A 42,592-nucleotide genomic window follows, 5' to 3' on the forward strand; every position below is an offset into this window, starting at 1 on the left:
ATACAGCTCAGCTAAGGTAAGGCTAATACAGATAAGGACTCCACTGAACCCCACCGATTAAATCGCACCTTCCTTAGCTGACTTGCCATTAACGAACCAGGCAAGGAACGCAACGAAGATGATAAACAGACCGACAAACAGCCAGTTATTCTGGAAGGCATGACCCAGCACCAGGCCAGAGCTGATAACGTCAGAGTCACTGAAGGTCACACCGGTAAAGCCGTAGCTTTCCAGCATCGGCACCAGAATGGCCGGCAGGAAGGTAATAAAGAGACCGTGAACCACGCCGCCAATGACCGCGCCGCGACGCCCACCCAGCGCGTTGCCGAACACACCCGCGGTACCGCCCGCAAAGAAGTTGGTCAGCAAGCCAGGCAGAATCATCGCCAGACCAAACATCGGGAACACCAGCATGCCGATGATGGAGCCGACGATGACCGCATTAGGGGCATAGGGGAACAGCACCGGACAGTCGAGCGCCGGTTTGGCATCCGGCACGATGCGCATGGCAATACCACGAAACGCGGGGACCAGCTCGTTAAGCAGCAGACGCACCCCGCTGTAAAGCACAAATACCCCGGCAACAAACTGAATGGACTGCATAAAGGCGTACATCAGGTAGTTCACGCCATTAGCGAATTGGGCGATGTATTCCGGGCCTGCCGCCACGGCCGGGATCAGATACATCGGCACCATCACCACCGCCATCGCCAGATAGGTGTCCTGCAGAAACTTGAAGTTGTCAGGCAGCTGTAAATCTTCGGTCGAGCGGGAACCTTTGCCGACGACTTTCGCCACGGCCGCCTGCACCAGATAGCCAATGGTGCAGAAATGCCCCAGCGCCACATCATCCGAACCGGTAATACGTCTGACCACCGGTTGCGCCAGCGCGGGCATCAATACCGCCATTGCGCCGCCAAAAATACCCCCGGTAAGGATCAGCGGCAGCCCGGTCAGACCGGCTTTGTACCCAATGACCGCGCCGATAGTCGCCATCCACAACAGCGCCTGGCCGGTGAGGAAGATATATTTCAGCGGTGTCAGACGGGCAATGATGATGTTGACGGCGAAAATCACCATTAACGTCAGCGCGACTTCCGACCCCAGCTCGCGGTTTGCCAGCCCGGCAATGGCGGCAACGTCGGTGATATACCCTTTCATGCCGAAACCGTGGGTAAAAATATCATTCAGGAAGGTCAGGGTGGCGACAATAATATTGATGCCCGCCATCATGATTAAAAAACCAAGCAGTGTTTTAAACGTCCCTTCGGCAATTTTACCCGGTGACTTCTTCTGTAAGATCAAGCCGAGCATGGCAATAAATGCGATTAATATTGACGCCTGCCCGAGTAAATCTTTAACGATAAACTCAACAAAGCTATTCATGATCGACCACCTTCATATCATGCAGTTTTAAAAAGGCGACAATCTTTTGCTCAATTTCTTCTTTATCGGTTAATTTATTGAGCACCACTACGCGCCTGATCTCTTCTTCGCTGGCATCTGCCGTTAAAATATCGGCAAAGACTTTTTGGGTTAAAATCATGTCGGATTTAAACGCACCGGCTTCTGAAACCGTGGTATGTTCAACTTTTGCCGGAATTTCTAATTTTTTCAGCACCGCCTTTGCGCTCATTTCGATCGCAAAGCTGGAGCCGAGGCCGCAGCCACATACGCAGAGAACTTTAAGCATGTAAATCTCCTCAAATAATATTGAGTTGTTTGGCAAGTTTGTAAGAGTGTCCTTCAGTATCTACCAGACGTTTTTTCATACTAATAAGATCAATCGGAATCGGTTTATTACTTGAATTTATAATAATGGCTTTATTTTTCATGCCAGACTGAATACAGCGAACCACTTCACTGGCCATAATGGTGCCTTGATAAATTTCCTCGCAGGTGGGGTCGCCGTTACGCAAACCGTAGCCAATAATCGTCTTGCGGATCCGCACGCCAATCCGGGGTTCAAGCTGCGCGATCATGGTGTCGATAGCACCCTGAAATCCCGGTGAATACTCGCGTGTATAACCTTCAGAGCAGAGAATAACGACGCTGTTCTGCCGTGCCAGTCGCGCTTTAATACGCTGAGCCAGCTCATCTATCGGAATCTGACACTCCGGGATCAGAGCAATATCTGCGTTGCTTTTAATCGCCGATTGCAGCGTCAGTTCACCACAATAGCCACCCAGTACTTCCACCATAAAAACACGACCGGGCAGCGCTCTCCCCGTATTTCTTAAGCGTGAAACTTCTTTAAGAATTTGTTCACAAGCGGTAGAAAATCCAATCGAATAATCGCTGCCATAAACGTCGTTATCGATGGTCATGCCAACCCCAAAACAATTTACATCAAATTCACTGAGCGTATTAAGAAATTGCAGAGAACCATCGCCACCGGCCATAATTAATACATCAATACGCAATGACTTTAATTTTTTGGCAATGACTTCATATTCACTGCGCACTAATTTTCGGCTTGTTCTTCCTGATGTGATAATGGGAATAGAGGCAATCGAGAAATCGACCAAATCGCACCAGGCAATTTCATTGTGCTTTTTATCAAGCAGCCCTGGAATCCCTCCGTTAAAAAGGGTTATTTCAGCCTGAGTCAGTCGTGCTATCTGGAAAATAAAATTATTTATGCCAGAAACATCACCACCGCTAATAACGACTCCGATTTTCATCGCGTATTCCTCAATTGCTGCCAGTGACGCTATTTTTTCCTGACTTCAAGCCCTGTATTTGCAATGAAAGTCACATTTTTTGGATAAATTTAATACAGCAAAACATTGACACCCTTATTTAATAGCCAATATTTGCGACATTTATCACATAAACAGACAGAGAGGTAACTCACATTATTTTTATTAATTCCTTTTCTATCATTGAGTTATGAATATGTAAAAATTTACCCGCACCGGGGTATGAAAAACGCAGAACGGAAGAATAAATGGAGTGAGGTTTTGTGACTTTACGCGCATTTTTTGCCGGCAAAGAGGCATAGAGAGACGAACAGAAGGGAAAGCGGAGAGGGAAAAACGAACCTGTCCCCGCTCCGAAGAGCAAGGGACAGCGGCAATGCGGAGAAACTTATTTGCTGAGTTCAGCAGTCATATGAACCTGGTTGCCAGAGAAGGCTTCAGTAATTTGATAAGATGACGCGCCAGCCTGTTGTGCCTGAGCGGCGATTTTAGCTTCTGCGCCGGACAGAGTGGAGTCAGTTGCGGTCACGGTCTGAGCAGCGAATGAACCGAAAGAAGTAGCCAGAGCGATAACTGCGACAAAAGTTTTGATGCTTTTCATGATGTGTACCCTTCAGTAAGTTTGTTTATGTGAGGCACCGTGCCTCGATGAAATGAATAATAGACCTGTTGACTCGCAACAGAAAGTGGAATGATTTGCAGTTATACTTCAGTTTTATTGAATGAGTATTGAGACACAAAAATGACACCAGACTGGCTGCAGCCTCTGCTCGATACACGCCGTTTTCGCGCGGTCCCTGCCTCAACATTTCTGCAACGGCAGGGCGACAAACAGACCGTGTTTTTCTGGCTCAAAGAGGGGATTGCCCGGGCGGTGTACCACTCCAGTCAGGGAGACGAGCGTATCAAGAAGTTCTATTTTCCCGGCGAGTGCTGCTTTCTCTACCTGAACTGGCTGATGGACAACGCTGCTGATTACAGCCTGCAGATGCTCACCAGCGGCGTGGTTACAGAAGTGCCGCTGAGCGAGCTGGATAAAGAAAAAAACGCCCCGGCCAGGCTCGCGCTGCTGACTCAGCAGGTGATGTATAAAGAAAAGAAAGAGCAGATGTTTTTACTGAATAACCCGCAGCAGCGCTGGCAGTATGTGCAGGAGAATTTTCCGGACTGGGAAGCTCTGCTCACCCAGAAAGATCTCGCCAGCTACATCGGCTTCTCTGCGGTCAGTCTGTCACGCATCCGGGGACGGCTTAACAAAGGTTAACGACGCCCGCTTTTTTCCCCCCTATCCTCCACGCCACTTTTGATGACCGGGTGGTGCCATGAACCTCTTTCTTCTGTCGCAGCTGCTTGCCTGCGGCGCATTTATGCTCGATGTGCTGGCGTTTCAGTTTTCACGTCGGGTTGTATCGTTGACCTTTCTCGCCTGCTCCACCAGCCTGCTGGCATTCCACTTCTGGCTGCTGGATGAAACCAGCGCCAGCGGGATGATGATCCTCGCAGCCTGCCGCTATCTGACGGCGACTATCACCACCCGGAGCACGTTAAAGTGGAGTTTTCTCGGCGCATCGGTTTTGTGCAGCCTGATGACCTGGCAGCATCCTGCCGATGCACTGCCACTGGCGGGTAGCCTGATGATGACCCTCGCCGCATTTCAGCCGGACGCCGGGCGCCTCAGAATACTCACGCTTGGCGGCAGCCTTTTCTGGCTTTCCAACAATCTTCTGGCGGGTTCGCCGGTTGCGGTGGTCATGGAAGCCACATTTATGATGAGTACGCTGATTTCGTACCGGAGACTGAAGCAGGCTAAAGGGATGGGGTGACCAGAAACGAAAAAAGCGCCCGCAGGCGCTCTTTCGACAGTAATACTTTGGCTTATTTGGTCAGCTGTGCGGTCATATGAACCTGGTTGCCAGAGAAAGCTTCAGTAATCTGATAAGACGCCGCGCCAGCCTGTTGTGCCTGAGCAGCAATTTTAGCTTCTGCGCCGGACAGAGTAGAGTCAGTTGCGGTCACGGTCTGGGCAGCGAATGAACCGAAAGAAGTAGCCAGAGCGATAACTGCGACAAAAGTTTTGATTCTTTTCATGATGTGTACCCTTCAGTAAGTTTGTTTATGTGAGGCACCGTGCCTCGATGAAGTAGATAGTAGACCTGAACATCATCAACAAAAAGCGGAAGGATTTGCTTATATACATCAAAATTACTGATTAAAAATTCAACATGGATGAGGATTGTACTCATACCCTCTACGTTATATACATATGTAAATGTTTATCAGTTTTTTTTACAAAATGAGATTAAGTTGATGTTTTAGATATTTATCTGACGCTTTAGAGGGAATTGTAAATAAATGGATCTTAATCAGTTAAAGACTTTTGTCACGGTAGCGGAAACATCGAGTTTAACCAGGGCGGCCAGTCTGCTTTTTCTTAGCCAACCAGCGGTTAGTGCGCATATAAAATCACTCGAGAGTGAGTTTAACGTTCGTTTGTTTACCCGAACGCCGAGAGGAATGGAGCTCACGCCTGTCGGTGCTGTTATGCGCGATGAAGCACGTATGGCACTCACCGCAGCCAGTAATTTTATCCAAAAAGCACGTTCATTAAATGATACAGGTACCTGTACACTGGGCACTATTTCCATTCCGGTGATCCTGAACTTGCCAGGCGTATTGTCTGAACTTCGCCTGCGACAGCAGAATGTGAACCTGACAATTCGGCAGAATATATCCGGACATATCATCGATTCTGTCATCAACGGTGAAATGGATGCGGGGTTTGTTATTGGCAATATCAATGACAAAAACCTGGGAGTGCTGGCCATTTCACCGATTACATTGTGTGTCGTGGGTCCATGGGCATGGCGTGAGAAGCTGCAGGCTGCTGAATGGGATGATATTCAAAAATTCGCCTGGATATCCACGCCTGATAAATGCTCTTTCACGGGCATCACGCGGGCATTTTTTGAACGTCATAATGCAGTGCTGGTCCCCTCCGTGGTTGCCGATCAGGAGAAAACGCTAACCGAACTGGTATGTCTTGAAATGGGGCTGACATTAATGCGTGAAGACCTCGCCTTACCCGCACAGAATAACGAGTTAGTTTACATCTGGCCTAAAGCTAAAACGGTGAGCCAACTTTGCTTTATATGGGCGAAAAGCAGAGAGTCTTCACCGATAGTCATGGCCCTGATTGACTCGGTGAAGACTCTCTGGAAGCTGTAGTGTCAGGCCCGGCTGACAGCCATCGCAGGTACGGAAAGTTTGGCCTGGGCCAGTTTACGCTGGTTCAGGTTGTTTAAAATGAGCGCCGTTGCTGTAATGCCAGCGCCAGCCAGTTGAATCGAAGTCGGCACCACACCGTTCAGAGCAGAGACAATAAAGGCGGTGACGGGTACCACATCCATAAAGAGTACACCGTTCGTCGGAGTGATAATTTTGTTGTCAATATTCCAGCAAAGCACCGCCATCAAACCCGCCACCAGCGCCATATACAGTAAATGAGGAATAACAAGACTCACCGTCGACAGCGTCGGAGCAGCAATATTGCCGGTCATCACAAGGGCTGCATCAATGGTGGCGACACTGATCATACCGAGAAGCGTGGTCATCGTTGTGTAACGCACCGGACTCCAGTGAGGGAAATAACTTCCTCCAACCGTATACAGTACCCAAGATAACGCACCAGCAATCAGGAGTAAGTTAGCCGTCAGATTTAACGGGGAGTTCATAACATCAGCTGCATTTCCATTGGTGATAACCAGTATTACACCCGCGAATGACATGAGAATAAATCCGAACGTGCTGGCATGTGGACGGCTTTTCTTCAGCAACCACACCGTCAACAAGCCCAACATTGGCATTGTGGCCATCATGATTGATGCCGTCAGTGCGCCAGAGGGACCCGCCATTTTCTGTCCGAGGAAAACCAAAAATCCAAATCCCGCAAAGCCAAAAGTTCCGAGCAACCAGGCAAGGCCCCAACGTTCACCTTTTAAGCTGAATCCGCTACTTCCTTCCATACACAACAGAATCAGGGCGAAGGCAGCGCCTGCAATGGCATAACGTATGGTAGTGAAGTTAAATGGATCAATATACTGTAATGCATCGGTCATAACAGGGAACATCGCCCCCCAGGAAACGGTTGCCAGCAAGCAGCAAATTAAACCCTTCGAATAGCTGTTTTTCATGATAATTATCCTTTTCAAATATATTAATATGGAGAAGTCGTTTCTGATGACGTTAATTATTCCATTGCAGCTTGATAATGACTATTCGTATATTTTTATGCAGCTATCAGGAATATTGATAGCTGCAAGAAGAAATACCCACTAAGCGGCTGATAAAATTTTCACAACGTCATTGAAGCGAACTTTGCCACTTGGGCTATAGGGGATCTTATCAACCTTCATGGGTCTAATATTTTTGACGTTATGATTTTGAAACTTTTGTTTTATAATACTCATTAGCTTCTCCACTTTGTCTTTTTCTTCATGCTTTGTACTATAGATACATTTAATACAGGATTTTCCATCCTCTACGACAGAGATAACGGCCACATCGGAAATGCAGGGAAGACCACGAATATTCTCCTCCATTTGATAGATGTGACTGTTATTATTGGAATCGCCATTGCGATTCATTAAGAAAAGCCGCCCCTGCCTATCCAGATAGCCATGATCGGCCATCAAAAAATACCGGACATCACCAATATTAACAAAAGGACGAGTGCCATCAGCGTATTCATCCATTAACATATAACTGGCAATAGCAACGCGCCCATTATTTCCTGCGGCAAGAGGATTATTATTTTCATCAAGTATCAACACCTGATTCCCATCGAAAACCTTACCCACGCTTTGTGGATAATTAAGCATATCCGTAGGTTCAGAAAGAACATTAACGCCAGACTCAGTACAACCATAGTATTCATAAAATACAGAGCCAAATGATTTTATTGCGGCTTGCTTGCTGTTGACGGAAAAATAGCTTCCCCCAACGAGAACCCAACGCAGATGAGATTGATACTTCACGTTTTCAGCAAGATGGGTCAGCTTGCTAACCAAATTCGGAGTCATAACGCTTGCGGTAACGTTTCTTTGTGAAAGACAGTTGATGATGTCACTATTATCATCCTGATCAACAATGTAAATCGGACTCCCCAACCCCATAAACATTCGCGCCCATCCATTACCTGCGGCATGGTATAGCGGCAGAATAAGCATAAAACCATCGTCACTGTTGAAACCGTAGCGTCCGGTAAACCAGTTAAAGCGACGAGTATCAAATGAGCGATAGCGTAAAGCAATTTTAGGTAGCGAGCTGGTTCCCGATGTTAATGAGACCGCCCGAAATACAGGAGGAACATGGCCGGAAAGTAAGTTATCAATATCCTGAGCATGATGTTCACCAATACTTTTAATGATCGGATCGGTCAGCGCATCGATAGCAAGCATGGCACTGCCGGTTGTATTTAACATATTCAATTCTTCCGGAGAGTAAAGATTGAACGAAACCAATAAGATATCTGGATTTATTCTTTTTATTAGCATCGCCAGCCTGTCAACAGGTAATGAATAGTCCAGGCCATTAGCCGGGATACCCAGCGTAGCAAAAGCAGCCAGCCAGCAAATAACATCGACACTATTTTTGGATAAATAACAGGCCGAGCGCAGTTGCTCCTTGCTATACATACGTTTTAAAAATGCCACATGTGATTCAGTACGGACAAGGATATCTTGCCAGGTATAATTTTTTTCTTTTACTACCACACAGATGTCGTTGCCACGTGCCGATGCAATTTTTTTGATTTTCTCTAATGAAATCATTATATTATTCCTTTTATTTATAAGATGTTATAAACCATTAATTATATTAAGCAGCGATAACGAGCAAACCTTTCTCTTCGTAGGTTTTTATTTTCTGGGTTACCGCATCATTAATCTGATCGCCAGGAAAAACAATAGGAACACCTGGAGGATAAGGAATAATAAATTTCTCAGAGATATTAAGAACCACATCATTCTGATTTATTAAAAACTCCCGAGCTATTGTAGATAATGCACTGATTAATGCATTAACAGCCAATTCATTTATTCCAATATGAAAGTTTAATAATAAATGTTTATTAAGCGTTCTTTTAACAAATACATTGTGCTGTAGTAACTTCTCCTTGATAACGGATGCATCGGATATCTTTCCTACGTTTACCATCACTTTGGTCGGATCATGCAGGATATGCTTTTGGTCCTGAAATAGTTCAAAATCCGTGTTCAGAAAAGAAAGTTGAGGGTCCAGACTCACCGATGCTTTAAATTTGTCGACCAGAGTACGAGAATACAATGCCATTTCAGCACCATATTGATACATACAGGACTGCGCCAAATCCAGCGATGCAAGAATGGGATAATTTGGGGATGTTGTATGTATTCTGAATTTTGCCACCTCAATTTTATGAGGCAGTACGGATTTTCCTTTACAATGAATCAATGATGCCTGGCGGAGGCAAAACAGTGATTTGTGTGCAGAATGTGTACATACAACTTCCAGGTCCGGATATTGTTCAATGATGTGATCAATATTCATTACCGTGTAAGGATGGGTGTCATCACAAAAATAATTAAGACTCCCCCATGCTTCATCGATAAAAAACTTGCGAGTACTCACGCCGGATTTTAATAAATGAGAAAGTACACCAGGAATATCATAAATAAGCCCCTCATAGGATTGAGCTGTCAAAATAATGATATCGTAGCCTTTTCCTTTGGATTGTTTATCGAGGGCGGTGGTGGTGAGTTTATCTAATGACCATGCTTTTATCTGTTCATCTTCAGCGGTCAGATCTGAGTTGAGATAATCGACATTTGCACCCAGAGCCTGGCTATGAAAATGAACCGACTGATGACAATTTTTATCAACCAAAATGTGATCTTCTTTGTCATAAAGTGCTGTTATGGCAATTTGATTAGCGACACTGGTGCCACCAGTAATATAAAATGAATTATCTGCATTGTAGAGTTGCGCTGTTAATTTTTGAGACTTACTAATAACGCCTTTAGGAAAAAAGAAATTATCAAAAGCTTCATCAGTAATGGTCGCTTCCAGACAAAAATCTTCCTTCCTTTGTGCAGGAAGGATATCACTGTGGCCAGCGCTGGAAATCGGCAATGCATGAAATGAATGTATTTCTTTCTGGCATATATTCTTCAGTGAATCAAATAACGGGGTTTCTTCCTGGTTAAATCTGACTACGTTGCTTTCCATTTTTATTCCCTCAGAAGTATTCAGTGCATGGATATGAATATGCGCTAAAGAGGGAGGTATATAAATTCGTGAATTTTGATACAGCTATAATTATTGCTGATAACGTCATTCACCTGTAGTGATGCGGCTATTGCAAAGGGAATATCAGCAGAGTATTGGCAAACTTTCTTGCCGGATGGCGCCTGATGCCTTATCCGGCCTGCAAATACTGATTCACCCCATAATTAACCGCTGCGGATGGGTATAAATTGTCGCCCTGCCCGGTTTACAGAAGCCCACCAGCGTCAGATTACAACGTTCGGCAACCTCAACCGCCAGCGTGGTCGCCGCGGAGACGGCAAAGAGGATCTCCACGCCACACATCGCCGATTTCTGCACCATTTCGTAACTCGCACGGCTGGAGACCAGCGCCGCGCCTGACTGCCAGCGCTCGCCTTCATGCGCACGATGGCCCAGCAGTTTATCCAACGCCACATGGCGGCCCACATCCTCATGCCCGCCAGCCAGTTCACCCGATGGCAACATCCAGGCAGCGGCGTGCGTACAGCCAGTCAGTTTCCCGATGGGCTGGAAGTCCGTCAGATGGCGGAGCGCCTGATCAAGGTTTGCCAGACTGAACGTCTGCGTAAAGGGCAACGGCGCAACGGGTTTACCTATGTCATTCAGTTGCTCAACGCCACACACGCCACAGCCAGTACGCCCGGCCAGCGCGCGTCGCCGCTCTTTCAGCCCCATAAACCGGCGGCTGGAAAGTTCGATTTGCACTTCAAGACCATTACAGGAGGGAACCACTTCCATGCCGTAGATTTCTGACGCGCTTTCAATAATCCCTTCGGATAAGGAAAACCCAACGGCAAACCACTCCAGGTCTTTGGGTGACGCCATCATCACCACATGGGAAATTCCGTTATAAACCAATGCGACAGGCACTTCCTCAGCCAGAACGTCGGGGCAAGGAAGTTGCAGATTATCCCGCTTCCACAGCGTAATCTGCCGTGAACCTGGGATCTGAGTAGCATTTTCGGGTTGTTCAGTATGGGTTTTGTTCACGTTGTATTAACCGAATTAAAACAGGCTCACCAACAATGTGGTATTCTGAGTTATACCCCTTTTTTGCAGGGGATTAGTATCGATTTTGAACCTTTGCGGCGACGACCGCAAAGTAAATAGAAAACCTCGTGACAATGTCGAAACAAGGAGTAAACCATGCAGGTCAGCAGAAGGCAGTTCTTTAAGATCTGCGCTGGCGGTATGGCAGGTACAACAGCCGCAGCACTGGGCTTTGCCCCAGGGGTAGCGCTGGCGGAAACGCGGCAATATAAATTACTGCGTACCCGTGAAACTCGAAACACCTGCACATACTGTTCCGTAGGCTGTGGGCTATTGATGTACAGCCTCGGTGACGGTGCGAAAAACGCCAAAGCATCTATTTTTCATATCGAAGGCGATCCGGATCACCCGGTTAACCGCGGGGCGCTCTGCCCTAAAGGCGCAGGCCTTGTTGATTTTATCCACTCCGAAAGCCGTCTGAAATATCCTGAATATCGCGCGCCAGGCTCCGACAAATGGCAGAAAATCAGCTGGGATGATGCTTTTGACCGCATCGCTAAACTGATCAAGCAGGACCGCGATGCCAACTATGTCGCGCAAAATGCCGAAGGCACCACCGTCAACCGTTGGCTCTCCACCGGTATGCTGTGCGCTTCAGCCTCCAGTAATGAAACCGGTTATTTAACCCAGAAATTTACTCGCGCCCTCGGCATGCTCGCCGTGGATAACCAGGCGCGTGTCTGACACGGACCAACGGTAGCAAGTCTTGCTCCAACGTTTGGTCGCGGTGCGATGACCAACCACTGGGTAGATATGAAAAACGCCAACCTTATCATCGTGATGGGTGGGAATGCAGCTGAAGCGCATCCGGTGGGATTCCGCTGGGCGATGGAAGCTAAAATCCATAATGGCGCCAAATTAATCGTTATCGATCCTCGATTTACGCGTACCGCTTCGGTCGCGGACTTTTACACGCCCATTCGTTCCGGGACGGATATCGCCTTCCTGTCCGGCGTGCTGCTGTACCTACTGAGCAACGAAAAATATAACCGTGAATACACCGAGGCCTACACTAACGCCAGCCTGATAGTGCGTGAGGATTTTGGCTTCGAAGATGGCCTGTTTACCGGTTACGACGCAGATAAGCACAAATATGATAAGACCAGCTGGAACTACGAGCTGGATGAGCAAGGTTTTGCCAGACGCGACACCACGCTGACCCATCCGCGCTGCGTGTGGAATCTGCTGAAACAGCACGTTTCACGCTATACGCCTGAAGTGGTCGAAAACATTTGTGGTACGCCAAAAGCCGACTTCCTCAAAGTTTGCGAGTACATCGCTGAAACCAGCGTGCATGACAGAACCGCATCCTTCCTGTATGCGCTGGGCTGGACACAGCACTCCGTCGGCGCACAGAACATCCGAACCATGGCGATGATCCAGCTGCTGCTCGGCAATATGGGGATGGCGGGCGGCGGCGTAAATGCCCTGCGCGGTCACTCCAATATTCAGGGGCTCACTGACTTAGGGCTGCTGTCGCAAAGCCTGCCGGGCTATATGACGCTCCCCAGTGAAAAGCAGACTGACCTGCAAACCTACCTGACCGCCTACACCCCCAAACCCTTGTTACAGGGCCAGGTAAACTACTGGAGCAATTACCCGAAATTCTTCGTCTCGATGATGAAAGCCTTCTATGGCGACAAAGCCACCGCGGAGAACAACTGGGGCTTTGACTGGCTGCCGAAGTGGGATAAAGGCTACGACGTCCTGCAATACTTCGAGATGATGCATCAGGGCAAGGTCAATGGTTATATCTGCCAGGGCTTTAACCCGGTTGCCTCATTCCCGAATAAAAACAAAGTGGTAGCGTCGCTTTCGAAGCTGAAATTTCTGGTGACTATCGATCCGCTGAACACCGAAACCTCTACGTTCTGGCAGAACCACGGTGAACAGAACGATGTGGATACCGCGAACATTCAGACTGAGGTATTCCGTCTGCCTTCCACCTGCTTTGCGGAAGAAAACGGTTCGATCGTTAACTCCGGTCGCTGGCTGCAATGGCACTGGAAAGGTCAGGATGCGCCGGGCGAAGCCGTCACCGACGGTGAGATTCTGGCTGGCATCTTCTTACGCCTGCGCAAAATGTACGCCGAAGAAGGCGGTGCGAACCCGGAACAGGTGTTGAGCATGAGCTGGAACTACGCCACGCCTCACGAACCGGCGTCCGAGGAAGTGGCAATGGAGAGCAACGGACGGGCGCTGGCGGATGTCATCGATCCGGTCACCAATACGGTGCTGGTGAAAAAAGGTCAGTTACTCAGCACCTTTGCCCATCTGCGCGATGACGGTTCAACGTCCAGCGGCTGTTGGATTTTTGCCGGGAGCTGGACGCCGGAAGGCAACCAGATGGCTAAGCGCGATAACGCGGATCCATCCGGTCTTGGCAACACCCTGGGCTGGGCATGGGCGTGGCCGCTCAATCGCCGCATTCTTTACAACCGCGCCTCCGCCGATCCGCAGGGAAAACCCTGGGATCCAAAACGCCAGTTGCTGAAATGGGACGGTGCCAAATGGGGCGGCGTGGATATTCCGGACTACAGCGCCGCCGCTCCTGGCAGTGATGTCGGGCCGTTTATCATGCAGCCGGAAGGTATGGGGCGTCTGTTTGCTATCGATAAGATGGCGGAAGGGCCTTTCCCGGAACACTACGAGCCGTTTGAAACGCCGCTGGGCACTAACCCCCTGCACCCGAATGTGGTTTCCAACCCGGCCGCCCGCGTCTTTAAGGGCGATCTGGAAGCCATGGGTAAAGCCGATAAATTCCCGTATGTCGGTACCACTTATCGTCTGACCGAGCACTTCCACTACTGGACCAAGCACGCATTGCTGAACGCCATTGCGCAGCCGGAACAGTTTGTGGAAATCGGCGAGAAGCTGGCAGGAAAACTGGGCATTATCCAGGGAGATACCGTCAAAGTTTCGTCGAATCGCGGCTATATCAAAGCCAAAGCGGTGGTCACCAAACGTATTCGCACTCTGAAAGTAAACGGTCAGGACGTGGATACCATCGGGATCCCGATCCACTGGGGTTACGAGGGGGTGGCGAAGAAAGGCTTTATCGCCAATACCCTGACCCCGTTCGTTGGTGATGCAAACACCCAAACGCCGGAGTTCAAGGCGTTCCTGGTGAATGTTGAAAAGGTATAGCGGAGACGAATTATGACTTATCAATCGCAGGATATTATCCGTCGTTCCGCCACTAACAGTTTCACCCCCGCGCCTCAGGCGCGGGATCACCAGCAGGAGGTGGCGAAGCTTATCGACGTCACCACCTGTATCGGCTGTAAAGCCTGCCAGGTGGCCTGTTCAGAGTGGAACGATATTCGTGATGAAGTAGGACACAACGTCGGGGTGTACGACAACCCCGCTGATTTGACCGCCAAATCCTGGACGGTGATGCGCTTTTCAGAAGTCGAGCAGAACGACAAGCTGGAATGGCTGATCCGCAAGGATGGCTGTATGCACTGCGCCGATCCCGGCTGCCTGAAAGCATGCCCGTCAGAAGGGGCTATCATTCAGTATGCCAACGGGATTGTCGACTTCCAGTCGGAGCAGTGCATCGGCTGCGGTTACTGTATCGCCGGTTGTCCGTTCGATGTGCCGCGCCTGAACCCGGAAGATAATCGCGTCTACAAATGCACCCTGTGCGTGGATCGCGTGAGCGTCGGTCAGGAACCAGCGTGCGTAAAAACCTGCCCGACCGGCGCCATCCACTTTGGCTCCAAAGAGGATATGAAAGCCCTGGCGGGCGAGCGCGTGACGGAGCTGAAGACCCGTGGTTATGACAATGCGGGCCTGTACGATCCGGCAGGCGTCGGCGGGACACACGTGATGTATGTCCTGCACCATGCCGACAAACCGAATCTGTACCACGGTCTGCCGGAAAATCCGCAAATCAGCGCCACCGTGAAATTCTGGAAGGGTATCTGGAAACCGCTTGCGGCGGTTGGCTTTGCGGCCACCTTCGCCGCCAGCATCTTCCACTATGTCGGGGTCGGTCCGAACCGAGCGGAGGAGGAAGATGACAACCTGCATGAAGAGAAAGACGAGGTGCGCAAATGAAAAAACGTGACACCATCGTGCGCTACACGGCGCCGGAACGCATCAACCACTGGGTCACCGCCTTCTGCTTTATACTGGCGGCGGTGAGCGGGCTGGGTTTCTTCTTCCCGTCCTTCAACTGGCTGATGCATATTCTTGGTACCCCTCAGCTGGCGCGCATTCTGCATCCGTTCGTCGGGGTGGTGATGTTCGCTTCATTCATCATCATGTTCTTCCGCTACTGGCACCATAACCTTATCAATCGGGACGATATCCTGTGGGCGAAAAATATCCATAAGATTGTCGTCAACGAGGAGGTCGGGGATACCGGGCGCTATAATTTCGGCCAGAAATGCGTGTTCTGGGCGGCGATTATCCTGCTGGTACTGCTGCTGGTAAGCGGCATCATTATGTGGCGTCCGTACTTTGCGCCTGCGTTCTCTATTCCGGTTATCCGCTTTGCCATCATGCTGCATTCGTTTGCCGCAGTCGGGTTAATTGTGGTTATTATGGTGCACATCTACGCCGCCCTTTGGGTTAAAGGCACGATAACCGCCATGGTGGAAGGTTGGGTAACCAGCGCCTGGGCGAAAAAACATCACCCGCGCTGGTACCGGGAAGTCCGCGAGAAACAGGATAAAAACCAGCCTTAACGCATGATGATGAAAAGATGGTTAGTGATGTCATAAATATTTCCCTTAGCCCAATTACGGTTATCATTATGACATTCACCAGGACGGGTTTACGCTACCCGTCCTGCCAAATCACCGGGCGAATTTCACACATTCGCCCAAACCAGGAAGTGACTGAATGAGTATTCGCATTATCCCGCAAGATGAGCTGGAGAAGAGCGAGAAACGCACGGCGGAAGTGATTCCGCCGTTATTATTCCCCAGGCTGAAAAATCTTTATAACCGCCGGGCTGAACGCCTGCGCGAACTGGCTGAAAATAACCCACTGGGTGATTATCTGCGCTTCGCCGCGCTTATCGCCCACGCTCAGGAAGTGGTGCTCTATGACCATCCGTTGCAGATGGATCTAACGGCGCGCATCAAAGAGGCCAATGACCAGGGCAAGCCGCCGCTGGATATTCACGTCCTGCCGCGCGATAAGCACTGGCAGCGTTTGCTGCACTCGCTGATTGCGGAACTGAAACCAGAGATGAGCGGCCCGGCGCTGTCGGTTATTGAGAATCTGGAAAAATCTTCTGAGCAGGAGCTGGAGCAGATGGCCAGCGCGCTCTTTGCCTCCGACTTTGGTGCGGTCAGCAGTGATAAGGCGCCGTTTATCTGGGCTGCGCTGTCTCTGTACTGGGCGCAGATGGCCAGCCTGATCCCCGGAAAAGCCCGCGCGGAATACGGTGAACAGCGTCAGTTCTGCCCGGTGTGCGGCTCAATGCCCGTCGCCAGCATGGTCCATATTGGCACAACGCAAGGTCTGCGCTATTTGCACTGCAATTTGTGTGAGACCGAGTGGCACGTGGTACGCATCAAATGCAGTAACTGCGAACAGACCCGCGATCTGCACTACTGGTCGCTGGACAATGAACAAGCAGCCATCAAGACGGAAAGCTGCGGCGACTGCGGGACCTATCTGAAAATCCTGTATCAGGAAAAAGATCCTAAGGTGGAAGCGGTTGCGGATGATTTATCTTCGCTGGTGCTTGACGCGCGGATGGAGCAGGAGGGCTTTGCCCGCAGCTCAATCAATCCGTTCCTGTTCCCAGGCGAAGGACAGTAAGCGTAGGTAATTTTCACCGGGCAGAATGATACTGCCCGGCCGCAACGTCAGGTGCGTCGACGACTAATGTTCCCCACCGGCCCTCAACGTCTTTATCTGTTTCCCACAGCTTTTAACAGTTGTGCGAGTAACCTCTCATTCTTTCTCTTCAAAACGATGACTTCGCCGTTGAGTTGATTTCGCTCAAACACATAATCAAAAAGATATACATACCATAACATAAAGGTTATCCAACTCTCTGGTTAACCATTCGGGAAACAGCCTCAGGGAAATGTTATGGCTACAGCACTTCTTCTTTCAGGTGGCCTGGTTCTAATTGCCACGGTCATCCTCCTTATCAAACAATACGATACGCGTACTGTGTTGATTGGTTCAGGCATTCTGCTTTGCTGTCTGTCCCTGTCGCCGCTCAGCGCATTTGACGCCTTTGCCCAACGCATGACCACCACCGCGTTGGTGCAGTCAATTTGCTCAAGCATGGGCTTTGCCTTCGTCATGAAGTACACGCAATGCGATTTACACCTCGTCAGGCTACTGACTGGTTCAATCAAAAAGCTGGGTATTTTACTGATCCCCATTGCTGTAGTTGTGACGTTTTTTATTAGCATCGCGATCCCCTCTGCTGCGGGTGTTTCTGCTGCAGTCGGCGCAACGCTTATCCCTCTCTTAATCGCCTCACGCATTCATCCAGCCATTGCTGCCGGAACAGTAATAACCGGAACCATTGGCGCCACGTTGAACCCAGGCATTGCGCATAACGCCCAGATAGCGGGTATCGCTAATAAGCAGATTATCGATTTCGTGATTTACCATATGCCACTCTCAGCGGGAATTATGGCGATCGGAGCGGTTTGCCTGACTCTGGTTGCGGTTTTACGCAAAGAAATTCGGCTCACGCCGGAACAACTTCTGCTGGCACAGGACTCAACCGACGGGAAATCCGCCACCATCACCCTGGAAGAGAGTGTAAAGGTCAACCTCCTGTGGGCACTGGCGCCTTTTATGCCAGTGATTCTGCTGGTGCTATCAAGCCTCAATATGCTGGGGGACACCAAACTCAGCGTTACTGCTGCCATGATTATCGGCTCACTGTATGCTCTGCTGGTAACCCGCAGTAATCCAAAAAATATCACCTCTGAGTTCTTCAATGGTATGGGTTCTTCCTACGCCAATATTCTCGGCATCATCGTTGCAGCCGCGGTTTTTATTGAAGGGCTAAAAGCCTGCGGTCTGATGGGTAATTTTATTCAGTTCCTCATCCATGAACCTGAATTTGCCCGTTGGGGCGGCTCTGTCGGGCCATTTGTCATGGGAATGGTCACCGGTACAGGTGATGCCACTGCCTTTGCTTTCAACGAAGCCGTTACGCCTTCGGCCCATCAATTTGGCTTTCTGCCGGAAAACTTAGGCGCAGGTGTGATGTATGCAGCTTGCGTCGGACGCAACATGTCCCCAATAGCTGGGGCTACGATTGTCTGTGCAGGTCTGGCCGGCGTGAACCCACTGGCGGTCGCGAAACGCACCGCATTAGGCATGATTATTAGCCTGTTAGCTATCGCACTGCTCTGGATGGGCATGCAATAAGGAGCTTTACGCAATGAAAACTGTAGATCCGCAAAAACTCATTGAATGGCGTCGACATTTCCACCAGTTCCCTGAGCCTGGCTGGACAGAATTCGTCACCACCGGAACCCTGATTCATCTGCTTAGAGAAATGGGGCTGGAGGTTAAAGCTGGCCCGGCAATTTTGCGTCGTGAAAGCATCATGGGTCGCAATGAAGCAGAGGTTCAGCGGGCAATAGAAACAGCACGGCAGAGAGGGATATCTCAGGCATTACTGGATGAGATGGACGGGTTAACGGGGTGCATGGCGACACTCGACACTGGTAAACCTGGTCCAACATTAGGTTTTCGCTTCGACATTGATTGCGTGTACGTACATGAATCAGATGAAGAAAACCATCAGCCTCACCAGCAAGCGTTTAATTCCTGCCGTCCGGGCCTGATGCATGCCTGCGGTCATGACGGCCATACGGCTATTGGATTAGGCGTTGCCAGCTGGCTTGCTGAAAATCGCGATCGGCTTTCGGGCACGTTCAAGCTTATCTTCCAGCCTGCGGAAGAAGGAGTGCGTGGCGCGCGCCCCGTTTGCGATAGCGGCGTTCTGGATGATGTCGACTACTTTATGGCGCTGCATTTAGGCTGTAACCTGAAAACAGGTGAAGTCATGCTGGATCCCCAGGATTTTCTCTGCACAACAAAGCTTGATATCACCTTCAAAGGTGAGCCTGCGCATGCAGGATCTGACCCGGAAAAAGGCCATAATGCACTGGCGGGAGCCTGTCTTGCCGCCACACAAATTATGGCAGCACCACGGCACAGCGCGGGAATGTCGCGAGTAAATGTCGGCGTACTGCGCGCGGGAGAAGGCCGAAATGTCATCCCGGCAACCGCTGAAATGCAGATTGAAGTTCGCGGGCAAACGGATGAGATAACCAGCTGGCTTAACGATTACGTTGAACGTTGCGTGCAGGGAGCGGCAACAATACATCAGCTAACTGCCTGCACTGAAAAAACCGGCGAGGCGGTAAATTTCCGCAACGATGCGGAAATGGTCGACATGATGCAAGGCATTATCCGCAAGCACCCCGATCTGTCTGTCCATGAGCGTTCTATTGGCGGCAGCGAAGACGCCTCATTAATGGTACGCAGGGTTCAGGCACACGGCGGTAAGGCGATTTATTTTATTGTTGGCGCAAGTCAGCCTGCGGGCCACCACAAGGCAAAATTTGATATCGACGAAAAAGCTTTAACAATAGGGCTGACGTTATTTACAGAAGGTCTTCAGACTCTTCTGTTCCGCGACCAGCGTTAGCATATAAGGGTGTCGGATGTTCTGGCGCCCTCGTTCGTTAAACCGGGCTGGAGTAACGATCCGCAGGAGGCTGATTCTTTCGAATAAATGCGCTATATGCCTGAACGAGTGCGTCATTATTCTTACGGGTAAAGCACGCGACCAGGCTCTGAACCCTAGGCATAAAGAGTCGATATTCCAGCCCAGGAATATCATTTAATGGGAATGCGCTGACCAGGCTTACTCCCAGCCCCTGTTCCACAAAGGTGAATACGGTTTTCAGATCAGAGACCTCCGCAACAATGTTAGGCCTGGATGTACCGCTCTCCAGCGCCTGATCCAGCAGGCTACGCCCGACATTGTTTTTCACCAGCGCAATGTAATCCTGCTGATGCAGATCCTGAGATGAAATTTCGGCCTTCTCACACAAAGGATGTCCCTTGGGCAACACGCAAATAATCTGCGTTTTTCTGAGCGGGATCTGGTTCAAATTGGCGTGATACTGCTCGGCAAAAATATCGGCAATGGCGACATCAGCCTCATCCCGTGCCAGAGCCTGTAAAATATGTTCGCTGCGGCCAATTTCCAGACGAATTTGGGTATGTGGATTTTCACGCATAAAGCGTGCGGTTAATGGATTAACGAAATCATAAGCCAGTGTCGGAGGAACCAGAATACGCAGCTGGCGTCGCGCATCTCGCTGGCGAAACTGGCTTAGGCGAGAAAAGGAGTCGGCGATAATTTCAATTTCTTCATACAGCAACAACGCATCCATGCTCGGAACAAGACGGTTATTTTCACGATGAAACAATTGCCGCCCGCTGCGTTCTTCTATTTGATTTAAAACCCGGCTTACCGCTGGCTGGGAGATACCAAGACGCTCTGCCGCCTGAGTTACGCTACGGGAATCGATTACCGCCTGGATAACTTCAAGATCGCGCAAACTCGCCCATCCCCCTGACCAGGAGAGCCTTTTTGCTGCCGCAGGGATTTTATCATTCATCGTTTAGTCGCCATGCAAAATGCTTTTCATCCGAAGAACATATCTTACCTGAATAACCAAGTTACTGAGCTGTCCGCTCAAATTTGGTGTTGTGAAATGCGAGGCGTCAACAATTAACCGCAGGCTGCGCCCCCACCTCTTTCATTTTTGCGAGACGCTTTCCAGATTCTCCCATCCTTAAAAATCACTGTTTTCATCGGTCCTTTTCCAGGTTATAACACTGTATATCCATACAGAATGAGATAGCAAAATGGCACTGGAAAAGGGTATTGCAGAGCTGGTAAAAGACTTTATTGCCGCCGGGCGGCCTTCTTCACGGGATAAAAGTATTGACGATCGGCGGGCGGGTTACCTTGCCAGCGTCGTACTGGCAGGTGAACCAGAAACACGCGTGAACGTCGAAGATATTCATCTCGATGGTATAGCATTGCGCCTGTTCTCCCCACTTAATGCAGCAGGCGAATTACCCACGCTGGTTTACTATCACGGTGGTTGTTTTATCAGCGGTGAATTCGCGACCCATGACAGGCAGTTGCGCCAGCTGGCTTTTTACAGCGGTTGTCGGGTGATTGCAGTGCAGTATCGACTCGCACCGGAACACCCGTATCCGGCCGCTCATGATGACGCGCAAAAAGGTGCGGAGATTATCTGGCAACATGCACCGGAGCTGGGTGTGGATCGGCAAAAGATCACGCTGGCCGGAGACAGCGCAGGTGGCCATCTGGCCCTGGTCACCGCACTGCGGTTAAAAACAGAAAACAGGTGGCTTCCGGCGCAGCTGATCCTGATTTACCCGATGCTCGACGCAACTGCATATTTTGAGAGTTACGTCAGCAATGGCGCAGACTATGTGATTACCCGGGATTCATTGCTTAGTGGTTATGAGATGTACCTGGGTGATACGGACATCATGCATCCGGAAGCCAGCCCACTCTGGCGCGATGACTTTAATGGCCTCCCGCCCACCCATATCATCACCGCAGAATTTGACCCATTGAGTGATGAAGGCGAAGCACTGTTTCAGCGAATGACCGAACAAGGCGTGGAATGCACCTGCCAGCATCATCTCGGCGTGATCCACGGTTTCTTCCAGCTCGGCGGCATCAGCCAGGCGGCGCGGGGAGCTATCAGGGATGTGGCCTGGCGACTGACGTGCTGAAAGAGCCAGGGCGCTGCGGAATATGAGCGCCCGCTCAACGAAGCCCAGCGGATGCCGGACTGATAGATATTGTCACTCTTCTTCGTTGCCACCTTCTTCATACGACCCAAAGGGTTTGGCTGGCAGAACGATATACACCGCCTCAAAGATGGCCCCCTGCTTATCATCGCCAAACAGCTCAACCTGCAACTGCACCCGCGCTTTACGCCCGCGCGCCAGTCTGTCCAGATCGCCGCTCAGCGAGCCTAAATCAGCAATTGCGCTCGGTCTTCCGCTGATAGGCGTGCTATAGCGAATATGGGCGTCGGCAAGAATGATCGTCCCACCGAGATGGCGCTCACGCAGCATCAGCCAGATCAATCCCCATCCCGTCAGGGTCGCCAGCGAAAACAGGCTACCAGCAAACAGCGTATGATGAGGGTTCTGGTTACCTGTTTCCGGCATGGTGGTTATAAATTTCTGCCCGGTGTACTGCTGAATACGGACACCCATTTTTTCACTCAGCGGGATATGCTGATACCACGCCTGCTGAAGCTGCCCGCACCAGTCGCCGCGATGTAAAATATCATCCAGAGTGGCAACGGGTTTGATCATCAAAAAGTGGCGCACCGGAGTGGTTTGCGGCGCGGTTATTTCACCTTCGTTGATAAATCCTAGTTTGGCAAAGAACTCGACCGCGTCTTCGCGGGCGCTACAGGTGACGCGTTTGACCCCTTCCTGGCGAGCCACTGACTCCAGGGTCATCGCCATTAGCGTCCCTAACCCCTTATCCTGTACTGACGGATGTACGGCCATAAAACGAATGGAAGCTTCGTTATCAGCATTAATGTACAGCCGACCAACCGCCACCAGCTCGCCTTCTTCATCCACAACCATTTGATGATGGGCCATGGCATCCCAGGCATCGCGTTCGGAGCCTTTCGGCTGATGCAACGGCTTGCGCAGCATCTCCCAACGGAACTGGTAGTAAAGCTCAAGCTCTTCTTCTGTTTGCGGTACGCGAAGGTGATACATAGCTGTATTCTCTCTTGTGACCCGGGGCAACACCGCAAGCTGGCTCATACCTGCAACCAGAACGTTACGGGGCCGTCGTTGACCAGCGAGACCTGCATATCTGCAGCGAATCGTCCGGTTTGTGTTTCCATCTGTTGGCTACGGCAGCGACTCACGAAGTAGTCGTACAGCGCCTCGGCTTTCTCTGGCGCCGCACCTCTGGAAAAGCCTGGGCGCATACCGCGCTCGGTATCCGCCGCCAGCGTAAATTGTGAGACAACCAGTAGACTACCGCCGGATTGTTGAACATTGAGGTTCATCTTGCCGTCTGCATCACTAAAAATACGATACCCCAGCACGCGTTCACACAGGCGGTTCGCTTTTTGTTCGTCATCGTCCCTTTCGACACCTAACAACACCAAAAGTCCCGGGCCGATTTCACCCGTCACTTCTCCCGCCACGGACACGCTGGCCTGAGATACGTGCTGAATCAATGCAATCATGGTTGGTCTGCTTCTTCTTGTTCTGCTGCGGTTTTTAATTTTCGGTATTCTCCGAGAGTGACAGTTATTTCCGCACCAAGCAAGACGATACACCAGGTCCAGTAGACCCAGAGAAACAGAATGGGGATGACAGCCAGCACACCATAGATCAGCTGGTAAGACGGAAATGTGGTGATATAAAGCGCGAACCCTTTTTTACCCGTTTCAAATAATAATGCAGCGACAAAAGCACCAACAATCGCATCACGATTGGGCACGCGGGTGGTGGGTACAATGCTGTAAAGCAGCCAGAAAGAGATCCACGATAAAAGCAGTGGGAAGATGCGTAACACATCATCAATCACCGTATTCAGCTCACTGGCCCAGCGCAGTGAAAGCAGATAGGAACTGATAGCCAGGCTCGCCCCGGCAAGCAGGGGCCCCAGCGTGAGTATCATCCAGTAAACGGCGAAGGAGTACACCCGCGGACGAACGCGTTTACTGCGCCAGATGGCATTCAGTGCACTGTCGATGGAATACATCAGCAGAAGTGCTGTCACCACCAGACCACATGCCCCAACCGCCGTCATTTTGCTGGAGTTGGCCACAAACTGTTCGATGTAGTTTTGAATCACATCGCCAGTCGTGGGTATGAAATTGGCGAAAACAAAGTGACGTAGCTGGATGCTGACATCTGCAAACATCGGAAAAGCAGAGAACAGGGCAAAAATAACCGCCACCAGCGGCACCAGAGAGAGCAATGAGACGTAGGCAAGGTTGCCGGCCAGCGTCGTCATATGGTCTTCATCAATGCGCTGCCGGAGCAGCTTGAGCCACGACCACAGCGGCCGTGTATGGTGTTTCGCCTTATGATGAAAAAGTTTTAGCATAACTGCTTCGCAAAATAGTCAGGGAGGGTTTGCTTACCCGTTACCAGAATACTGGTTATCCCCAACTGGTTAGCCCCTTCTATATTGTCGGCATTATCATCAAAGAAGACGGCATCGGCGGCACTGTATCCTTCGAGTGCGAGCACTTGCTGGTAAATTCTCGCCTCAGGTTTGCGCATCCCCATCTCTTGCGAAAGGTAAATATGGTCCGCAGCGGTGAGGATTTCGGGATACTGCTCAGGCCAGTAAGTGGTATGCAGGCTGTTGGTATTGGAGAGCACCACCACGCGATGCCCCTGCTCGCGCAGTTGCTGCATGAGGGTGATAACCTCTTTGCGCAGTGACACAAACACCGCCTGCCAGCCCGTCGAGAACTGTTCGTAACTGAGTGGTAGATCCATCTCTTCACAGAGCGCTTTAGCGAAGTCCTGATCGCTGATTTCACCGCGCTCGTGCTGGCGAAACGGCTCCCCCATATTGAAACTCTGCTTCAGTGTCGCCAGCGGCACGCGGCTGTAATCGCTCCATGCGCCCAGCACCCGGTTGAAGTCGATATCGACAATCACGTTACCCAAATCAAAGATATAGAGCATTTCTCTCTCCTTGTTTGCCGTGGAAAGTTAACTGTAGCGGGAAAGTCAGAGGTTGAATAGTTCGCCCACTCACGCAGGAGAAAGGAATGTGATGAGTGTGAAGGGAAATCAAAAGGAACAAGATTGTCAGCGAGTATTGGCATGAGCGCTCACCCTCGCAAAAACAAAAAAGCCGGGCAACATCGTTGCCCGGCTTTTTTACGGAAGAAAACGTAAATTACGCTTCTTTCGCTCCACGACCTGCACGTTTGCGGTCGTTTTCGGTCAGGTGGCGTTTACGAATACGCACGGAGGTAGGAGTAACTTCTACCAGTTCGTCGTCATCGATAAATTCCAGAGCCTGTTCCAGAGTCATCTTGATCGGCGGAACCAGAACCGTTGCTTCGTCAGTACCAGACGCACGCATGTTGGTCAGTTTCTTACCGGTCAGGCAGTTTACAGTCAGGTCGTTAGAACGGCTGTGAATACCGATGATCTGGCCTTCATACACTTCTGCGCCATGGCCGAGGAACAACTTACCGCGATCCTGCAGGCTGAACAGTGCAAATGCGACTGCTTTGCCCTGGCCGTTAGAGATCAGCACGCCGTTGTTACGCTGGCCGATTTCGCCAGCACGCACATCGTCATAGTGGCTGAAGGTGGAGTACAGCAGACCGGTACCGGAGGTCATGGTCATGAACTCGGTACGGAAGCCGATCAGGCCACGTGCCGGGATCAGGTAATCCAGACGGATACGACCTTTGCCGTCAGGGATCATGTCTTTGACATCGCCCTTACGCTCACCCATCGCCTGCATCACAGAACCCTGGTGCTGTTCTTCGATATCCAGCGTCACGTTCTCAAACGGCTCTTGCATACGGCCATCGATCATGCGGTTGATAACTTTCGGACGGGACACCGCCAGTTCGAAGCCTTCACGACGCATGTTTTCGATCAGAACAGACAGGTGCAGCTCACCACGACCAGACACACGGAATGCGTCCGCATCTTCGGTTTCTTCAACGCGCAGTGCAACGTTGTGTACCAGCTCTTTGTTCAGACGCTCAAGGATCTGACGAGAAGTAACGAACTTACCTTCTTTACCACAGAACGGAGAGGTGTTGACGTTGAAGAACATGGTTACGGTAGGCTCATCGACAGACAGCGCCGGCAGTGCTTCGACGTTTTGCGGATCGCACAGAGTATCGGAGATGTTCAGTTCGCCCAGACCGGTGATTGCAATGATATCGCCCGCTTCGGCTTCGGTGGATTCAATACGCTCCAGACCGAGGTGAGTCAGTACTTTACCGACTTTACCGTTACGTGTTTTACCTTTGCTGTCGATCACAGTGATCTGCTGGTTAGGTTTAACTTTACCGCGCTTGATGCGACCAATGCCGATAACACCAACGTAGTTGTTGTAATCAAGCTGAGAGATCTGCATCTGGAACGGTGCATCCAGCTCGACTTTTGGCGCAGATACATGGTCGACAATCGCCTGGTACAGCGGGGTCATATCTTCCGCCATATCAGTGTGATCGTTACCAGCGATCCCCATCAATGCAGATGCATAGATGATTGGGAAATCGAGCTGCTCGTCGGTCGCATCCAGGTTTACGAACAGGTCAAATACCTGATCGACAACCCAGTCAGGACGCGCGCCAGGACGGTCAACTTTGTTGATAACCACGATTGGCTTCAAACCATGGGCAAATGCCTTTTTGGTTACGAAGCGGGTCTGCGGCATTGGGCCATCCATTGCGTCAACGACCAGCAGAACGGAGTCTACCATGGACATTACACGTTCAACTTCACCACCGAAGTCGGCGTGCCCTGGGGTATCAACGATGTTGATACGGTAGTCATTCCATTTGATAGCGGTGTTTTTAGCGAGGATGGTAATCCCACGCTCTTTCTCCAAATCATTGGAGTCCATCACGCGTTCGGTGGCTTCAGCACGTTCGTTACTGAAGGTACCAGATTGCTGCAGCAGCTTATCTACCAGGGTAGTTTTACCATGGTCAACGTGCGCGATGATGGCGATGTTACGCAGATTTTCGATCACAACTTTGCCTCAGGCATTAGAAATAGCGCGTTATTGTACACGTATTAATCGAAGGACTAAACAGGATCACAAACTTCCTGTGCAAACAAGTTATGTTGCCAGCCTTTGTGATCACTTTCACGAAGCGAAAGAGGGGCACTTTAACGAAAATTGCACCAATACGGTGCTCAATGTTCATATTGAAGCACTATACTGGTGCAATATATCCATCATGGTGCAGCCCTTTTGCACTATGGTGCGCATAATAGCGCCTTTTTAGTGACATTTAAAAGTTGGCATAGATTTCGCTTTATAAAAAATATGGCAACAACGCCAGGTTTACGCAGTATTTGCAGACCTCGTTACCACGACGACAATGATAAATCCGGGAGAGTTTAAGTATGTCCGCTGAACACGTTTTGACGATGCTGAATGAGCACGAAGTGAAATTTGTTGATTTGCGCTTTACTGATACTAAAGGTAAAGAGCAGCACGTCACCATTCCGGCTCATCAGGTTAATGCCGAATTCTTTGAAGAAGGCAAAATGTTTGACGGCTCCTCGATTGGCGGCTGGAAAGGCATTAACGAGTCTGACATGGTCCTGATGCCGGATTCCTCTACCGCGCTGATTGACCCGTTCTACGAAGAACCGACTCTGATCATTCGTTGCGACATCCTGGAACCAGGTACGCTGCAGGGCTACGATCGTGACCCGCGTTCCATCGCTAAACGTGCTGAAGAATACCTGCGTTCTACCGGTCTGGCAGACACCGTTCTGTTCGGGCCAGAGCCTGAGTTCTTCCTGTTCGACGACGTTCGTTTCGGTAACTCTATCTCCGGTTCTCACGTTGCTATCGACGATATCGAAGGTGCATGGAACTCCTCCACCAAATACGAAGGCGGTAACAAAGGTCACCGTCCTGGCGTGAAAGGCGGTTACTTCCCGGTTCCTCCGGTTGACTCCTCTCAGGACATCCGCTCTACCATGTGTCTGATCCTGGAAGAGATGGGCCTGGTTGTTGAAGCGCACCACCACGAAGTGGCTACTGCGGGTCAGAACGAAATCGCTACCCGCTTCAACACCATGACCAAAAAAGCGGACGAAATTCAGATCTACAAATATGTAGTTCACAACGTCGCTCACCGCTTCGGTAAAACTGCGACCTTTATGCCGAAACCAATGTTCGGTGATAACGGTTCCGGTATGCACTGCCACATGTCTCTGTCCAAGAATGGCGTAAACCTGTTCTCTGGCGACAAATATGCTGGTCTGTCTGAGCAGGCGCTGTTCTACATCGGCGGTGTTATCAAACACGCTAAAGCTATCAACGCCCTGGCTAACCCGACCACCAACTCCTACAAACGTCTGGTCCCGGGTTACGAAGCGCCGGTTATGCTGGCTTACTCTGCGCGTAACCGTTCCGCGTCTATTCGTATTCCAGTGGTTGCTTCCCCGAAAGCACGTCGTATCGAAGTGCGCTTCCCGGATCCAGCGGCTAACCCGTACCTGTGCTTTGCTGCCCTGCTGATGGCTGGTCTTGATGGTATCAAGAACAAAATCCACCCGGGCGAAGCCATGGACAAAAACCTGTATGACCTGCCGCCGGAAGAAGCGAGCGAGATCCCACAGGTTGCAGGCTCTCTGGAAGAAGCACTGAATGCGCTGAACGAAGACCGCGAGTTCCTGACTGCGGGCGGCGTGTTCACTGACGACGCTATCGATGCTTACATCGCACTGCGTACCGAAGAAAACGACCGCGTACGTATGACTCCGCACCCGGTAGAGTTCGAGCTGTACTACAGCGTTTAATATTTTTGTCGTCATCCCCGGTTCGCCGGGGATTGAGTTGCCGTGGAAATTTCAGCCCATCTCAGGATGGGCTTTTTTCTCCACCAACAACCTGAATACACGCCTTTTTTACCTATAAAACGCTATACTGCACTAAAACAGTGCAACTCTGGGAGACTGCTGGATGGCGAGTGGCTCGTTGCCCGATGCTGGGCAGATCCTCAATTCTTTAATCAACAGCATTTTGCTGGTTGATGATGAGCTGGCGGTGCATTACGCCAACCCTGCCGCGCAACAACTTCTGGCGCAAAGCTCACGTAAATTATTCGGCACCCCCTTACCGGAACTGCTGAGTTACTTTTCGCTGAACATCGTTCTTATGCGTGAAAGTCTCTATGCAGGACAAGGGTTTACGGATAACGAAGTGACGCTGGTGATTGATGGGCGCTCACATATTCTTTCGCTAACGGCGCAACGATTACCTGAAGGCTTGATCCTGCTGGAAATGGCCCCTATGGATAACCAGCGACGTCTTAGCCAGGAACAGTTACAGCACGCTCAGCAGGTCGCCGCACGCGATCTGGTGCGAGGACTGGCTCACGAGATTAAAAACCCGCTTGGTGGCTTACGCGGCGCCGCACAACTGCTGGCCAAGGCGCTGCCTGACCCGTCACTGACGGAGTACACCAAAGTCATTATCGAGCAGGCCGACCGGCTACGTAATCTGGTCGACCGACTGTTAGGGCCACAACAACCCGGCATGCATGTCACCGAAAGCATTCACAAAGTCGCTGAGCGCGTGGTGAAGCTGGTGTCGATGGAGTTGCCCGACAATGTCACTCTGGTGCGTGATTACGACCCAAGTTTACCGGAGCTGGCTCACGACCCCGATCAGATAGAACAGGTTCTACTGAATATCGTCCGCAATGCCTTACAGGCGCTTGGCCCGGAAGGCGGCGAAATCATTTTGCGGACGCGTACAGCCTTCCAGTTAACGCTGCATGGCGTGCGTTATCGCCTTGCCGCGCGAATTGATGTGGAAGATAACGGGCCGGGCATTCCGTCGCACTTACAGGACACGCTGTTCTACCCGATGGTCAGCGGGCGTGAGGGCGGCACCGGACTGGGTTTATCTATCGCTCGCAGTTTGATCGATCAACATTCTGGCAAAATTGAATTCACCAGTTGGCCAGGCCATACCGAGTTTTCGGTGTTCCTGCCTATTCGGAAATAGAGGTGTTTATGCAACGAGGGATAGTCTGGATCGTTGATGACGATAGCTCCATCCGTTGGGTGCTTGAACGCGCGCTCACCGGGGCTGGCTTGAACTGTACGACCTTTGAAAATGCCAATGAAGTGCTTGATGCACTGACCACCAAAACCCCGGATGTACTGCTGTCTGATATCCGTATGCCGGGGATGGACGGTCTGGCACTGTTAAAACAGATAAAACAGCGTCATCCTATGCTGCCGGTCATCATAATGACCGCCCATTCGGATCTGGATGCTGCGGTCAGCGCCTATCAGCAAGGGGCATTCGATTATCTGCCCAAACCATTCGATATTGACGAGGCGGTGGCGCTGGTTGAGCGTGCCATCAGTCACTATCAGGAACAACAGCAGCCACGTAACGTACAGGTTAGCGGGCCAACCACCGATATCATTGGCGAAGCGCCTGCGATGCAGGATGTATTCCGGATCATTGGTCGCCTGTCGCGCTCGTCAATTAGCGTGCTGATCAACGGCGAATCCGGAACCGGTAAAGAGCTGGTTGCTCATGCCTTACATCGTCACAGCCCACGCGTTAAAGCCCCTTTTATCGCACTCAATATGGCGGCCATCCCGAAGGATTTGATTGAATCCGAACTCTTTGGTCATGAGAAAGGGGCATTTACCGGCGCGAATACCATTCGTCAGGGCCGTTTTGAACAGGCTGACGGCGGGACGCTATTCCTTGATGAAATCGGCGATATGCCACTGGATGTCCAGACGCGTTTATTGCGCGTGCTGGCTGACGGGCAGTTTTACCGTGTCGGTGGCTATGCCCCGGTAAAAGTGGATGTGCGCATTATCGCGGCGACCCACCAGAACCTCGAGCAGCGCGTGCAGGAGGGGAAATTCCGCGAGGACTTATTCCATCGTCTGAACGTTATCCGTGTGCATTTGCCACCGCTGCGCGAACGACGTGAAGATATTCCCCGCCTGGCGCGCCACTTTTTACAGGTAGCCGCCCGCGAACTGGGGGTTGAGGCGAAGCTGTTGCATCCGGAAACGGAAGCCGCGCTGACGCGCCTTGCCTGGCAGGGTAACGTGCGCCAGCTGGAAAATACCTGTCGTTGGTTGACGGTGATGGCCGCAGGCCAGGAAGTGTTGATTCAGGATTTGCCCGCCGAACTGTTCGAAACCACCGTGCCGGACAGCCCGTCGCAATCACTGCCTGATAGCTGGGCAACATTGCTGGCGCAGTGGGCCGATCGCGCGCTGCGTTCCGGTCATCAAAACCTGCTCTCTGAAGCACAACCTGAGATGGAACGTACGCTGCTGACGACCGCACTACGCCACACCCAGGGGCATAAACAGGAAGCGGCCCGGCTGCTTGGATGGGGGCGTAATACCCTGACACGCAAGCTGAAAGAACTGGGGATGGAGTAATATCTCTGAGGTTTGTAAAGATTGAATAGCCAGCGCAAATTGCTGCAATTTTGCGCTTTACTGTTCCGATGAGTTCAGTATGATCTCGCCCGTTCACGGGGGAACTGAATCATGCTGGAATCATTAATTAACATGGTGTCGAGCAGCGCTGAAATTAGCGCTGCGGCCGGTCATACGCCACAGGCAGCCGTTGCAGCAGTACTCTGCGCTGCGCTGTTTGGGCTGTTTAGCTAAATCTGTCAGGCCTACAAACGCATGCGATTTGTAGGCCTGATAAGCATTAAATCACCCGTGAGAATTGCTGCATCCGCGCTTTCTGGCGCAGCCAGGCATCAAAGCACATGCAGATATTGCGTATCAGCAAGCGCCCCTTCGCCGTCACCTGAATCCCCTGCTCATTAATCGCCACCAGCCCGTCTTTTGCCAGCGGCGCAAGCAGTTGCAGATCTTCAGCAAAATACGCCCTGAAATTCAGATCCCACTGCGTTTCAATGGCCTGAAAATCCAGACTAAAGTGGCAAATTAACGCCTTAATCACATCGCGACGAATACAGTCATCCTGGGTGAGCGTAATTCCCCGCCATAACGCATGACCGGCATCATCCACCTGCTGGTAATAACTCTTCAGCTCTTTCTGGTTTTGCGCATAGCTGTCGCCAATCATGCTGATCGCGGAGACCCCCATTCCCAGCAGATCGGTATCACCCTGAGTGGTATACCCCTGGAAATTACGGTGCAGCATCCCTTCACGCTGTGCGATAGCCAGTTCGTCGTCCGGACGGGCAAAATGGTCCATCCCGATAAACTGGTAACCCGCATCGGTAAGGGAAGTAATGGTCTGCTGCAAAATATCCAGCTTTTGCTGCGCGGTGGGCAGGTCGGCATCCTTGATTTTACGTTGCGCAGCAAACAGGGTTGGCAGGTGAGCGTAATTAAAGACGCTCAAACGGTCCGGGCTGAGTTCTGCCACCCGACTCAACGTGAAGGCGAAGCTGTCCGGCGTCTGTTTCGGCAGGCCATAAATCAGATCGATATTGGTCGAGGTGAAGCCAATCTCGCGTGCACGTTTGATCAGCGCGAAGATGAAGTCTTCGTCCTGCTCACGGTTGACCAGCCGCTGCACCTCTTTGTTGAAGTCCTGGACCCCCATGCTCAGGCGGTTAAAGCCCTCCGCACGCAGGTGGTCAAGCACGTCGAGTTCAATCTCACGCGGATCCACCTCAATGGAGATTTCTGCTTGTGCATCAAAATGGAAATGCTCACGCAGCAGCCCCATCAGACGACTGATTTGCGCTTTATTCAGGTAGGTAGGCGTGCCGCCGCCCCAGTGCAACTGGCTAACGCGACGGTCAGTGAACAGCGGCGCACGGTGCACAATTTCCTGTTCCAGCGCATCCAGATACTGATCGGCTTTGTGCTGCTGCCGGGTCACTATCTTATTGCAGCCGCAGAAATAGCACAGCTTGTGGCAAAACGGGATGTGCACATACAGCGAGAGCGGACGTTCGGGGTAACGGGCAACCGCAGCAGTGAAATTATCTTCGCCGTAGGATTCCGAAAACTCGAGCGCGGTGGGGTATGAGGTGTAACGCGGCCCGGAATAGTTATATTTCTGGATGAGGGCCAGATCCCAGTCAATGCTTTGCTCAGACATGCTTACTCCTTCCAATGATGCCGCTGGTGCTTACGGCGGCCCGGCCTGACCGCTTGTCGGGTCATAAGCCGGTTGCGCAGCCTCACTTTGCGCCGCGACAACCGCTGTAGTTTAACGAATAACCACACCAGATAACATATAACCGGAAGGGTTATAAGCAGGACGGGTAAGCCCATGCGTCGCCGTTACTGGCCGCCTTTCAGCAGACGCATCATATCTTCCCGCTCTTCTTCCTCTTCTTCTTCATCATCATCGTATGAGAGGCCCAATTGCTGCATCAGCTCATCGATACGATCAAGTTTGGCATTCACCCAACTCTGCTCTTCAGCACTCAGGGTTTCGCCTTCTTCTAAACGTTCCAGTAGCGCATCCAGGCGCTCATCAGTTTCCAGCGAATCCAGTTCTTCCTGCGGTGAAAGCATAGGTTTCTCGCTCTTAGGTTTTGGCTGTTTTTTCACCGGGACATCTGTCACTCCCAGTGAAACAGGTTTTTTACTGCCAATACGGGGATCGTTCTGTTGCGTACGTTTTCCGGAACCGGTGCTTTCGCTTGCCCCACTCGCACGGCTGCCCGGCGCATTGCCACGGTGCTTTTTGTCGCGCTTGCGGTCACGTGCTTCCTGGTTTATTTCTTCACGTGATTTGCGGGGTGCTTTGCCAGCGCTTTTACCGCGCGGAGTGGTCGAAGGTTTTTTCATGATGCTCGGCTTTAATGGTTTTATTCAGTATAGAATTGCGGCGGAATCTAGCAGAAAGCAAGCAAAGAAAAAAGGCGACAGAGCAATCTGTCGCCTTTTTTTCTGACCTTCAACCCTCTACGGGTATTACATTCCCTGAATGCCAGCAACCTACCCTGTTTTTCCCTTGGCATTTAACAGTCCGTGTTGTGGTCCTTTTCCTTGTCATGACTACCCGCCTGGTAGTTTCCTGGTCTTCGCCTCCTGGCGCTCCTGACCCCTCATCCTTAAGTCTTCATCCCTTGGGCTTCCTCGCCTTACCGGATACTTTACCTGCTAAATTTAAACTCACAAGCCACCAGAGGGCCAAAAAAGCTAAATTCAGAAAATTCCATAAAAACAACCGATTGATTTAACTATGTTTACTGGTTTTCTTCTCTGGGGATCCTCCGAAAGTTCGCAGACGTTTTATGGCAAATATCCTACACATTTGATAGCCATTTTCTTTGAACCGTATTCTGGCGAGAAAAACAGCCTTTTACGTGGGTTCAGGTATAATCCATCCAGGCTATAGATTATGGAGACGCTCATTTTGACTAACTGGAACTACCAACAGACGCACTTTGTAACCAGTGCGCCTGATATTCGCCACTTACCCTCTGATACAGGCATTGAGGTGGCATTTGCCGGCCGCTCCAACGCAGGAAAATCCAGTGCACTGAATACGCTGACCAATCAGAAAAGCCTGGCCCGTACCTCAAAAACCCCGGGTCGTACGCAGTTGATTAACCTGTTTCAGGTTGCAGATGGCAAGCGCCTCGTCGACCTTCCCGGTTATGGCTATGCAGAAGTCCCGGAAGAGATGAAGATCAAATGGCAGCGCGCACTGGGTGAATACCTTGAGAAGCGCCAGTGCCTGCAAGGTCTTGTGGTTCTGATGGATATCCGCCACCCGCTTAAAGATCTCGATCAGCAGATGATCCAATGGGCTGTAGAGAGCAACGTGCAGATTCTGGTGCTGTTGACGAAAGCAGATAAGCTGGCCAGCGGAGCACGTAAGGCGCAATTGAATGCCGTGCGCGAAGCCGTGGTGGCTTTTAACGGGGATGTGCAGGTTGAAGCCTTCTCTTCACTGAAGAAGCTGGGCGTGGATAAACTGCGTGAGAAACTGGACAACTGGTTTAACACTATTGCGCCGGTTACCGAAGAAACCCCTGAAGAATGACCCTTCTGCGCGGCGTTTGCCCGCGCTTTTCGTTTCTTTCGCGCAATAAAAAACGCCCCAGTCATTTCTGACTGGGGCGGCTAAATATTCAGCCAAATCCGATTACGTGAAGTAAAAGGTCTGAAAGATAGAACATCTTACCTCTGTACCCTACGTGTTTAACTCTACTCTCTTTTCGTTTTCGCACAAAGCACTTTTTGTAGTTTATTTTCAACCTTTACATAGGGAATTCTAATGATCATCACAAAACATGTAAGTTATGTTGCTTACTTACAAAAAAATGACCTTATTAGACGAACACTTAGTGCGCTTGATCCCAGTTTTTCCCGCTACCCACTTCCACCAGCAGGGGAACATCCAGTTTGGTGCTGCTCTCCATAAGTTCGTGGATCTTCTTCGAAACGGCATCAAGATCCTCCTGATGCACTTCAAACACCAGTTCATCGTGGACCTGCATGATCATTTTCACGCGCGGTTTTTCGCTTTCCAGCCAGGCATCTACAGCAATCATCGCGTGTTTGATAATGTCTGCCGCCGTACCCTGCATCGGGGCGTTGATTGCCGCACGCTCTGCGCCAGCACGACGGGCAGCGTTGCTGGACTTGATATCCGGCAGATAGAGCCGACGGCCTTCGAGCGTTTCAACATAGCCCTGCTCTTTCGCTTGTGCGCGAGTACGCTCCATATAGTCCAGCACGCCCGGGTAGCGTTCAAAATAGAGATCCATATACTTCTGGGATTCTTTGCGCGGGATATTGAGCTGGCGTGACAGACCAAAGGCGCTCATTCCGTAAATCAGTCCAAAGTTGATGGCCTTCGCGCTACGTCGTTGTTCGCTGGTGACGCTTTCCAGCGGCATGCCGAATACCTCTGCGGCGGTAGCACGGTGAATGTCTTTACCTTGTGCAAATGCCGACAACAGACCTTTATCACGCGATAGATGCGCCATGATACGCAGTTCGATTTGTGAGTAGTCGGCCGAAACAATCACATAATCTTTCGGGGCAATAAACGCCTGGCGAATACGCCGCCCTTCTTCATTGCGCACCGGAATGTTTTGCAGGTTAGGTTCCGTCGAGGACAAACGCCCGGTCGCCGTCACCGCCTGGTGATAAGAGGTGTGCACACGGCCCGTTTTCTCGCTGATCATCAGCGGCAGTTTATCCGTGTAGGTCGATTTCAACTTCGACAGCCCACGGTGCTCAAGGATCACTTTTGGCAGCGGATAATCCAGCGCCAGCTCTTCGAGAACTTCTTCGGATGTTGAAGGTGCGCCACCCGGTGTTTTCTTCAGCGGCTTAATACCCTGTTTTTCGAAGAGAATGGTCTGCAACTGTTTTGTGGATGCCAGATTGAAAGGCTCACCGGCAATCTCGTGTGCTTTCTTCTCAAGTTCCACCAGGCGCAGAGCAATCTCCGAGGAGTGCTTATGCAAAACTGCCGGGTCGATATTGACGCCATTACGCTCAATACGCGACAGGACAGGCACCAGCGGCATCTCAATATGCTGGAAAATACTTAATGGACCCGCATGCTTCTGTAGTTCCGGCCACATTTTCAGATGCAACTGGAGAGTTACGTCCGCATCTTCTGCCGCATAACGCCCGGCCAGCTCCAGATCGATTTGGTTAAAGGTCAGCTGTTTCTTACCTTTTCCGGCAATCTCTTCAAAGGTAATGGTTTTGTGCTTCAACCAACGATCAGAAAGGCTGTCCATATCATGGCGTCCGGCCACGCTGTCCAGGGTGTAGGATTCAAGCATGGTATCAAAGGCAATGCCGCGCAGTTCGATATCATAGTTTTGCAAAATACCGCGATCGAACTTCAGATTTTGCCCAACCTTGAGTGCCTTTTCGTCTTCAAGCAGCGGTTTGAGTAATTCCAGAGCCCGTTTGCAGGATATCTGCTCCGGCGCATCAAGGTAATCATGGGCAACCGGGATATAGGCCGCCACACCGGGTTCAGTCGCAAAAGATAATCCAACCAGATTAGCGCTGACGTTATCCAGGCTGTCAGTTTCGGTATCGAAAGCAAACAGCGGCGCTTTTTGCAGCTTAACAATCCACTCCTGCAACACGGACTCATCGAGAATGGTCACATAGTTATCCGCCGATAACGACGCGGCCGGAGCTTCTGCTTGCGTCTCAGCAACAGCGGTTTCCTGTGGTTTTGTCGCCGGTTTACCCCCTTTAGCCTGGAGCCACTTCCCGGCTTCCATTTCGACAATCCAGCGCTTGAATTCATACTTTTTGAACAAATCCACCAGCACTTCTGCCGCGGGCTGCTGGATTTCAAGCTGCTCGCAGGTCAGCTCCAGCTCAACATCCGTTTTAATGGTGGCCAGTTTGTAAGAGAGATACGCGAGATCTTTATTCTGCTCGAGTTTCGCGGCCATGGTTTTAGCGCCACGGAAGGAAAGCCCGGCGATCTTCTCCGGGTTGGCATAGAGGGTATCGAGCCCACCCAGCCCCTGAAGCAGGCCTTGCGCAGTCTTCTCACCCACTCCCGGTACGCCCGGAATATTGTCTGAAGAGTCACCCATCAGAGCAAGGAAATCGATAATCAGCTCTGGCGGAACACCGTATTTGGTGGCCACTTCTTCAGGCCCGAGGATCGTGTTGGTCATGGTGTTAATCAGGGTAATGCCCGGCGTCACCAACTGTGCCATGTCTTTATCGCCCGTGCTTATCAGCACCGGGCGGCCCAGTTTCTCTGCTTCGCGCGCCAGAGTACCAATGACATCATCAGCCTCAACGCCAGACACCGCCATCAGCGGCAGTCCCATCGCCCGCACCATCTCATGCAGTGGTTCAATCTGCGCACGCAAATCATCCGGCATAGGAGGACGGTGAGATTTATAGTCCTCAAATAACTCATCGCGGAACGTTTTGCCTTTGGCATCAAACACCACCGCAGCATGGGTTGGCTGATACTGCAAAATTAAGCTACGCAGCATATTCAACACCCCATACATTGCGCCGGTCGGTTCTCCCGCTGCGTTAGTCAGCGGAGGAAACGCGTGGTAAGCGCGATAGAGGTAGGATGAACCGTCAACAAGGATAAGGGGGTTTTCTGGGATCTGAACCATGATGTCCGTGCCTGTTTATCAATTTATGGCTAAAGGATGCCACAGACGGGAGAAAACATCAGTTTTTCACCGTAAATGCGAAAAAAGAATTCACGATCGGCAGGATCTTTTTCATTTTAACCTGTGGATAAGTTTGTGAATTATTTCTCACTGGCTGGATTATTGTGCATTCCTGTTGATCGTAAAAATGTATCAATCCTTTTAAATCAATACATTAAAAAATAGCAAACGATCAACTTTGCCTTTTGGTGATTATTTGCTCCATGTGGATATAAGAAAAAGACATTACTTTTTGGCTATTTTGGCAAGGACTACATGCAGGCCACCTTTCCTCAATAAACCGCGCATATTCTGGTAAAATCAGCCTCTTACGCTTCGTTAAAGTGCGTGTTTGTAATTAACTCTTTGAATAAATTAATTATGTCGAGATTGCTCTCTGTTTTCACCTTGCTGCTGAGTATCGTACTCACTATCCTGGTGACCATTCTGTGTTCCGTGCCGATTATTATTGCCGGTATCATAAAACTGCTGTTACCGGTGCCGGTGCTGTGGCGCGCTATCTCAGCATTTTGTAATTTTATGATGTACTGCTGGTGTGAAGGGCTGGCCTGGTTGTTGCGCCTGAATCCGCATTTACAGTGGGATATTGAAGGGCTTGAAGGACTGAATAAGAAAAACTGGTATCTGTTGATCTGCAACCATCATAGCTGGGCAGATATCGTGGTGCTCTGTGTCCTTTTCCGTAAACACATCCCAATGAATAAATATTTCCTCAAACAGCAGCTCGCCTGGGTGCCTTTTATTGGGCTTGCCTGTTGGGCGCTGGATATGCCTTTTATGCGTCGTTACTCACGCAGCTATTTGATTCGTCATCCAGAACGACGCGGCAAAGACGTGGATACGACTCGTCGCTCTTGCGAGAAATTTCGCTCCCATCCCACGACCATTGTGAATTTCGTTGAAGGCTCTCGTTTCACCAATGAGAAACGCCAGCAAACCCGTTCCTCATTTAATAACCTGCTGCCGCCGAAAGCGGCGGGAATTGCAATGGCATTGGGTGTGCTGGGTACGCAGTTTGATAAGCTACTGAATGTCACCCTGTGCTACCCGGAAAATGATCGAAAACCTTTTTATGACATGCTGAGCGGGAAGCTGACACGCATTGTCGTTCGCATTAATTTACTGCCGGTGACCACTGAATTACATGGGGACTATGTGAACGATAAAAACTTTAAGCGTGGCTTCCAGCAGTGGCTGAATACTTTGTGGAATGAAAAAGACCAGCAAATTGATGCCATAAAACGTGAATATAACAACGCCGGTCAATGACCGGCGTTTATATGCTTACTTCTGTTCGACCAGGAATCTTACCGTGTCAGCATACTGCTGAACGAAGATGTCCATGCTGCTGGTATCCATCCCCTGCATGTTCAGCTGATATTTACCGTTAACATACATAGCCGGAACACCGCGTAGTTGCAGGTCGGCAGCCGCTTTCTCCTGCTGAGCGACCAGTGATTTCACCACAAAACTGTTCCATGCAGCGTCATACTCTTCACCCTTCACGCCAGCCTTAATAAAGACATCTCGAATATCCGCAACTGACTGAACGGTTTGGGTTTTCTGCACCGCTTCAAACATCGGTGCCGTAATTTTATCTTCAACGCCCAGCGCGATAGCCACGGCCCATGCCTGCGTCATCTCTTTACCCAATGGGCCAAGGAATTCAACATGGTATTTGGTCATTTTGGTGCCTTCCGGCAGCTTTTGTTTCACTGCATCCGCAACGTGCCAGACATGCTCGAAATCGTAGCAGTGAGGGCAATAAAACGAGAAGAACTCAAGAACCTGCGGTTCTCCTGCAACTGGCTTGTCGAGTGTGATGTATTGCTTACCATCAGTGAATTGAGCAGCAGATGCGCTAAATGCCAGAATCATTCCAGCCAGCGCCAGCCAAATTTTCTTCATGGTTAATAATCTCCAGGATGTGTCACATTAATAAAATGGCGTTAATTGCAAAGGCGGTTCTTGTAGTGCCTTCACTTGCCAGAGAAAAGTAGACGTTTGTTCGCGCCAGTAATCTTCACCGGTTAACCACGGGAAGTTTTTCGGGAAAGCAGGATCATCCCAGCGGCGGATTATCCATGCCAGGTAGTACACCTGGCGCATCGCACGTAGTGGTTCAATCAGGCTCAGTTCCGCTGTATCAAACTCACTGAATTCTTCATAGGCCTCGATAATCGTCTCAAGCTGTATGCGTTGTTCGGCTTTGTCGCCATGCAACAACATCCACAGATCCTGGATAGCCGGACCATTTCTCGCATCATCGAGATCGACAAATAAAGGGCCATCGCGCCAGAGAATATTCCCGGCATGGCAATCGCCGTGCAGACGTAAGGTCGCAAAACGGTTATGCCACTGCGCCATCACCGCCTCAATCAGCGTATCAACAACACGCAAAAATTCATCTTTTAAGGCTGAAGGGATAAGCGCGGTCGTTTCAAAAACCTGACGAGGTTCAATCAGATACTCTTTTACACCCATATCAGGACGATGAACAAAGCGTGATTTGCGCCCCGTCTGGTGAAGACGACCAAGATAGCGCCCCACCCATTCCATTTGATCGAGACTGTCAGGTTCAAACTGACGCCCGCCTACGCTCGGGAAAACCGCATAATGGAACCCCTGGTGGGTTAATAGCGTCTGTTGGTTAAATGATAAAGGCGCGGCAACCGGCACTTCATCACTAACAAGTTCGAGGGCAAACTGATGCTCTTCGCGAATTTGATCGGCAGACCATCTTTCCGGGCGGTAGAACTTCACCACATAGCGACGACGGTCTTCATCCTGAAACTGATAGACGCGGTTCTCATAGCTGTTGAGCGGGATCAGGCCTGAATCGACCCGAATTCCCAGCTCAAACAGCGCATCCATAATGGTGTCCGGATGGAGAGTCTGGAAAGTAAAAGCGTTATGGTTCATCCCATTATCCGCAAATTTAAACGAATAACTCAGGATATCATTTCACCGCGCTTTCGGTGGCGCCTCTTACAAGCTTTTACTCTTTAATTACCCCGCGGGCACGAAGTAACGCCGTTTTGAAATCCTCTTCATAATCTTTCTTAATACCCGGGATCACGGCATCTTTCTCCGCACCGCGCATTTTCAGATGGTAGATCAGGATATCGTCACTTAAATCACTAAGTTCACCTTCGTAACCTGATTCTTTCGCCAGTTTCTGCAAGAATTGAATTAGATTTAATTCTGGCTCTTTCTGCCATTCTGGCTGAAGGAGTTCAATAACTTCATTCAGACGTTCACATTTCATGGTCGTGCTCCTTACTCTTGGTACAGACACGTTATCAGGGTCAAACCCACAATAAAAGAGGCGATAAGGTGATTGAAATGGGTACGATAACAGGCGTGATTCTGGCGGGAGGCAAAGCCTCACGCATGGGCGGGCAAGATAAAGGTCTGATTGAATTAAAAGACAAACCTTTATGGCAACATGTGGCGCATGCACTGAGGCCGCAGGTTGATAAGCTCATCGTCAGTGCCAATCGCAATCTGGAAGTTTATCGCGCCAGTGGTCTGCCCGTTATTCAGGATTGCATTGCCGATTTTCCAGGCCCACTGGCCGGAATGTTATCGGTGATGCAACAGTCAGACAGCGACTGGTATCTTTTCTCTCCCTGCGATACCCCTTTTATACCCGATAATCTTGCTGAACGTTTGAGTTCAGCCAGCCAAAACGTGTCGGCCGTGTGGGTAAACGATGGTGAGCGTGATCATCCGACGATTGCGTTAATACATCGAAAAATCGTGCCGGAACTTCAGCATTATATTGCTCAGGGCGAACGCAGAGTAATGGCTTTTTTGCACAGTTTAGGTGGCTGTTCTGTTGATTTTAGCGATACAAAAGAAGCATTTATCAATGTGAACACCCCTGAGGACCTGGAGCGTTGGGAAGAAAAAGCATGATCCCGGTACTCGCAATTGCGGCATGGAGCGGTACCGGTAAAACGACACTCCTGAAAGCGTTGATCCCGGCATTATGCGCCCAGGGTTTACGCCCGGGTCTCATCAAGCATACGCATCATGATATGGATGTCGATATGCCGGGAAAAGACAGCTACGAATTACGCAAAGCCGGTGCGGCACAGACGATGGTGGCCAGTTCTCATCGTTGGGCGCTGATGACCGAAACGCCGGATGAGCCAGAATTAGACCTCGCCTGGCTGGTGAGTCGAATGGATGCATCGACGCTGGATCTGGTGTTAGTGGAAGGCTTCAAACACGAAGCATTGCCAAAGATCCTGTTGTTTCGCCAGGGGTGCGGGCATCAAGTGGATGAGCTGACGATCGATGAGCATGTTATTGCCGTTGCCAGTGATGTGCCACTCGTTCTGGATATTCCTGTATTAAATATCAATGAGATAGCGAAGATTGTTGCGTTTATACTGCGTTGGCTTGGGCGGGATCAAGAGAAATAATCGGAACGTTTTGTTTAATTCTATAAGATTTACTGAGGACAAAAACGCAAAAAGGCCATCCGTCAGGATGGCCTCTTCACTTGTTTGATGCCTGGCAGTTCCCTACTCTCGCATGGGGAGACCCCACACTACCATCGGCGCTACGGCGTTTCACTTCTGA

At 50.5% G+C, this 42,592-nt stretch carries 39 protein-coding genes; 18 read left to right on the top strand and 21 right to left on the bottom strand.

The window, feature by feature from the left end; translation table 11 throughout:
• Positions 1-57: 57 nt before the first annotated feature.
• From ACSZO4_RS08710 to ACSZO4_RS08725, 4 genes are all read right to left on the bottom strand, one after another.
• Positions 58-1,386: a PTS sugar transporter subunit IIC gene (locus ACSZO4_RS08710; RefSeq protein ID WP_437888489.1), complete on the bottom strand. Its 1,329-nt coding sequence runs from the start codon at positions 1,384-1,386 to the stop codon at positions 58-60.
• Positions 1,379-1,693, bottom strand: coding sequence for a PTS sugar transporter subunit IIB (locus tag ACSZO4_RS08715; RefSeq protein WP_437888490.1), 315 nt, complete (start codon positions 1,691-1,693; stop codon positions 1,379-1,381). The genes ACSZO4_RS08710 and ACSZO4_RS08715 overlap by 8 nt, the downstream gene beginning before the upstream one ends.
• Before the next feature lie 10 nt (positions 1,694-1,703).
• Positions 1,704-2,684 carry a 6-phosphofructokinase gene (locus tag ACSZO4_RS08720; protein WP_437888491.1) on the bottom strand — a complete coding sequence of 327 codons (981 nt, stop codon included), beginning with the start codon at positions 2,682-2,684 and terminating at the stop codon, positions 1,704-1,706.
• Positions 2,685-3,090: 406 nt separating this feature from the next.
• A complete protein-coding gene (locus ACSZO4_RS08725) occupies positions 3,091-3,303 on the bottom strand; it encodes a YdgH/BhsA/McbA-like domain containing protein (protein ID WP_437888492.1) in 213 nt (70 codons plus the stop codon).
• Between the two features lie 141 nt (positions 3,304-3,444).
• Between ACSZO4_RS08725 and ACSZO4_RS08730 the strand changes: the two genes are divergently transcribed.
• Both ACSZO4_RS08730 and ACSZO4_RS08735 read left to right on the top strand, forming a co-directional pair.
• Complete coding sequence (locus ACSZO4_RS08730) at positions 3,445-3,966, top strand: Crp/Fnr family transcriptional regulator (RefSeq protein ID WP_437888493.1); 522 nt, start codon at positions 3,445-3,447, stop codon at positions 3,964-3,966.
• Positions 3,967-4,024: 58 nt separating this feature from the next.
• The gene (locus ACSZO4_RS08735) at positions 4,025-4,525 is read left to right on the top strand and encodes a YgjV family protein (RefSeq protein WP_437888494.1); all 501 of its coding nucleotides are present in this window, start codon (positions 4,025-4,027) and stop codon (positions 4,523-4,525) included.
• Positions 4,526-4,577: 52 nt separating this feature from the next.
• On the opposite strand, the gene ACSZO4_RS08740 is transcribed toward ACSZO4_RS08735, so the two are convergent.
• Positions 4,578-4,790: a YdgH/BhsA/McbA-like domain containing protein gene (locus ACSZO4_RS08740; RefSeq protein WP_437888495.1), complete on the bottom strand. Its 213-nt coding sequence runs from the start codon at positions 4,788-4,790 to the stop codon at positions 4,578-4,580.
• Between the two features lie 264 nt (positions 4,791-5,054).
• On the opposite strand from ACSZO4_RS08740, the gene ACSZO4_RS08745 reads away from it, so the two are divergent.
• A complete protein-coding gene (locus ACSZO4_RS08745; RefSeq protein WP_437888496.1) occupies positions 5,055-5,927 on the top strand; it encodes a LysR family transcriptional regulator in 873 nt (290 codons plus the stop codon).
• 2 nt (positions 5,928-5,929) lie between these two features.
• On the opposite strand, the gene ACSZO4_RS08750 is transcribed toward ACSZO4_RS08745, so the two are convergent.
• The 4 genes from ACSZO4_RS08750 to fdhD all read right to left on the bottom strand — a co-directional run bounded on the left by ACSZO4_RS08750 (position 5,930) and on the right by fdhD (position 11,015).
• Positions 5,930-6,892 carry a DMT family transporter gene (locus ACSZO4_RS08750; protein WP_437888497.1) on the bottom strand — a complete coding sequence of 321 codons (963 nt, stop codon included), beginning with the start codon at positions 6,890-6,892 and terminating at the stop codon, positions 5,930-5,932.
• A gap of 141 nt (positions 6,893-7,033) precedes the next feature.
• Positions 7,034-8,530 (bottom strand): class I adenylate-forming enzyme family protein, encoded by a 1,497-nt coding sequence (locus ACSZO4_RS08755; RefSeq protein ID WP_437888498.1) that lies wholly within the window; start codon positions 8,528-8,530, stop codon positions 7,034-7,036.
• A gap of 46 nt (positions 8,531-8,576) precedes the next feature.
• Positions 8,577-9,965 carry a lysine decarboxylase gene (locus ACSZO4_RS08760; protein ID WP_437888499.1) on the bottom strand — a complete coding sequence of 463 codons (1,389 nt, stop codon included), beginning with the start codon at positions 9,963-9,965 and terminating at the stop codon, positions 8,577-8,579.
• Between the two features lie 213 nt (positions 9,966-10,178).
• Positions 10,179-11,015 (bottom strand): formate dehydrogenase accessory sulfurtransferase FdhD, encoded by an 837-nt coding sequence (gene fdhD, locus ACSZO4_RS08765; protein ID WP_437888500.1) that lies wholly within the window; start codon positions 11,013-11,015, stop codon positions 10,179-10,181.
• A 156-nt stretch (positions 11,016-11,171) separates the two neighbouring features.
• Here fdhD and fdnG point away from each other — a divergent pair, with 156 nt between their 5' ends.
• From fdnG to ACSZO4_RS08795, 6 genes are all read left to right on the top strand, one after another.
• A complete protein-coding gene (gene fdnG, locus ACSZO4_RS08770) occupies positions 11,172-14,222 on the top strand; it encodes a formate dehydrogenase-N subunit alpha (protein WP_437888501.1) in 3,051 nt (1,016 codons plus the stop codon).
• 12 nt (positions 14,223-14,234) lie between these two features.
• Positions 14,235-15,137, top strand: a complete 903-nt coding sequence (gene fdxH, locus ACSZO4_RS08775; protein WP_437888502.1) for a formate dehydrogenase subunit beta — start codon at positions 14,235-14,237, stop codon at positions 15,135-15,137.
• A complete protein-coding gene (fdoI, locus tag ACSZO4_RS08780) occupies positions 15,134-15,769 on the top strand; it encodes a formate dehydrogenase cytochrome b556 subunit (RefSeq protein ID WP_437888503.1) in 636 nt (211 codons plus the stop codon). Before fdxH ends, fdoI begins: the two co-directional genes overlap by 4 nt.
• Before the next feature lie 157 nt (positions 15,770-15,926).
• The gene (gene fdhE, locus ACSZO4_RS08785; RefSeq protein ID WP_437888504.1) at positions 15,927-16,856 is read left to right on the top strand and encodes a formate dehydrogenase accessory protein FdhE; all 930 of its coding nucleotides are present in this window, start codon (positions 15,927-15,929) and stop codon (positions 16,854-16,856) included.
• A gap of 276 nt (positions 16,857-17,132) precedes the next feature.
• Positions 17,133-18,440 (top strand): C4-dicarboxylate transporter DcuC, encoded by a 1,308-nt coding sequence (gene dcuC, locus ACSZO4_RS08790; protein WP_437888505.1) that lies wholly within the window; start codon positions 17,133-17,135, stop codon positions 18,438-18,440.
• A 13-nt stretch (positions 18,441-18,453) separates the two neighbouring features.
• Positions 18,454-19,731, top strand: coding sequence for an amidohydrolase (locus tag ACSZO4_RS08795; RefSeq protein WP_437888506.1), 1,278 nt, complete (start codon positions 18,454-18,456; stop codon positions 19,729-19,731).
• Positions 19,732-19,768: 37 nt separating this feature from the next.
• On the opposite strand, the gene ACSZO4_RS08800 is transcribed toward ACSZO4_RS08795, so the two are convergent.
• Positions 19,769-20,713, bottom strand: a complete 945-nt coding sequence (locus tag ACSZO4_RS08800) for a LysR family transcriptional regulator (protein ID WP_437888507.1) — start codon at positions 20,711-20,713, stop codon at positions 19,769-19,771.
• Positions 20,714-20,963: 250 nt separating this feature from the next.
• Here ACSZO4_RS08800 and ACSZO4_RS08805 point away from each other — a divergent pair, with 250 nt between their 5' ends.
• Complete coding sequence (locus ACSZO4_RS08805) at positions 20,964-21,872, top strand: alpha/beta hydrolase (RefSeq protein WP_437888508.1); 909 nt, start codon at positions 20,964-20,966, stop codon at positions 21,870-21,872.
• A gap of 72 nt (positions 21,873-21,944) precedes the next feature.
• Here the strand turns inward: ACSZO4_RS08805 and fabY are convergent, their stop codons facing one another.
• From fabY to typA, 5 genes are all read right to left on the bottom strand, one after another.
• The gene (gene fabY / locus ACSZO4_RS08810) at positions 21,945-22,886 is read right to left on the bottom strand and encodes a fatty acid biosynthesis protein FabY (protein ID WP_437888509.1); all 942 of its coding nucleotides are present in this window, start codon (positions 22,884-22,886) and stop codon (positions 21,945-21,947) included.
• Between the two features lie 44 nt (positions 22,887-22,930).
• Entirely contained in the window at positions 22,931-23,368 is a 438-nt protein-coding gene (gene dtd, locus ACSZO4_RS08815; protein ID WP_437888510.1) for a D-aminoacyl-tRNA deacylase, read from the bottom strand.
• The gene (locus tag ACSZO4_RS08820) at positions 23,365-24,237 is read right to left on the bottom strand and encodes a virulence factor BrkB family protein (RefSeq protein ID WP_437888511.1); all 873 of its coding nucleotides are present in this window, start codon (positions 24,235-24,237) and stop codon (positions 23,365-23,367) included. The genes dtd and ACSZO4_RS08820 overlap by 4 nt, the downstream gene beginning before the upstream one ends.
• Complete coding sequence (yihX, locus tag ACSZO4_RS08825) at positions 24,231-24,830, bottom strand: glucose-1-phosphatase (protein WP_437888512.1); 600 nt, start codon at positions 24,828-24,830, stop codon at positions 24,231-24,233. Before yihX ends, ACSZO4_RS08820 begins: the two co-directional genes overlap by 7 nt.
• Positions 24,831-25,047: 217 nt before the next feature.
• Positions 25,048-26,874: a ribosome-dependent GTPase TypA gene (gene typA, locus ACSZO4_RS08830; RefSeq protein WP_437888513.1), complete on the bottom strand. Its 1,827-nt coding sequence runs from the start codon at positions 26,872-26,874 to the stop codon at positions 25,048-25,050.
• A gap of 380 nt (positions 26,875-27,254) precedes the next feature.
• Here typA and glnA point away from each other — a divergent pair, with 380 nt between their 5' ends.
• The 4 genes from glnA (at position 27,255) to ACSZO4_RS08850 (ending at position 31,529) form a co-directional block, all read left to right on the top strand.
• Entirely contained in the window at positions 27,255-28,664 is a 1,410-nt protein-coding gene (glnA, locus tag ACSZO4_RS08835; RefSeq protein WP_437888514.1) for a glutamate--ammonia ligase, read from the top strand.
• 163 nt (positions 28,665-28,827) lie between these two features.
• A complete protein-coding gene (gene glnL, locus ACSZO4_RS08840; protein WP_437888515.1) occupies positions 28,828-29,877 on the top strand; it encodes a nitrogen regulation protein NR(II) in 1,050 nt (349 codons plus the stop codon).
• Positions 29,878-29,885: 8 nt separating this feature from the next.
• Entirely contained in the window at positions 29,886-31,295 is a 1,410-nt protein-coding gene (gene glnG / locus ACSZO4_RS08845; protein ID WP_437888516.1) for a nitrogen regulation protein NR(I), read from the top strand.
• Positions 31,296-31,406: 111 nt separating this feature from the next.
• On the top strand, positions 31,407-31,529 hold the full coding sequence (locus ACSZO4_RS08850) for a YshB family small membrane protein (protein ID WP_437888517.1): 123 nt from the start codon (positions 31,407-31,409) through the stop codon (positions 31,527-31,529).
• Positions 31,530-31,575: 46 nt separating this feature from the next.
• On the opposite strand, the gene hemN is transcribed toward ACSZO4_RS08850, so the two are convergent.
• Entirely contained in the window at positions 31,576-32,949 is a 1,374-nt protein-coding gene (gene hemN, locus ACSZO4_RS08855) for an oxygen-independent coproporphyrinogen III oxidase (protein WP_437888518.1), read from the bottom strand.
• 185 nt (positions 32,950-33,134) lie between these two features.
• Positions 33,135-33,647: a Der GTPase-activating protein YihI gene (gene yihI, locus ACSZO4_RS08860; protein WP_437888519.1), complete on the bottom strand. Its 513-nt coding sequence runs from the start codon at positions 33,645-33,647 to the stop codon at positions 33,135-33,137.
• 571 nt (positions 33,648-34,218) lie between these two features.
• On the opposite strand from yihI, the gene yihA reads away from it, so the two are divergent.
• Positions 34,219-34,851, top strand: a complete 633-nt coding sequence (yihA, locus tag ACSZO4_RS08865) for a ribosome biogenesis GTP-binding protein YihA/YsxC (protein WP_437888528.1) — start codon at positions 34,219-34,221, stop codon at positions 34,849-34,851.
• A gap of 301 nt (positions 34,852-35,152) precedes the next feature.
• Here the strand turns inward: yihA and polA are convergent, their stop codons facing one another.
• Complete coding sequence (gene polA / locus ACSZO4_RS08870) at positions 35,153-37,939, bottom strand: DNA polymerase I (protein WP_437888520.1); 2,787 nt, start codon at positions 37,937-37,939, stop codon at positions 35,153-35,155.
• 420 nt (positions 37,940-38,359) lie between these two features.
• Here polA and ACSZO4_RS08875 point away from each other — a divergent pair, with 420 nt between their 5' ends.
• Positions 38,360-39,268, top strand: coding sequence for an acyltransferase (locus ACSZO4_RS08875; protein WP_437888521.1), 909 nt, complete (start codon positions 38,360-38,362; stop codon positions 39,266-39,268).
• Between the two features lie 15 nt (positions 39,269-39,283).
• On the opposite strand, the gene dsbA is transcribed toward ACSZO4_RS08875, so the two are convergent.
• The 3 genes from dsbA to ACSZO4_RS08890 form a co-directional block, all read right to left on the bottom strand.
• Complete coding sequence (gene dsbA / locus ACSZO4_RS08880; protein ID WP_437888522.1) at positions 39,284-39,907, bottom strand: thiol:disulfide interchange protein DsbA; 624 nt, start codon at positions 39,905-39,907, stop codon at positions 39,284-39,286.
• A 27-nt stretch (positions 39,908-39,934) separates the two neighbouring features.
• Positions 39,935-40,921 carry a serine/threonine protein kinase gene (locus ACSZO4_RS08885; protein ID WP_437888523.1) on the bottom strand — a complete coding sequence of 329 codons (987 nt, stop codon included), beginning with the start codon at positions 40,919-40,921 and terminating at the stop codon, positions 39,935-39,937.
• A 76-nt stretch (positions 40,922-40,997) separates the two neighbouring features.
• On the bottom strand, positions 40,998-41,267 hold the full coding sequence (locus ACSZO4_RS08890) for a YihD family protein (protein WP_437888525.1): 270 nt from the start codon (positions 41,265-41,267) through the stop codon (positions 40,998-41,000).
• Positions 41,268-41,344: 77 nt separating this feature from the next.
• Here ACSZO4_RS08890 and mobA point away from each other — a divergent pair, with 77 nt between their 5' ends.
• Positions 41,345-41,920 (top strand): molybdenum cofactor guanylyltransferase MobA, encoded by a 576-nt coding sequence (gene mobA, locus ACSZO4_RS08895; protein WP_437888530.1) that lies wholly within the window; start codon positions 41,345-41,347, stop codon positions 41,918-41,920.
• Positions 41,917-42,432 (top strand): molybdopterin-guanine dinucleotide biosynthesis protein MobB, encoded by a 516-nt coding sequence (gene mobB, locus ACSZO4_RS08900; protein ID WP_437888526.1) that lies wholly within the window; start codon positions 41,917-41,919, stop codon positions 42,430-42,432. The genes mobA and mobB overlap by 4 nt, the downstream gene beginning before the upstream one ends.
• The last annotated feature ends 160 nt before the right edge of the window (positions 42,433-42,592 follow it).

Source organism: Phytobacter sp. V91 (assembly GCF_965644225.1).
Classification (GTDB): Bacteria; Pseudomonadota; Gammaproteobacteria; order Enterobacterales; family Enterobacteriaceae; genus CBFFRJ01.

Excerpts from the sequence above, each read along its gene's own strand:
- ACSZO4_RS08710 (WP_437888489.1), bottom strand. The coding sequence starts at position 1,386 with ATGAATAGCTTTGTTGAGTTTATCGTTAAAGATTTACTCGGGCAGGCG.
- ACSZO4_RS08795 (WP_437888506.1), top strand. The coding sequence starts at position 18,454 with ATGAAAACTGTAGATCCGCAAAAACTCATTGAATGGCGTCGACATTTC.
- fdhE (WP_437888504.1), top strand. The coding sequence starts at position 15,927 with ATGAGTATTCGCATTATCCCGCAAGATGAGCTGGAGAAGAGCGAGAAA.
- ACSZO4_RS08800 (WP_437888507.1), bottom strand. The coding sequence starts at position 20,713 with ATGAATGATAAAATCCCTGCGGCAGCAAAAAGGCTCTCCTGGTCAGGG.
- yihI (WP_437888519.1), bottom strand. The coding sequence starts at position 33,647 with ATGAAAAAACCTTCGACCACTCCGCGCGGTAAAAGCGCTGGCAAAGCA.
- yihX (WP_437888512.1), bottom strand. The coding sequence starts at position 24,830 with ATGCTCTATATCTTTGATTTGGGTAACGTGATTGTCGATATCGACTTC.
- fabY (WP_437888509.1), bottom strand. The coding sequence starts at position 22,886 with ATGTATCACCTTCGCGTACCGCAAACAGAAGAAGAGCTTGAGCTTTAC.
- glnA (WP_437888514.1), top strand. The coding sequence starts at position 27,255 with ATGTCCGCTGAACACGTTTTGACGATGCTGAATGAGCACGAAGTGAAA.
- ACSZO4_RS08850 (WP_437888517.1), top strand. The coding sequence starts at position 31,407 with ATGCTGGAATCATTAATTAACATGGTGTCGAGCAGCGCTGAAATTAGC.
- ACSZO4_RS08715 (WP_437888490.1), bottom strand. The coding sequence starts at position 1,693 with ATGCTTAAAGTTCTCTGCGTATGTGGCTGCGGCCTCGGCTCCAGCTTT.
- ACSZO4_RS08760 (WP_437888499.1), bottom strand. The coding sequence starts at position 9,965 with ATGGAAAGCAACGTAGTCAGATTTAACCAGGAAGAAACCCCGTTATTT.
- ACSZO4_RS08720 (WP_437888491.1), bottom strand. The coding sequence starts at position 2,684 with ATGAAAATCGGAGTCGTTATTAGCGGTGGTGATGTTTCTGGCATAAAT.
- ACSZO4_RS08750 (WP_437888497.1), bottom strand. The coding sequence starts at position 6,892 with ATGAAAAACAGCTATTCGAAGGGTTTAATTTGCTGCTTGCTGGCAACC.
- ACSZO4_RS08820 (WP_437888511.1), bottom strand. The coding sequence starts at position 24,237 with ATGCTAAAACTTTTTCATCATAAGGCGAAACACCATACACGGCCGCTG.
- dsbA (WP_437888522.1), bottom strand. The coding sequence starts at position 39,907 with ATGAAGAAAATTTGGCTGGCGCTGGCTGGAATGATTCTGGCATTTAGC.
- ACSZO4_RS08885 (WP_437888523.1), bottom strand. The coding sequence starts at position 40,921 with ATGAACCATAACGCTTTTACTTTCCAGACTCTCCATCCGGACACCATT.
- dtd (WP_437888510.1), bottom strand. The coding sequence starts at position 23,368 with ATGATTGCATTGATTCAGCACGTATCTCAGGCCAGCGTGTCCGTGGCG.
- glnL (WP_437888515.1), top strand. The coding sequence starts at position 28,828 with ATGGCGAGTGGCTCGTTGCCCGATGCTGGGCAGATCCTCAATTCTTTA.
- ACSZO4_RS08725 (WP_437888492.1), bottom strand. The coding sequence starts at position 3,303 with ATGAAAAGCATCAAAACTTTTGTCGCAGTTATCGCTCTGGCTACTTCT.
- ACSZO4_RS08755 (WP_437888498.1), bottom strand. The coding sequence starts at position 8,530 with ATGATTTCATTAGAGAAAATCAAAAAAATTGCATCGGCACGTGGCAAC.
- glnG (WP_437888516.1), top strand. The coding sequence starts at position 29,886 with ATGCAACGAGGGATAGTCTGGATCGTTGATGACGATAGCTCCATCCGT.
- ACSZO4_RS08745 (WP_437888496.1), top strand. The coding sequence starts at position 5,055 with ATGGATCTTAATCAGTTAAAGACTTTTGTCACGGTAGCGGAAACATCG.
- ACSZO4_RS08890 (WP_437888525.1), bottom strand. The coding sequence starts at position 41,267 with ATGAAATGTGAACGTCTGAATGAAGTTATTGAACTCCTTCAGCCAGAA.
- ACSZO4_RS08740 (WP_437888495.1), bottom strand. The coding sequence starts at position 4,790 with ATGAAAAGAATCAAAACTTTTGTCGCAGTTATCGCTCTGGCTACTTCT.
- fdxH (WP_437888502.1), top strand. The coding sequence starts at position 14,235 with ATGACTTATCAATCGCAGGATATTATCCGTCGTTCCGCCACTAACAGT.
- hemN (WP_437888518.1), bottom strand. The coding sequence starts at position 32,949 with ATGTCTGAGCAAAGCATTGACTGGGATCTGGCCCTCATCCAGAAATAT.
- dcuC (WP_437888505.1), top strand. The coding sequence starts at position 17,133 with ATGGCTACAGCACTTCTTCTTTCAGGTGGCCTGGTTCTAATTGCCACG.
- ACSZO4_RS08735 (WP_437888494.1), top strand. The coding sequence starts at position 4,025 with ATGAACCTCTTTCTTCTGTCGCAGCTGCTTGCCTGCGGCGCATTTATG.
- ACSZO4_RS08875 (WP_437888521.1), top strand. The coding sequence starts at position 38,360 with ATGTCGAGATTGCTCTCTGTTTTCACCTTGCTGCTGAGTATCGTACTC.
- polA (WP_437888520.1), bottom strand. The coding sequence starts at position 37,939 with ATGGTTCAGATCCCAGAAAACCCCCTTATCCTTGTTGACGGTTCATCC.
- ACSZO4_RS08805 (WP_437888508.1), top strand. The coding sequence starts at position 20,964 with ATGGCACTGGAAAAGGGTATTGCAGAGCTGGTAAAAGACTTTATTGCC.
- fdoI (WP_437888503.1), top strand. The coding sequence starts at position 15,134 with ATGAAAAAACGTGACACCATCGTGCGCTACACGGCGCCGGAACGCATC.
- mobA (WP_437888530.1), top strand. The coding sequence starts at position 41,345 with ATGGGTACGATAACAGGCGTGATTCTGGCGGGAGGCAAAGCCTCACGC.
- ACSZO4_RS08730 (WP_437888493.1), top strand. The coding sequence starts at position 3,445 with ATGACACCAGACTGGCTGCAGCCTCTGCTCGATACACGCCGTTTTCGC.
- mobB (WP_437888526.1), top strand. The coding sequence starts at position 41,917 with ATGATCCCGGTACTCGCAATTGCGGCATGGAGCGGTACCGGTAAAACG.